The organism is Streptosporangium amethystogenes, assembly GCF_000721075.1.
In the GTDB taxonomy this organism is placed as follows: Bacteria; Actinomycetota; Actinomycetes; order Streptosporangiales; family Streptosporangiaceae; genus Streptosporangium; species Streptosporangium amethystogenes.
In genome coordinates this window covers 113,271-163,890 of sequence record NZ_JOEQ01000014.1, presented here as the reverse complement: position 1 = coordinate 163,890, position 50,620 = coordinate 113,271, and the positions used below count along the sequence as shown (strand labels likewise).

Sequence of the window (50,620 nt, the reverse complement as noted above, 5' to 3'; positions counted from 1 at the left end):
CGCGAGCTCGTCGCGGTGGGCGTACATCAGCTCACGGAAGCGGAACAGCACCCCCGCCCGCCGGGTCAGCGAGGTGTCCCGCCAGGCGGGCCAGGCCGCAACAGCGGCGGCCACGGCCGCGTCGACCTCGGCGGTTGAGGCCAGGTGGACCTGTCCCGCCACCTCTCCCGCCGCCGGGTTGAAGATCTCGCCGAGTCGCGCCGAAGGCGTGCTCCCGGCGTCACGGGGGGAGTCCTCGGTGGGGACTCCGTTGATCCAATGAGGGATGTTCTTCATTTCTTGCTCCTTTTGCGCCTGCGGCGCGACGGCGAGGATCGGCATCCGCGGTTCGGGGCCCGATCTCATGACCTACGCATGGGAGCCGAGGGCCAGTTTCACCACGTCGGCGACGGCTCCGTCCGAGCAGGCCCCGACCACGACATCGGCCACCGCACGGACCTGCGGGTGGCCGTCGCCGACCGCGGCCCCGAGTCCGGCCGTCATGATCATGTCGATGTCGTTGGGGTTGTCGCCGACGGCCGCGATCTGCTCCAGCGGTACGCCCCTGGAGGCGGCCAGCTCGCGGAGCGCGGTGCCCTTGGTCGCGCCCTCGGCCAGCACCTCCAGATAGGTCGCCTCAGATCGAACCGTGATGGTTCCTGGAATATCCAGTTCGGGAAGCCGATCGCCGATCAGCATGCATTTGGTGATCTCGCCGGGGGGCAGTGCCGACCAGTCGCCCGGATCGTGCAGGATGATTCCGTCGCGCCGGGCGTAATCCCGCAGTTCGGGCACGTCGTGGACGGCCAGTGCCTCGCCGCCGGAGAACGCCACCGGGTAGACGCCCCGCGGGAGTTCTTCGAACAGGTCGAGCAGCGCCTTCCACGCGTTCACCGGCAGGTGGCGGGAGCGCAGCACGGCTCCGGTGCCGAGATCCACGGTACGGGCGCCGTTGTAGAGGATCGCCGCCCCGGTGAGGCCCAGCTCCTCGTAGTAGCGGAGGGCTGACAGCTCCATCCGCCCGGTCGCGATGACCACCTCTCCGCCTGAGGCCATGAAGCGGCGGAGCGCGTCCCGGCTGGAGGGCACCATGGCCAGGTCGCGACCGACGAGCGTTCCGTCCAGGTCGGTGACGATCCAGCGGATCACGAGGCGGTCCTCGCTGTGGAGACCTCGGCCATCACGGAGCCGGCGAGGTCGAATCCGCCGACGCAGGCGAGATAGCCGCCGGGGGTGAAGATGCTGCCGGACAGCGGGATGTAGATGCCCCCGGCCTGCTTCACCAGGAGCGAGCCGGCCGTCACGTCCCAGGCGTTGACGTACGTGCCGTAGGCGACGTCGGACCACCCGGCGGCGACGTGCGCCAGCTTCAGCGCCGCGCTCCCCGGGCGGCGCGTGGTGGCGAAGGAGTTGACCATCCGGGCGAAGCGATGCAGCGCCACCTCTCCCTCCGCGGCCAGGTCGCGCGGGGAGGGGTAGCTCGACAGCAGCACCGCCTCCCGGTCCGTGCGCGCGCCGGTGCTGCGGATCGGCGCGCCGTTGTAGAAGGCCCCGCCGAGTGAGGCGGTGAACTCGTCGTCGCGGACGGGGTCGTAGATGACGCCCGCCACCACCTCGCCGTCGACGACCGCTCCGATGGAGGTGCAGAAGAACGGCAGGCCGGCGGCGAAGTTCGCGGTGCCGTCGATGGGGTCGACGTACCAGCTGATGTCGCCTTCACCTCGGGCGCCGTCCTCCTCTCCCACCACGACGCTGCCCGGGCACAGCCGGTCCAGGACCTCGCGGATACGCTCCTCGGCCGCCTTGTCGTGCTCGGTCACCGGGTCGTGGAAGTCGCGCTTGGTCTTCACCTCGGGCCGGGAACGGAAGGCCTCCCTGAGCCGGTCGCCGACCGCTCTGGCCGCCTCGACCGCGATGGCGGTCAAATCACGCGAGGTGTTCAGGTCCATGTCTCCTCCAGGAGGCTCAGCAGGCCGCGCGGGTCCTCGACTGTCGCCTGAGGGCGCTCCCGCACTTTGTAGGGGATCTTCTCGGTGCTCCCGGAGACCATCAGGATGGTGGCCCCCACCCGAGCACGGGCTCCGCAGACCACGTCGCGGTCGTAGTTGTCGCCGACGTACCAGGTCTCCGCGGGCTCGACGCCCAGGGCCCGGCAGGCGATCCAGATCATCTCCGGATTGGGTTTGCGGATGCCGACCTCGTCGCTGTAGACCTGCACGGCCACCTGGCGGTCGAGGCCGTTGAGGGCCATGTAGTCGCGGTGGACGGCCCCGCACAGGGCGTTGCTGACGACCGCGGGCGTGACGCCGTGCGTCCAGCAGGCGGCCAGCAGCTCCTGTAGGGCGGGCCGGGTCTTGCGGTCGCTGCGCAGCTCACCCATCCGCCTGCAGAGCGGGGTCGCCTCGGCGATCACCAGTGAGCGGGCCTGCTCCGGCCAGTCGCCCGCGACGTAGTCGGCCCAGAACCCGCGGTGCGTCATCTCCGCCGGGGCGAACTGACGGGAGGTGGAGTCCTTCCAGTACTTGTCGGCGCGCGCGCCCGCCAGGATGTCGTTCTCCACATCGTCGAGGCCGAGGCCGTGGAAGCCGGCCCTGGTGAGGAGCTCGTGCACCTCCGTGGCGAGTTCGGCCGCCCACGACGGACGCCGGGCGGTCTCCACGATCACCCCGCCGAAGTCCAGCAGCAACGCCTTGGGCCGGATCACGCGCCGACCCCCGTCCTGTCCCAGGCGGGGATGCGCATGCCGTCCGCGCCGAACAGGTGCACCTGGTCGGTCCAGCAGGTCAGCACCTCGCCGGCGGCGGCCTCGACCGGCGTATAGGAGAGCGCGTACAGCTCGGTGTCCAGGACGCGCAGCCGTACGGTCCAGGAGGAGCCCGCCGGCAGCACGGCCTCGACGGTGGCCTCCTCGGACCAGACGGAATGGGGTGGCGAACCGAGGCGCAGTGCCTCGGGGCGGATACCGACGGCGGCGGGGGCGATGTCCTGCCCGGCGCGGGACTCGACGAAGCGCATCAGCGAGCCGGCCAGACCGGTGGGAGTGGAGCCGATCTCGACGATCGCCATCGGCGGGCTGCCGACGAACTCGGCGACGAACCGGTTGGCGGGCCTGGCGTACATCTCCATCGGGGGGGCCAGCTGCTGTAGCTCGCCCTCGTTCATGACCGCGACGTCGGTGGCCATGGTGAGTGCCTCCAGCTGGTCGTGGGTGACGAAGACGATCGTCGCCTTGGACTCCTCGTGGATGCGTTTGAGCTCGGCGCGCATCTCCAACCGGAGCCGGGCGTCGAGGTTGGACAGTGGCTCGTCGAGCAGCAGCACCGTGGGGTTGATCGCCAGCATCCTGGCCAGCGCGACACGCTGCTGCTGACCACCGGACAGCTGGGAGGGGTAGCGGTCCATGGCGGCGTCGACGTGGACCATCTGCAGTGCCAACTCCGCCTTGGCCCGCCGCTCGGGAGCGGGCACCTTGCGCATCCGCAGGCCGAACTCGACGTTCTCGCGTACCGACAGGTGAGGCCAGAGGGCGTAGTTCTGGAAGACCAGCCCCATGCCGCGCTTCTCCGGCGGGACGTAGAGTCCCTGCTCGACGGAGTCGAGGACCCTGTCGCCGACGGCGATGGTGCCGCCGGTTGGCTGCTCAAGCCCGGCGATCATCCGCAGCGTGGTCGTCTTGCCGCAGCCGGAGGGGCCCAGCAGGCACATGAACGCGCCGTCGGGGACGGTCAGGTCGAGGTTCTTCACAGCGTAGTCGCCACCGCCGTAGCTCTTGGCGATTCCGCTCAGGGTGATGTTCGGCATCTATCCTCCTAGGCCGGACGCCAGGCTGCTCTTGGTCAGACGCTGGGTCAGGTAGGTCATGGTGAAGGAGACCAAGGCGATCATGAGGACGACCGCGTTGGCGAGCTGGGTGTATCCGTAGTCCACCAGGCCGATCGACAGGGTGGTGAGGAGCTGTGTCCCGGTGGTGGTCAGCATGATGACGATGCTGAGCTCCTTGAGCCCGGAGATGAACGGCAACACGATTCCGGTGACGAGGGCGCCCTTCTGGATCGGGAAGATGATCCGCCGCATCCGCTGCCACCAGGAGGCGCCGGCGATCTGCGCGGCCTCCTCCGGTTCGCGGCCGAGTTGCATCATCGCCGCGATGCCCGAGCGCGAGCTGTACGGCAGGTGCGTTACGGCCATCACCAGGATCAGCAGGAACGTCGTCCCGTACAGCGCGGGGATCGGTCCCCTGGCGACGGCGAACAGCGACAGCGAGGCGGCCGCGAACGCGATGCCGGGGATGAGGTAGGGCAGGAAGGAGACCTGGCGGAGGAACGCGGCGACGCGCGGCGCCGTTCCGCGCACCACGACGTACCCGACCAGCAGGCCGGCGACCGCGCAGATCAGCGAGGCCAGGCCGACGATGCGCAGCGAGTTCCAGGCGGCCTCCCACAGTTCGGAACCGCGGAAGACGCCGTGCGGGAAGCCGACCGCTCCGGGCAGCTTTTCGGCGAACCAGTAGTCGAGGGTGAAGGTCGACAGGTCCAGGGGCGTGCGGGTGACCGTGGAGACCAGAAGCGTCAGGACCGGGACGAGGACGCTCACCACGAAGACCACCACGCCGAGCGCGAAGGCGGGCCAGCGCCAGCGGCGCAGATCGCCCAGCCGGTCCATCGCCCCCTTGCCGCCCACGGTGACGAACCGGCGGTGCTCGCGCATCATCCGGGTGTCGACGAGGACGATCAGTACTCCGATGATCACGATCACGGTGGCGAGTACGGAGGCCACGCCGGTGCTGCGGTCGCGGATCGACTGGAAGAGCCCGGTGGACAGCACCCGGTAGTCGGCCGGCAGACCGAGCACGTAGGGCGTGCCGAACGTGCCGAGCACCCGGCCGACCACCAGCAGCACGGCCGAGGACAGCGCCGGGAGCATCAGCGGCACCACGATCCGCCGGATGACGGTCCGCTGCGGGGCACCGAGGATCCGTGCGGAGTCCTCCAGCTGCGCGTCGATGCGGCGCAGCGCGTTCCCGACCAGGAGCAGCACGAACGGGTAGTAGTGCAGCCCCAGGGTGATGATGATCGGTACCGCGCCGTAGGCGAGCCAGTCGGGTGTCCGGATGCCCTGGGCCTGCAGGAAACCGACCTGCCCGGCGGCGCGCTCGTTCTTGAACAGCGACAGCCAGGCCAGGGAGAAGGTCCACGACGGCAGCATGTAGGGGACCACCAGGGCACCGGCGAGCCACTTGCGCCCGGGCACGTTGGTCCTGGTCACCAGCCAGGCCATGCCGCCCCCGAGGAACAGCGCGAACAGGGTGGTGCCTACCGCGATCACCAGCGTGTTGAGCAGCGGCTCCCAGAACAGCAGGCCGCTGATCTGGGAGCGGAACACCCGCCACAGGTAGTAGCCGGTCCATTCGCCGGGCTGTTGCCCGGCGTGCACGTCGTCGCCGTACTGCAGGCGGAAGGCGTCCGACAGCACCGCGATCAGCGGTGCCACGACGAGGTAGGCGAGCAGGATGACGAGGATCAGCCCGAGCGCGGCGGTCGGATCGTGACGCAGCACGCGGAGCCGGTACACCAGCCTGCGCCGCCTCGGGGGAGGTGGCGGCGTCTCCGCCTTGGTGAGAAGAGCCATGGGTACTTCCTTCAGGGGGTTCACAGGACCGGCGCGGTGCGTGGTCCGTCAGCTTCCTCAGTGGCTTCGCTTGAGCATCGCGTCGGCGAGCGTGTCGGCGGCCTCGCCGAGCCGCCGGCCCACGGCGTCCAGGCGCGACAGTAACTCGCGTTCACGCAGGGTGTTCATCTCCAGCGGCCCGGTGAACAGCTCGGTGAGCCGGGTCTGGTAGAGCTGGCGGACCCGGCTGCAGGCCTTGCGCGTGGCCAGCACGGCCACGGTGACCGAGCCGGGATCGTCGATCATCTTCAGGACGGCGTTCTCCAGCTCATCGAGGCCGTCGCTCACCATCTGCAGCGGCTCGACGGCGAAGCTGAGATCCTCCGGCCCGAAAAGGTCGGTCTCGCGCACGTAGTCGCGCAGGTGGTCCAGCACGTCGTCGATCGATCGGGAGAGCCGGAACAGGTCCTCCCGGTCGATGGGGGTCGCCAGCACCCGCCGCAGAACGCGTACCAGCTCGGCCCGCGCCTCGTCGCCCTCATGTTCCACCTCGGTCATCCGGGTGCGGGCGGCCGATCGCCCGATCGTGCCGGAGGCGGTCGAGCGGGCCAGTACGGCTCCGGCGCGGGCGACGGCGACCTGTTTGCGGACCAGCTCGACGACCCGCCGTCCGGATCGGCCGCGAAGGTCGTCCCAGGCCCGCGCGAACCGCCGGGCGCGACCGCCTGCGCCGCTCACAGCAGCCTCATCGCGAGCCCGGCCAAGCCGCCCAGGGCCATTGACGACGGCAGCGTGACCAGCCATGCCGTACCCATGTTCACGACGCTCTGCCATCGCACCCTCCTGGCTCCTTCGCTTGCCGCCACGCCGACGACTCCGGCTGTGATGGACTGGGTCATGCTCACCGGGCTTCCCAGGGCCGAACTGCCGAGGACGGCGCCGGTGGCCGCCGTCTCGGCCGAGACGATGTGCAGCGGCCGGGTGATGACCAGGCCGCGGCCCAGTCGCTCTCCCACGCGGGTGAGACTGGTCAGGGATCCGGCGATGAACAGCGCCACGAGGACGGCCATCCACACCGGCGGGACCTCGATGGGTCCGACCCCGCCCAGTCCGTCGCGGCCCACGTTCAACGCGACGCTGACCACCGCGATCATCTTCTGGCCGTCGTTCACCGCGTACGCCACGCACTGGGCCGTGTAGGCCAGCAGATGGGCGGAGAGCACGAGCCGGGGCATCCGGTGGTAGGACGGCACCCGGCGCGACAGGGTTCCCAGCAGGTAGCCCAGGACCAGGCCGACCAGGGGGGCGCCCGCCCCGACGGCCAGGACGGTGCCCAGGCTCCGCCACGACACCGGCAGTCCCGCGCCGAGCCCCGCGCCGCTGATGCCGCCGATAACCGCGAGCGTCAGGCTGGTCGGCAGCCCTCTGCCGGTCAGCACCGCGACCACGATCACCGCGGTCACCACCCCGGCCAGGAACGCCGTCGCTCCGCCGCTCGTGCCGAGCCCCGCCAGCCTCTCGGTGAAGGTCCGCGCGACCGACACCCCCAGCACGTACGGCCCGGCGAAGAGCGCCACCATGAGAAGCGCGGCGATCGCCCATCCCGGCGAGCGGGGGAATCTGAGCCCCAGCCCGAGCAGGGTGGCTCCGTCATTGGCCCCGCTGACCAGCACGAAGAGGATCGCCATCGCGGCGAACGCGGGCGTCCAGCCCATCACAGGTAGGGCCGCTGATCGCGTTTGGCCTCGTCGTAGTGTTCCCGTGCGGCCCGGGTCTGGGCCAGTTCCGACACCTCGGCGATCGGGACGTCCCACCAGGCCTGGGCGCCGGGTCCGCCGCCGGGGACGGTCTCGACGTAGACGACCGTGGTGCGCTCGGACGCCACCGCCTTGGCCAGCGCGGCGCGCAGTGCCTCCGGATCGCCGGCGCGCAGCACGTCGGCGCCGAGGCTGGCCGCGTTGGCCGCCAGGTCCACGGGAAGCCGCTCGCCGTCCAGCTCTCCTTCCGAGCCGCGCATCCGGTAGGCGGTGCCGAGCCGCAGGGCCCCCACCGACTCGCTGAGGTCGCCGATCGAGGCGAAGCCGTGGTTGTTCACCAGGACGATCACGAGCTTGACGCCCTCCTGCACGGCGGTGGCGATCTCCTGGGCCATCATCAGATAGGAGCCGTCGCCGACCAGCACGAACACCTCGCGCTCCGGGTCCGCGAGCTTCACCCCGAGCCCTCCGGCGATCTCGTAACCCATGCAGGAGTAGCCGTACTCCACGTGGTAGCCCTTGGGGTCCCGGGCCCGCCACAGCCGGTGCAGGTCACCCGGCATGGACCCGGCCGCGTTGACGACCACGCCGTCCTCGGCGATCTCGTTGAGGATGCCGAGCACGACCGGCTGGGTCAGCTCCGTCCCGGCGTAGCTCTGGCTGATCTCGGCCTGCCAGCCGGCGGCCAGGGCGGCCGCCTGACGGGTCCACTCGGGGTCGGCCCGCCAGTCCGTCTGGTCGAGGGCGCGCAGCGCCTCGCGGGCGTCGGCGACGAGCATCGCACCGGAGTTCTTGGCCGCGTCGAAGGCGGTGACGTTGACGTTGAGGAACCGGGCCTGGCCGAAGAGGGTCCGGGAGGCGGTGGTGAAGTCGTTGTAGCGGGTCCCGATGCCGATGACCAGGTCCGCCTCCCTGGCCAGGGTGTTGGCGGCGGCGGTGCCGGTGTGGCCGATCGCGCCGACCGCGCACGGGTGGTCGTACGGCAGCGAGCCCTTGCCCGCCTGGGTCTCGGCCACCGGCACGCCGTGGTTCTCCGCGAAGCGGAGCAGTTCGGCGCAGGCCCGGCTGTAGGCGACCCCGCCTCCGGCGACGATCAGCGGCCTGCGCGAGCCGCGGATGAGCTCGAGCGCCCTGGCCAGCGCGGCGGGCTCGGGCACCGGCCGGGCCACGTGCCACACTCGCCGGGAGAACAGCTCCTCGGGCCAGTCGTAGGCCTCGGCCTGCACGTCCTGGGGGAGCGCCAGGGTGACCGCGCCGGTCTCGGCCGGGTCGGTCAACACCCGCATCGCGGCCAGCAGGGCGGACGGCAACTGCTCGGGCCGGTTGATCCGGTCGAAGAAGCGGCTGACCGGGCGCAGCGCGTCGTTGACCGTCACGTCGTAGGAGCGGGGGTCCTCCAGTTCCTGCAGTACCGGGCCGGCGACCCGGGTGGCGAAGACGTCGCCGGGCAGCAGCAGCACCGGGAGCCGGTTGATGGTGGCCAGCGCCGCGCCGGTGACCAGGTTGGTGGCGCCGGGGCCGATGGAGGTGGTGCAGGCGAAGGTGGAGAGCCGGTCGCGTGTGCGGGCGTAGCCGACGGCGGTGTGCACCATGGCCTGCTCGTTGCGGGCCAGGTAGTACGGCAGCGCGTCGCCGGTGCCCGCGCCCTGCTCGGCCAGGGCCTGGCCGACGCCCGCCACGTTGCCGTGGCCGAAGATGCCGAAGACGCCCGCGATCAGCCGCTGCTCGACGCCGTCGCGCTCCGCCCACTGGTTCGCCAGGAACCGCACCAGCGCCTGAGCCACCGTGAGCCTCATGAGGTACCTCCAGGGAATTCGCGCCCGGCGTCCGCGACGCGACGCGAGACACGGGGGTCGACCGGCTGATCCGCCCAGGAAGAGCGGATCCACGCGTGCCGGGGGTCGTCACAGAAGGCCATGGACCGCTGCTCGGCGGGTCCGGCCAGCACGTTCAGGTAGTACAGGTCGTAGCCGGGGGCGGCCATCGAGGGGCCGTGGTAGCCGTGCGGGACGAGTACCACGTCTCCGCCGCTCACCTCGGCCAGGGTGTCGTGCGTGCCGTACACCCGCTGGTAGCCGGGGCCGCCCTCGAAGTAGTAGATCTCCTCCAGTACGGCCTCGTGCTCGGAGGCCGTGTCGTGCTTGTGCGGCGGGTAGGACGACCAGTTCCCACCGGGGGTGAGCACCTCGACCGCGACGAGCTTGTCGCAGTCGAAGGCGTCCGGCGCGCAGAAGTTGTTGACCTGGCGGCTGGCCTGCCCGGCGCCGCGCACCTCCACCGGAACCTGCTCCGCCGGGCCGTACCGGACCGGGAAGTGCCGGGTCGCCCGAGCCGAGGGAAGCGCGATGCGACCGTGGCCGGTGATCACCGCGGACGTGTCGATCGGCAGGTAGGCGAAGTCGGTCACCGCGTCGAAGACCGACGTACGCCCGGACAGCGACAGTTGCCGGCCGTCCGCGGTGACCTCGCACGAACCCGACAGCGGCAGGACCAGCATCTCCTCCCGGCCGGTGGAGAAGTGCACCGGGTGGTCCGGCAGATCGATCACCCGCAGGCCGGCGTAGGTCCAGCCCGCCGACTCGGGGGTGATCTCCACTGCCCACGGGGGCGAGGCGGCGGTGCCGTGGGGGATGTGTGTCACGACGACTCCAGCAGGCTCGCCGCGGTGTCCACGGCCGCCGCGACGTCGTCACCCGGCGGGTAGAGCAGCGCCCGGCCGACGACCAGGCCACGTACGCCGGGCAGCCGCAGTGCCTTGCTCCAGGAGCCGAAGACATGGTCGGGCGCCTTGTCGGGGTCACCTCCGAGCAGCAGCGTCGGCAGCGTCGTGGCCTCCATGACCCGATCCATCCCCTCGACCACCGGGATCTTCAGCCAGGTACGGGCGGAGGTCGCGCCGAGCCCCTGGCCGACGTTGATGGCGTGGATCATCGCCTCCGGCGACAGATCGTGCCTCACCACGCCGTTGACCCGCCTGGACCAGAACGGCTCGATCATCGCCATCAGCCCGTGACTGGCCAGCCGGGTGACGGCGTGCCCGCAACTCGCCAGCGTGGCGGCGGTCGAGGCGTCCTCCAGTGCGATCCTGCACAGCATCTTGCCGCCGTCGAAACCCATCGCCGCGATCGACTCGGCGTCGTAGGCGGTGAAGCGGTCGTCGAACTCGAACACCGATCCCTGCACGCCGCCGCGGTTCATCGAACCGATCACGATCTTGTCGTCGAGCGCGCCGAGCAGCAGCAGGTCCTCGACGATGTCGGGCGTGGCCAGCAGCCCGTCCACACCGGGCCTGGCCAGAGCGGTCATGAGCCGATCCAGCAGACCGGCACGGCTCTCCATCGCCATCGGCTCACTGCCGACACCGAGCGAGCCCCGCGCCGGGTGGTCGGCCGCGATGATCAGCAGCTGGTCACGACCGGTCGGCAACGACCTGCGCCTGCGCTTGGCGGCGGCCTCGGTCACCCGCTCCGGATGCCAGGCTCGGTCGTCGAGCAACCGCCGGTAGTCCTCTTCACGCATGCGCGGCGTCCCCTTTCGGAAATCCGTATGACAGGACGTTCTCGACCTCGTCCACGCTGGGCATGGCGGGAGCACAGGCCAGTCGGCCGGCCACGATCGCCCCGGCCACGTTGGCGAACCTCAGTATCCGCTCCAGCGGCCAGCCCTCCAGCAGGCCGTGGCAGAGCGCCCCGCCGAAGGCGTCGCCCGCACCAAGCCCGTTGACGACCTCGACCTTCACCGGCGGCACCTCCACCGTCTCGGTGGCGGTCATGCCGAGCACCCCGCCCGGGCCCTGCTTGACGATCGCCAGCTCGACCCCGGCCTCCAGTAGCGCCCGGCCCGCCTCGTGGGGCTTGCGGGTGCCGGTGGCCACCTCGGCCTCCTCCAGGTTGCCGACCGCGACGGTGACCTGTTCGAGCGCCGCGCGTACCTGGTGACGGGCCTCGCGTTCGTCCGGCCAGAACATCGGCCGGTAGTCCAGGTCCAGCACCGTGTTCGGCACCCGCCCTCGGGCCCGCCAGGCGGCCAGGTGCGCGCTGCGCGACGGTTCCGCCGACAGCCCGGTCACGGTCGTCCAGAACACCCCCGCGGACGCGATCGCCGCGAGATCCAGCTCTTCGGGGAGGATCTCCAGGTCGGGAGCCTTGGGATAGCGGTAGAAGTAGAGCGGGAAGTCGTCCGGGGGCAGGATCTCGCAGAACGTCACCGGTGTGGGCAGACCGGGCACCTCGGTCACGTGGTGGTCGTCGACGCCGTAGGCGCGCAGCGCGTCGTGGACGAACAGGCCGAACGGGTCGGCCCCGGTCCTGGTGATCACCGCGCTGGAGCGACCCAGCCGGGCGGCGGCCACGGCCACGTTGGTCGGGCTGCCGCCCAGGTATTTGCCGAAGGTCTCCACCTCCCGCAGCGACACCCCGACCTGGAGCGGGTAGATGTCCACTCCGACCCGGCCCATCGTCAGCACCTCGGCGGGCACGCTCACCTGAGGCCTCCGAGATAGGCCAGGCTGGTGCGGACATCCTCCATCGGGTTCGCGTCCTCGGAGTCGAGGACGACGTCCTGCTCCAGCACGTACCAACCGGGATAGCCGGCCGCGGTCAGGCCGGTGACGATGCCCGCCACATCGACGTCGCCCTGGCCGAGCGGGCGGTAGATCCCCGCCCGCACGGCCTGGGTGTAGGTGAGAGCGCCCGTCCGGACCCGCTCGGCGAGGGCTGCCTCGACGTCCTTGAGGTGGACGTGGGCGATCCGCTCGGAAGCCCTGCGGACGATGTCCAGCGGGTCGGTGCCGCCGATGAGCAGGTGACCGGTGTCCAGGCAGAGTGCGACGCCGCAGCCGTCGAGGATCCGGTCCACCTCCTCGCTGGTCTCGATCATGGTTCCGACGTGCGGATGCAGGGTGACCGGGCGAGCCGTCTCATGACGGATCCGCTCCAGATTGGTCAGGAGCGTGCGCCAGCCCTCCGCGTCCAGTGCGGGGCGCGTGTCGTAGCCGTCCACGCCGGTGGCGGCGGCCAGAACGGCTACCGCCTCGTCCTCGAAGGGGGCCAGCGTGGCCCGCAGGCCCGGCAGCGGGTCGTGGGCGGGGTCGTGCAGGACCACGGGGACGAAGCCGCCCACGGCGCGCAGGTTGTAGCGGTCAAGGAGACGGGCGCGGTGGCCGGGATCGGCGGGCAGAAAGCCGTCGGGGCCCAGTTCGGTGGCCGTCAGGTTCATCTCGGCCATCTCGGTCAGCACCCGCTCGGCGGGCAGCTGGTACCCCCAGCCGGGTACCTCGCAGACCCCCCAGGAGATCGGTGCGGCGGCGATCCTCACTTCGTCACCTCCAGGAGGCGGATCGGCCGTCCCTCGCGGAGCGACAGATCGGCCGCCTCGGCGAGGTAGAGCGCGGACAGGGCGTCTTGGACCGTGCAAGGGCTCTCGCGCTCACCTCGCGCCATCGCCAGGAACGCGTGCATCTCCGCGATGTACGCGGCGTCGAACCTGGCCTGGAAGTCCGGCCACGGGTCTCCGCCCGGGTCGAAGCCCTCGGTCGAGCGCAGCGGGGTCCGGGCACCGAGTCCCGCCGCCCAGGTGGCACGGGTTCCGGCCAGTTCCATCCGCACGTCGTATCCGGCGCCGTTGTAGCGGGAGCCCTGCAGTGTGACCAGCGTGCCGTCGTCCATGGTCATCAGAGCGGCGCTGTTGTCGACGTCTCCGGCCTCGGTGAAGAAGGCCTCGCCCCGGTTGGAGCCGGTCGCGTAGACGGTGTCCACCTCACGGCCGGTGACCCAGCGCAGGATGTCGAAGTCGTGGATGTGGCAGTCGCGGAAGATGCCACCGGACAGCGCGACGTACTCGGCGGCCGGGGGCTTCGGATCGGCGGTCAACAGGTGGACCCGGTGCAGTTCGCCAAGCTCACCATCGCGCAGCGCCTCGCGTGCGGCGATGTAACCGGCGTCGAAGCGCCGCTGAAAGCCGATGTGCACCGCGATGCCGCTACGCTTGACCGCTTCGGCGACCCGCCGGGTCTCCGCCACGGTCGGGGCCGCGGGTTTCTCGCAGAACGCCGGCACTCCCAGGTCGGATGCCCGCAGCAGTGCCTCCGCATGGGTGGAGGTCGGGGTCGCGATCACCACCGCGTCCGCGTCGAAGGGATCTCCGACCCGGGCCTTGAGCCGTCCCGCCACCTCCTCGGCTCTGGTGTCATCCACGTCGGAGACGACGAGGTCGTCGACGAGAGTCGAGAGGGTGGCGGCATGGAACATGCCTATCCGGCCCAGGCCTAGCAAACCCACACGCATGGCGGCTCCTTGTGACAGGGGCCTCCAGTTCTAGATGAACGACAGGTAAACCGTCAATAGTTTGTCCTGACATTCTGACTAGCTATCATCATCACTATGATGGAGCCGGAAGGGATGACGTGCTCAGCGCTCCACGAGGGTGACCTCAAGGGAGTAGTGGGAGGCGCGGTAGACGTGTGAGCCGTGCTCCACGGCCCTGCCCTGGTCGTCGTAGGTCGTGCGGACCATGGTGAGCAGCGGGCAGGCGCGACGCTCGTTCAGCAGCCGCGCCTCGACCGGGGTGGCGGCACGAGCGCTGATCCGCTGGTTCGCGACCCGCATCCGGACGCCGGCCGAGCGCAGCAGCTCGTAGAGTCCGCGGGCCTCGAGTATCTCGGCCGACAGAGGCGTCAATCCCAGTGGCAGCCAGTTGTGCAGTAGTGCGAGCGGCTCTCCCAGTGCGTATCTGAGCCGCTCCACCTGGAGCACCGCGGTGCCCGGCGCGACCCCGAGGGCGTTGGCGACGCTCTCCTCGGCGGCGACCGTGTCGATGGACAGCACCTTGGTCATCGGCTTCTGCCCTGCCCTGCGCAGGTCGTCGTAGAGACTGGTGAGCTCGACCGCCCGCTTGACCTGGCCGTGTACGACCTGGGTGCCGACGCCGCGTTTGCGGACCAATAGCCCCTTGTCGACGAGGTACTGGATGGCCTGGCGGATGGTCGGGCGTGAAAGCCCCAGCTGGTCGGCGAGCTGAATCTCATTGTCGAGCCGGGAACCCGGGAGCAGCTCGCCCGTCTGGATCGCCTCCGCGATCCGCTCGGCTACCTGGAAGTAGAGGGGAACCGGGCTCGACCGGTCGAGGTCGATGTCCAATCTCGTCGCAGTCACGGTCAGATGGTATCTGACGTCAGAATGTCCTGACCAATGGCCGAATCGGGCCGCCTCGCCGGACCGTCCATCCGGTAACGAGAGTGTGTCGGATGCCCCGTTAAAGTAAGAATGTCTTGACAAGCTATTCACGTGATGTTCATTGTTGAGCCCATTGCGGCGCCGAGTCGGGGTGCTTGGCGGCGCCTACGACCCCGATGGGCAAAAGGAGTGACGCTACCGTGAGGCGTACCAAAAAGATCATCCCTATCGCGCTGCTGGCGCTTGCCGCCGCAGCCTGCGCGCCTTCCACGGCCACCGGCGCCCCTTCGCCGGCGACGAGTGCCCAGCAGCCGCTGCCCGGCCCCTCGCTCGATGCGAACTTCGACCTGGACGCGCTGGTCGCCGCCGCCAAGAAGGAAGGCAGCGTGCTGGTCTACGACTCCAGCGGCGATATCGAAGAGGTGGCCAAGGCGTTCACCGCGAAGTACGGCATCAAGATGGAAGGGGTGAAGTCGGATACCCCGCAGACCGCCGAGAAGATGATCAGGGAGCACGCCGCCGACAACATCACGATCGACGCGGCGATGTACGAGGACGGCGGCGTGCTGGTGGGCCAGCTGATCCCGCAGGGTGTGGCGCAGACATGGGTGCCCGGCGACCTCACGGACCAGATCCCGGCCGAGAACCAGAACCCGCTGCTCGCGCTGTCGAAGGCCACGGTCTTCGCCTACAACACCAAGCTGTCGCCGGAAGGGTGCCCGGTGAAGAACGTGTGGGACCTGACCGAGCCGGAGTGGGCCGGCAAGCTGGTGATGCAGGACCCGCTGGGCAAGCCGACCGTGCTGTCGTTCTTCACCCAGATGGACGCGCACGGCAACCAGGCGCTGGAGCAGGCCTACCAGACCAAGTACGGCAAGGCCCTGGAGACCAAGGAGAAGAGCGCCGCCTATGAGTGGATCAAGCGGATGGCGGGCAACAAGCCGGTGCTGACCGGCTCCGACGAGGACATCTCCGGGGCGGTGGGCGCGCCGAGCGCCACCGACAAGAAGATCGGCTTCATGTCGATCTCGAAGTTCCGTAACAACGAGGACAAGGGATACACCCAGGCGACGTGCGAGGGGATGGCGCCGTTCGTCGGCTTCAGCTACCCCAAGTACGTCGCGGTCGCCGCCAAGAGCAAGCACCCCAACGCGGCCAAGCTGTACGTCCACTTCATCATGACCGAGGAGGGCGTCAAGCACGAGATCGGCGAGGGCGGCATCTCCGGCAACAGCACGGTCAAGCCCCCGGTCACCCCACCCGGGCTGGCCGACTGGAAGGGACAGCTCTTCCACACCGACCCCAAGGGACTCCTCGGAGACCTGCAGGGCCGTCAGACCGTGTCCGACTTCTGGCGGGTCAACCACGGCTGACCCGGTGAGTTTGAGATCCGGTGCCGCGTTCGTCGGAAGACAGGTGGACGAACCGGCGGTGCCGGCGGTGCGGGCATCGGGGGAGCAGGTGACGGTCGCCCGATGCCCGTGGCCCGGCCCGATGTCGGGCCGGGCCACGGCGATACGGATGGCGTGATCGATGTCGGCATGACCGGTGAGGATGCCCCGGTCGGGAAGTGCTGAACCGATCTGATGTTCCCATGGCTTTTCTAACGGCTGCCTGTCGGCCGTTCGGCCCGGTCAAGACCTTGCGGCGGACGATCTTTTTCCCGGACCCGCCGCCGGACGGCGTGGACGTGCGCGCCGGGACCGGGGCCGTACGGGTCGGCGTGAATCAGGCAGAGGGCGCGGCCGACTGGTGATCACCGCCACGCGGGAGTCCGCGCCGGTTGACCCTCCCGCTGATTCCCGGTGTTCGTCCGTGCGGATCGGTGAGCCGCCGCGTTGCCGCGGCGGCGTTCCTGTTTCCTCGGTGCGTGCCCGGCACGAACACCGGGACCCGTCGCTTCGCGGCGGGCGTTTGTCGTCTCCCCGCGACTCTGGGCGCCCTTGGCCGCGAGCGTGGCCAGATCACGAGCGGCGTTCGGATCCCGATCCAGGATCAGGCCGTACTCGGTGCGCCCATACGCGCGTCCGGACAGGGGCGGCTCGCCTGTCACCGTGCCGCGACCCGGACACGTCTCACCGCTGGGATAGCAGCGGCCGGTCTTGTCGGTGAGCAGGCGTCGTACCTTGCTTGGCTCTGCGTGGGCCACCGCCCGGGCGCCGGTTGGCCGGTATCCCCGGCACGTTGAGGTTCTCGACCACGACCCTGCCACGGGTGGCCACCAGGCGGGTGGTGAGCCGGCACAGCCCGTCACACCGCTGGGATAGAACCCTCACTGCCTTCCCATGAAGCGCAGGCCTGTTCCGGCATGCAGGTGAAGCCCCGATGCCGAGTCCAGCAGCCATCCACGCCAAACGCTCGGCTGGGAAATCCCAGCCGAGCGTCTGATCAAACTACTCGCGGCTTGATCGACCGGTCATACGCTGCCGACCGGCTCTCGAATCCGCCGAGGGCTTTCCTCGCTACTCAGTCGCGCGGGTCCCAGCCGTCGGTGTCCACGTCCAGGTCGAGTCCGTCGGCGATGTCACTCCACTCGGCGAACTTGAAGTTCGTGTTCTCACGATCGGGCGTGGTCGGCGTGTTGGCGCCGTCGTGCGAGATGAACATGCCCTCCTCGAAGTCGCCCAGCGGGACGTTCAGCACGGTCGAGCCGTCGCTGTGCTCGACGCCGTCGATGCCGTTGTGCGATCCGATCCCGAACTGCCCCAGGTAGGCGTTGGAGCCTTCCCTGCGGTAGACGGCGAAGGTGTTGTCGCCCTGGCTGGAGGCCAGCAGGTAACCCTTGCCGTCCTCTCGGTAGTAGATCGTGAGACCTTCGGCGTCCGCGGTCAGACGCTGACCGCCGTAGCCCGGGTCCGCACCGGAGGTGCACTCGTCCGTCACCGGGTCGTAGGTGGCGGGCACGCCGTACTCGCGGACCTTGTCCACCAGCACGGGGGTTCCGGTGAGGTCCGCGCGCATCCGCCAGATGCCGACGTCCTCCTGGGCCGCGTAGAGGACGTCCCTCTCCTGGTCCACGACCATGCCCTCGACCTGCGGCTCCCGGCCCGGCTCGTCACAGGGCGTCCAGCTCTGGCCGTTCGGCAGGGTGAACGACGGGGGCAGGTTCAGGGTGTTGACGAGCTGGTAACCGACCGTGCCGTTCGGCTTGGGAAGAAGCTTGACCAGGCCGATCGAGGTCCGGTGACGGCGGCTGACCAGCGCGTAGGTGCCGGTGGAGTCCTTCCAGGTGGTCAGGCCGTACGCGGTCTCGGCGTCGTTGACCTGCTGCTGGGTGGTGTTGAACACGAACGGCGCGGCCGGGTCGGTCACGTCGGTGAGCTGGCCGTTCGCGATCGCGTAGATCCGCAGCTGGTCCCGGCCACGGTCGGAGACGACCGCGAGGTCCCGGCCGCCGAAACCGTAGGTGACGTCGACGTTGTTGAACCGTCCGGCTTCGTCGTCAGGTCCCGGGGCCGCGGGTGCGGCGAGGTGCTGAATCTGCTGCCCGTCGAGGTTGTAGACGAAGAGCCCACCCTCCTTGGCTGTGCCGATCACCACGCTCTTGCTGGACTTGGACGGGTGGACCCAGATCGCCGGGTCGTCGCCGTTGGAGTTGCCGCCGGCTTCGTCGTCGTACAGGGCGGGGGTCTCTACCTTGGGTTCCACCACCGAAACACTATGACTGGTTGCGGGGAGCGACGCTCCGCCTACCAGTGAGAACGTCAGGGCTGCCAGGAAAAGCCTGGACAGAGGACGCATTGCGCCTCCTCGTTTGGGGGATGAGGTTCAACAAGAACGTAACGACGAATTCACCATAAATCAATAGGACGTACGTATGTCATGACATAGATCCTGTAAGGGGTGCTCGCGCTGTCATATATCCGGTTTGAGGGGGGACGAAAACACCCGCTCGTCGTCCGGACGGCTGGCTTCGTGCCCGACGGGTGGGTTGAGGCGGAGCTCGCCGTGGTCGCACCGGTCGAGCTACTCGGCGACATGGCGGCACACGCTGACGGGCGGGATCCACCGGCCTCCGGGGTTCTCGCGTGCCCCAAGTGTCGGTGGACGGCTCTAACCTTCTGCCATGAACAGCGATTTCGACTTCCTGCACGGCAGCTGGGACATCGACAACCGTAGGCTCGTCACCCCCCTGAGCGGGAGGGATGAGTGGGAGGAGTTCCCCAGCGTCGCCGTCTGCCGCGGTTTCTTTGACGGCGCGGGCGTCTTCGACGAGATCACCTTCCCCACGAAGGGCTTCAAGGGGGTGTCGATACGGACCTTTGACGTCGAACGCGAACTGTGGGCGATCTACTGGATCAACAGTGAGACCGGAATCCTCCACAACCCCGTCTTCGGCACGTTCACCGACGGGAAGGGGGTGTTCCACGGCGATGAGACCCACGAGGGCACGCCCATCCGGATGCGGTACACATGGTCGGAGATCACACCGACATCGGCCCTGTGGGAGCAGGCGTTCTCCGCCGACGGGGAGAAGACCTGGGAGACCAACTGGACGATGAGGCACACCCGCCGCGCGTGACGCGGTACCGCTCCCCGCGCCCCGGCCGGGATGGGAATCCGTGAATCGGCTCGGGCACGGGGCAGGGTGGGTGGAGGACGATATCGGTGGCCCTCCACCCTCGGCCCTGGGAGCGGGGACCGCCGTCCGGCGTTCGGGGGACGGAGCCGGACAGCCACGACCCTATGCTTCCGCCGACCCGATGTATGCGTAGAAATACATCCCTACCGCAGGCAGACTCGTCACCCTCGGGGTCGGTCATGACAGTCCGGCATCCTTCGCCCTGCGAATCTCGGGGCGCCCAGAGCGGCCCGGTCCCGCCGCCACGAGCCTGCGCCACTCCTCCGAAGGCGCACCCGGGGGAGCGGAGGAGTCACGGGCACCCCCTATGCCCACTCGGCCAGGATTCCGGCCTCCTTCTCCGGATCGATGCCGTGCCCGCGGAACGCGCGCTGCCCCGGCGGGACGTCACGCAGCCACGCCCAGGTGTCGCGGACGGTCTCGGCGACCGGGCGGCAGGTCAGCCCGGCCGCGATGGCCTTCGCCGACGAGGGCAGCCAGACACCGGCGAACTCGGGACCGCCGGGAGCCCAGACCGGGAACTCGGTCCACGGTGACACCTTCCGATCGAGCAGGAAGCTGTCGTCGACCCAGACGAACTCGGCGTCCGAGCCGGTCGCCGCGCGGCACTCGGCCAGCCAGCCGCCGTAGGTGATGTTGCCACGCACCCCGCTGGTGAGGAAACGGTCGGCCGTCCCGGCCTCGGCATGGGTGAGGACGAACGAGGCGATGTCGCGGGCGTCGATGAGTTGCATCGCCCGGTCCGGGTCACCCGGGGCCAGTACCCGCCCGCCCCGGGAGATCCGGTCCAGCCACCAGGGCAGACGGCCCACGTTCTCGTACGGACCCAGGATGAGACCCGGCTGGATGATCAGTACGTTGCCGTCGAAGCCCTCCTCCACCGCCCGCTCGCAGCCCGCCTTGAGCATGCCGTAGTGACCGTCCTCGGGACCCGCGTCCGACGCGCACTCGAAGAGCGGTGAGCTCTCGTCGCACTCCCGCTCGGGGAAGTCGGAGAGAGCCGAGATACTGGAGATGTACGCGTAGGTGCCCGCCCGCCCGGCGAGCCTCCGCACCGACTCGCCGACGACCCTCGGGACCTGCCCGTGGACATCGATGACGGCGTCCCACTCCCGGCCCGCCACCAGGCGATCCAGGTCTTCCGGCACCTCACGGTCGCCCCTGACCGCTTCCACGCCCAGCAGGTCGACCCCGTTGCGCCCCCGGTTGAACGTCGTGACCTCGTGCCCGCGCCGCAGCGCCTCCTGGGTGATCGCCCGGCCGAGGAAGACCGAACCACCCATGATCAAAACTCTCATAGCGCCTCATTCTGGGCGCCCGGTGGATACGGGGCCACAGGCTTTCACCCGTAGCGCAAGCCATCCGCTCACAGCGGACGGCTCGCGATCGGAGGATGCTCCAGCAGGTGCACCCGGGCGGTACCGATGTCGAAGTACATGCCGACCAGCTCCAGGTGTCCGGCGCGGAACAGCTGGTCCACCTGCGGGTAGGTCCGGAGGTTCTCCAGTTGCTGGATCACGTTGACCCGGCAGAGGCGGTCCAGCGGGCCCTCATCGTCACCGGCGCTCTCGCCCGCGATGAACCGTGCCAGGGTGTGGTTGCCGTGGCGCAGCCAGCGGCCCAGCGCCGGCAGACCCGCCGCCTTCTCACCCCCGCTGAGCAGGGCGGTCATCGCCCCGCACCCCGAGTGCCCGCAGACCGTGATGGTGCGGACGTTGAGCGCGTCCGTCGCGTACTCGATCGTCGCGGCCACCGAGTCGTCCGCCGGCACGGAACCCCGCCGGGGCACCAGGTTGCCGAGGTTGCGGAGGGTGAACAGGTCTCCCGGGCCGCTGGCGGTGATCAGGTTCGGCACGATGCGGGAGTCCGCGCAGGTGATGAAGAGATGCGAGGGCTCCTGCCCGCGGGCCATGCCGTGCAGGAGGGGGCGGACCAGCGGTGCCGTGCGCCGGTGGAACTCCCGCGCCCCGGCCAGCAGATCGGGCACGGCGGGACTGCCGCCGCGGGGCGCGTGCCGGGTGGCGACCAGCGGATGGCGGGTCGAGCGCCGTCCGCTCCGCCGGTGGGACCAGGGCAGCCACCACCGGTCAGGTGCCGGGGGCGGGGTCTTGGCGGGGAACACCCGGGCGCCGCTGGCCGCCATGGCGTACCACTCGTCGTGGATCTCGTCGATGTCCACGCTCCCGCCGCCGCGCTCGTGCTCGTGCCGCCAGTTGTGGATGGCCTCAAAGGCCGCGTTGTCCATGAAGTCGATGTTCAGGTCGAGGTCGACCGAGGCACCCGCCGGGATGGCCCGCAGCTCCGAGGTGAGCGTGGGCACCCCCAGGAAGGTCAGTGAGCCGCCGATCACCACGTGCCAGCGGCCGTCCGGCTCGGCGACGGCCCGCACGGTCACCCGGGTGAGGCGGCGCAGCGCGAACAGCGCGGCGAGGCCGAGGCCGACCAGCACTCCCTCGGCGAGGCCGAGCAGCACCACCCCGGCCATCGTGACGACGTACACCGGCACCTCGCTGTGGCCGCGCAGGTTACGCAGATGCCCCATGTTGACCATCTGCACGCCGATGAAGACCAGCAGCGCGGCGAGCGCCTCCATCGGGATCAGGGCGATCATCCACCCCAGGCCGACCGCGAACAGCAGGATCCACACGCCGTGCAGGATCGTGGACCAGCGGCTGCGCGCCCCCGCCCTGACGTTGGTGGTGCTGCGGACGATGACCCCGGCCACGGGCAGGCCGCCCAGCGCGCCGGTCACCATGTTGGCCACGCCCTGGCCGATGAGCTCCCTGTCGAGGTCGGAACGCCTGCCCTCGTGCAGCTTGTCGACGGCCACCGAGCAGAGCAGCGACTCCACCCCGGCCAGCAGCGCCACGATCAGCACCGCGGCGATGATCCCGTGCCAGTCACCCGTGGGCCAGAGCGGGGCGGCCCAGGAGTCCAGGCTGGCGGACAGGTCGATCCGGGTGACCTCCCAGCCGAGCGCCCAGGCGGTCACCGAGGCGGCGAGCAGGGCCGCCAGTGGCGCGGGGAAAACCCGCACCCTGGCCGGCAGGCGGGTCCAGGCGACCAGGACCGTGATGGTCAGCAGGCCGACGAAGACCGCGTGCGTGTGGTTGTGAATGATCTGCTGGGGCAGCTCGACGAGGTTCTCGATCGCGGAGCGCTGCGGGCTCCCGCCGAGCACCACGTGCAGCTGGGCGAGGGCGATCACCACGCCCACCCCGGCGAGCATGCCGTGCACCACGGCGGGCGAGACAGCCAGCGCCGAGCGGGCGACCCGGCAGACGCCCAGCAGCAGCTGCAGGACGCCCGCGAGTAAGGTGATCATGCAGGTGGCCCGCCAGCCGTATCGCACCACCAGGTCGGCGACCACCAGGGACAGTCCCGCGGCGGGTCCGCTCACCTGGACGACCGAGCCGCCCAGCAGACCCGCCACCACACCGCCCACCACGCCGGCGATGAGTCCTGCCGCCAGTGGTGCTCCCGAGGCGACCGCGATGCCCAGTGAGAGGGGCAGGGCCACCAGGAAGACCACCAGGGACGCGGGTAGGTCGTACCGCAGCACGGAGGCGATGCGACCCACCGTAAACAAACCGTCGCTCTTCGTGTCCGTCTCCATGTGCAGACCCTACGGGGCCGTGCGGCATCAGCCGGGCGTTTACCGTGGGCTTTTACGGAGGGCGGGGAGAATCAGCGGTAATAGTCGGGGTAGTCGGGCTCCTGGGTCCCCCGGTGGTTGCCCCGGCCTCGTCCCTCGGCGGGAGTGGTCGCGGTCTCGGGGGCGGTGCCGTAGAGCTCGCCGTAGCTCGGCCAGCTCGCGCCGTCACTCCCGTTGGGAGTTCCGGGCTCCGGCCATGCGACCGGGCTGGCCGGGGTCGCGGGCTGGGGCTCGTAACCGTACCCGCCGGTCGCCCCACCCCGCGGGGCGGCCGGGCGGTCCTGGGTGGGAGGGAAGGCCCGGGAGGGGCCGGTCGAGGCGGAGACCGCCGGGCTCGGACCGGTGATCGCGTCGTCGTCGATGGTGGCCCAGCCCGAGCTGACCTCGTACGAGCCCGCGGGCGGAGCGCCGTAGACCGGCGTCTGGTACGAGGAGTAGGACGGGGCCGGGTCATCGAGGATGTCGGCGGTGTTCGCCGCAGGCCAGCCACCCGACGTCGGGCTCGTGGCCTGTGCCCACGGGTTGTCCGCCGGGTTGCCCTTGGGTGGCTGCGCCGGGTTGTTCTTGGGCGGCTGCGCCGGGTTGTTCTTGGGTGGCTGCGCCGGGGTGCGGTAGGAAGCCGCGAGCGGGTCGGGCGCTGGCGTGGCGGGGAAGCCGCCGCTGGTCGTGGGACCCATGGGGGGCATCGGGGCGGGCGGTCCGCCGTTGCCCGGACGGGCACCGGAGGAGCCGGTGCCGCTGGGCCGGGAGCTCGCGCCGCGGCGAGGGTACGAGCCACCGAGCGGGTCGTTCAGCGGGTCGGGCCGGGAGGGGGCGCCATTGCCCTGGACGGGCTGGGGCGACGGCTGCGAGGGGGTCCGGTTCCCGCCGCGGCGGGAACTCGCCCGCGAGGGACGGGCGTCGCCGAAGGCGCCTGGAGTGGGTGCCGCGAACGTCACGGTCCGCTGCTCGGCGAGTGACGCCGCGGTGGGAGCGGGGTTCGGCTGGACCGGGGCGATGAAATCGTCGAGGCCGGAGGGCAGCGAGGCGGAGGCGACGGCCGGCTCGGGTGCCGACCTGGCCGGTCGGGGAGCGGGGGGTTGCGGGGCGCCGTGGGACGGCTGGGGCCTGGTCGGAAGCGGTGCCTGCGCTGTCGTCGCGTTGGCGTCGATCTGCTGGTTCTCCATGTCGACGGGACGACTCGCGCCCATCTGAGCTGCCAAGGGCCCTCCGAAACCGCCCTCGTCAGCCTGGAGCCGTGTCCAGTAGTCGTCGTCGTAGTCGTCCATCTGACCGAACTCGTTCAGTCCACGCTTGCCCCGGGAGCTCGGCGGCCGCGGCTGGCGTGGCGGCTTCGGCTCGTCGAACGGTGTCAGGTCGGGGGTGAAGTGGTTCATCTTTGGTTCTCTGGTGGCGAAGTCGTCGCTGGACATGCTCGGAGTCAGCGCCTCCTTCTCCGCCATCTCCCGCAGACGTTCCGCGGGGAGTGCGCTCTCCCTGCGGTTCATCGACCGCATTCCCAGTGCCACGACGACGAGCACGAGGAGCACGACGGCGACCAGGCTTACTACGACCGCGATCATTGCACCACCCTCAAGGCCATGGCCTTACAGCGGCGCCGGTGAGGTCGCGCGGCCATCGACGCGACCTTCCCCCATGCATCACCTGCGCTTGGACATTGGATCTGATTGTGTCGGACCACTATGAGCGTTGTCACACCCTAAGTGAAGAATTGGTAACCATTACTACCTCCGGTGTTTGGCCAGTCACTCGATGTGCGCCGCGGTGAGCCGTCCCCAGGCGATCGTCTTGTCCGCGATGCTCCTCAAGGTCTGGTCAAGGGAGGCTCCCTTGCGAAGATCGACCTTGCCGTCGAGCGCGTAGACAGTGAAACGATAGTTCTCCTGGACGCCGCACGGGGGGCTATAGCCCACCTTGCCGTTCGTCGTGCTTCCCTCCACGGCTCCCACCGGGGCGCCACCCTCAGGCAGTTCGTTGGTGCGGGGGTCGATGTCGAAGACGACCCAGTGCACCTCGCCGCCTGTCTGGGAGTTGCTGTCCGCCACGATCGCGACGGACTTCGTGCCCTCGGGCACGCGAGACCAGCGCAACGGGGGGTTACCGGCCGAACCCTTGCATGAATAGTCGGACGGCAGGGGGCCGCCGTCTCTGACCCGAGGGCTGGAGACGCTGATCGGCTCCAGCTGGGATCTCTCCGTCGAGGCCATGCCGCTAGCCATCCCACAACCCGAGGACACGACGACGAGCGCCGCGGCGATCACCGTTCCCGAGATCAGCCGCGGGCGGCGCGTAGACATGTTTGGCTGCCCCATGCCCGATGATGCTACGCGGGTCTGGAAGATGCGCAGACCGGATCGCGAGGTTCCGCTGGGGGGAAAAGGCCGAAAAACGGGCAAAACCGAGGGACGGAAGGGGCGGGAGTTAACATCAAACTGGTTTCGCCGTCCCCGGCCGTCGCGCGCTGGTCATGCCTCGTCGTCTCCGGCGGCCGTGACTCCTGGAACATCTGCGACGGCTGGAGCGCCTGTGGCGGCCGTGCCCCCGAGACGCCCCTCCAATGGGCCGCCCTGCCCCTGCCGGATCCAGTCGGACCGGTTTCCTGGGCCCGGTGGAAACCTCGTGCAGCGGCCTGCCTGGAGCCTCACGGGGAGAGCCGCCCCGGAGTGCGCCCAACGCGGTGAGGCATCGCCCGGCCGCGCTGGGCGGAGAGGACCCGGGGAGTGCTCAGGAGGCACTTCAGGGGCAGGGCGCCTAGACGCGGCTGCGGAACGCGCGGATCGCCAAAGGGGCGAAGACCACGGCGAAACCGGCGGCCCAGAGCAGGGAGAAGAGAGCGGCTCTGGTGACGTCGCCACCGATGAGCAGGCCGCGGATGGCGTCCGCCAGGTGCGTGACGGGGTTGAGGTCGGACCAGGTCTTCAGCCAGGACGGGAAGGTGGCGGAGGGCACCAGGGCACTGCTGGTGAAGGTCAGCGGCATCATCGTGGAGAAGGCGATCATCTGCACCTTCTCGGGACTGGAGGCCTTCAAACCGATCAGCACCGACATCCAGGACATGGCCAGGGCGACCACGACCAGCAGTGCCAGGGCGCCCAGCAGTCCGAAGAAACTGGTGGTGACCCGGAAGCCCAGCACCACGCCGAAGCCGATCAGCAGGGCGAAGGCCCACACCTGCTTGGCGGTGTCGGCGATGATGCGCCCGGACAGGGGCGCGGTGCGGGCGATGGGCAGGCTCCGCAGCCGGTCGAAGACACCCTTGGTGATGTCGGTGTTGAGGCCGATGGCGGTGGAGAGCGTGTAGAACAGGGCGTTCTGTACAAGCAGGCCGGGCAGGGCGAACTGCAGGTAGTCGCCGGTGGATCCGGAGATGGCGCCGCCGAAGACGTAGGTGAACAGCAGCAGGAACATGATGGGCTGGATGCTCAGATCCAGCAGTTCCCACGGGTTGTGCTTGATCTGAACCAGGCTGCGCCAGGCCAGCGTCATGGTCTGCTGCAGGGTGGCCAGGGGGGTGACGCGCTTGGCGGCCATCTGCGGGATGGTCGTCGTCAGCGTGGTCATGCGAAAGCCTCTTCCTTGTCGGGAGTCTCCTCGTCCTCGGGCAGGTGGCCGGTGATGGCCAGGAACACCTCGTCCAGGCTGGACTTGCGCAGCGCCAGCTCCGAGGCGATGACACCCTGCTCGTCCAGACGGCGCACGATCGCGGGGACGGTGGCGGGGTCGTGGACGGAGGCGGTGGCCCTGCCCCCGCTGAGGTCGGGAATCTCGCCCAGCACGTCGGCCAGCACCTTGCCGACCAGATCGAGGTGCTCGGCCTGCGAGGGGCGCACCTCCAGGACCTGGGCGCCGGTGGTCGCCTTGAGCTGGTCGGAGGTGCCGAAGGCGATGACCCTGCCGTGGTCGAAGACGACGATGTCGTCGGCGAGCTGGTCCGCCTCCTCCAGGTACTGGGTGGTGAGCAGCACGGTGACACCGTCGGCCATCAGGCCGCGCACCACGCTCCACAGGTCTGTGCGGCTGCGCGGGTCGAGCCCGGTGGTGGGTTCGTCGAGGAAGAGCACCTGAGGGCGGCCGACCAGGCTGGCGGCCAGGTCCAGGCGGCGGCGCATGCCGCCGGAGTAGGTCTTCGCGGCCCGCCCGCCGGCGTCGGACAGGTCGAAGCGCTCCAGCAGCTCGCCCGCGCGCGCCCGGGAATCGGCGCGTGTCATGCCCAGCAGGCGGCCGATCATCACCAGGTTCTCCACGCCGGTGAGCATCTCGTCGACGGCGGCGTACTGGCCGGTCAGACCGATCAGTGAACGCACCTGGTGGGCCTGGCTCGTCACGTCGTAGCCGCCGACGAGGGCGGTGCCGGCGTCGGGGCGGAGCAACGTCGCCAGGATGCGCACCGCGGTGGTCTTGCCCGCCCCGTTGGGGCCCAGCACACCGAGCAGCCTTCCCTGGGGAACGAGGAGATCCACCCCGTCCAGTGCCCGGGTCTCCCCGTAGCGTTTCACCAGACCCTCGGCCTGGATCGCATAGGTCATCGGTCGTACCTTTCCGTGGTCTTCGGCTCTCCAGCATGTACCGCGCCACCGACATTTTTCGATCCGCGGCCCGGCCGGAGGGGAGCGGGCGCTGCCGGATCGCGGAAGGGGAGCCGCCTCGTCGGAGCACCTGCCCGCGGACCTGCCGCGATGACCCGCCGGGCTCCGGCGGAACTTTTTGCGTCACACCGCCGGAGCGCCCCGTGGGACGTGACCGTTTAGGCTGACAGCGTGAGTGACCGAGCCGATGAGCACAGCCCCGCCTCAGAGGAGGCCACGGCGGCCGGCCGGCCGGGTGAACGCCGCAGGGGCACCCCCGGGCGTGCCCGAGTCTCCCTGCGCGCCCCCGCCAACCCGATCTCGCGCAAGGCGGTCACGTTGTGGCTGATGGAAGGGATCCTCTGGTCCCTTCTCCTGGTGGGCGGCTCTTTCCTGCTGGCGAGGTGGATCGACGAGGGCCGCTGGTCGTGGTTGCCCGGATGGGCGCTGGACAACATCTGGTGGCTGCCCTGGCTGATGGTGCTGCTACTGGTGCCCGGCACGCTCATCGAGCCGTTCTGGCGGTACGCCGTGCACAGATGGGAGCTCAGCGAGGACGTTGTCTACGCCCGTTCCGGGTGGCTCAGCAGGGAATGGGTGTTCGTGCCGGTCAGCAGGATCCAGACCGTCGACAAGGCGCAGGGCTGGTTCGAGCGCATGCTGGGCCTGGCGACCGTCGAGATCCGCACCGCCTCCCACGCGGGCTCGTCCACGATCAAGGGCCTTGACTACGAGGTCGCCGCCGAACTGGCCGAGGGGCTCGCCCGCCGCGCGGAGGAGCTCAGGGACGACGCGACGTGACCGGATCCCCCAGCGACCGTTCACCGGCGGAGCCGCCGGAGGGCACCGAATCCTCGCTGCCCGGTTCCGGGGCCGTCCCGAATCCTGGTCCCGGCCCTGCCCGTTCGGTCGACGGGGCGGGGGAGGGCGCCGAATCCGCGGTGTTCGGTTCCGGGTCTCCCGGGTCCGTCCCGCATCCTGATCCCGCTCGCCCGGCCGACCGGACGGGGCCGTCGCTGCGGCTCAGCCCGAAGGTGTTGCTGACCGATCCGATCCGGATGCTGCCCTCGCTCTTCCTGCCGCTGGCCGGTGTCCTGTTCCTCGGCGGGTTCTCTCCGGGATCGTTCGTGTGGGCGGCGCTGGGCGTCGTCGGCTCCGTCGCGTTCTCGGCCGTGCGCTGGGCCACCTTCACCTACCAGGTCGCCGGTGATCGGCTGGAACTCACCCGGTCGCTGATCAGCAGGTCGGTGCGGACGATCCCGCTGGAGCGGATCCGCGGCGTCGACGTCAGTGCCCCGCCGCTGCACCGCCTGCTCGGCATCGCCGTCCTGCGGATCGACACCGGCGCCGGCGGCGACGACAAACAGGAGGGCGAGCTCGACGGGGTCACCGTGGAGGAGGGGGAGCGGCTCAAGGCGGTGTTGCTCTGGCACGCACGCGCCCGCACGGCGAGACGCGCCCAGGCGCGCGAGACGGCCCCGGCGTCCGGCTCGGGTGACTTCACGGCCGCGAACGTGGCGGAGCCGGCGACCCCCGCCGTCGTCCGTCACGAGGTGGGTGACGCGACCCCCCAGCGGGTGTTCTTCGTGCTGCCGCGGAAGTGGCTCGTCTACGGCCCGCTCTCCGGTTCCTACCTGCTGACCCCGTTCGCGCTGGTCGCCGGTGCCGTGGGCCTGGCGTTCCAGTGGGGCAGCGAGTTCAAGATCGACAGGCGGGTCGTGATGGGGGCGGGGGAGTGGCTCTGGGAGCATCCGCCCCTGCTCGCCGCGGCCCTGGTGCTGCTGCTCCTGGCCATGCCGGTGGTCGGTGTGGTCATGTACGCGGTGTTCAACTGGGACTTCACACTCCGCGCCGCCGAGGGATACCTGATCGCCGGGCGCGGCCTGATCACGCGCAGGAGCGTGTCCCTGGAGCGGCGCAGGGTGCGAGGGTTCGAGTTCGTGGAAGGGCCGGCCGAGCGCTGGGCGGGGTTCGGCCGCGCGTGGGCGATCGTGACCGGTCTCGGCGACTCGGAGACCCGGGGCCAGTTGCTTCCCGTCGCCCCGAGGGAGACCGTGCTCGACGTGCTGGGTGAGGCGATCGGCCCGATCACCACCGGGCTGCGGTCCCACCCGCCGGCGGCGCGCAGGCGCCGGCTGTTTCGGGCGATCTTCCCCTGGCTGGTCCCCGCCGCCTGTGCGACGGCCGCGGCCCTGCTCTGGTCCGGGCTCTGGTGGGCGCTCGCGGTGCCCGCCCTGATCCTCGCGCTACTGGGCATCCCGCTCGGCCTGGACCGCTACCGGTCCCTCGGCCACACCTACGACGGGAGCCGCCTGTCGGTCCGCTCGGGGTCGCTACGCCGCTCTCAGGCGGTGGTGGAGAAGCGGGCGGTCGTCGGCTGGACCCTGAGCCAGACCTGGTTCCAACGCCGCGCCGGTCTGCTGACCGTGACCGCGGGCGTGGGCGCGGGCAGCGGTGGCTATGCCGCCCTCGACATCGGTGAGGCCGAGGGGCCGGCCTTCGCCGCCGAGGTCACCCCGACCTGGCTGGCCCCGTTCCTCGTCTCCGAGGATCTGGGCCGCGGAAACCCGCTTCCCGCAGAGTCCTCGCTCCTCGGATCGGCGACACCCGGCGAACCGCCCACGCCAGACAGATCGTCCTCGTCTGGGGAGCGGGGGAACGGCTGACATACGGCGAGGCGGGGGGCCGGTGTTCCGGTCACCCCCGCCTGACGCGATGCGATCAGTCCTGGCGGCGGGCGCCGAACATGATCTCGTCCCAGGTGGGCACGGACGCCCGCCGCCCCCGGGACTTCTTGGCAGGTCGCGCCGGAGCCGGTGCCGGCTTCGGCGGCTCCGCGGGCTTCTCCGCCGCGGGCTTGTCGACCTTGGTCTCCTGCATGGCCCCCGTGTCCCCCTGTGTCTCTTGCCTGCCCGGCTCGGCCTTGGCCCGCTCGTCCACGCTGACGCGCGCCGCCGGTACAGCTATCGAACCCTCCTGGGCCGGTTCGGTCTCCGGTACGGGGGTCTCCTTCGCCACGATGGCGGTCTCCGCTTTCGCGGAGACCGGCTGCCTCGCCGCCTTCTCGTCCGCCGTGGACCGCTGATCGGTGGGCTCGGGCGGGACGGCGACAGGCTCCGGCGGGGTCGCGGCTGTGGGCGAGAGGGGGGCTGAGATCTCGGCGACCTGGGGAGCCTCCGCGATCTCCGGAACCTCGGCGACCTGGGGAGCCTTCGCGGCCTCCGCGACCACGGGCTCGGCCGTGGCCTCAGGTACGGCGACCGTCGCCTCGGGGGGAGCGGCCGGCGCGTGCGCCGGAATCTGCTCGGGCAGGTCGGGGCCGGCGACCGATCCCGGCGCCGGGGCGGGCACCGGCTCCGGAGCGCCGATCGAGAACGGCTCGACCGGAGCCGGCGCGGCCGCCGTCACGGGGGGCTGGGCGGCGGCGACGGGCTGTGGCGCGGCGGGTGCCGCGGGCTCCGGCTCCGGGGCGGTCGGCGGCTCGTACGCGGCGGGTTCCTGCGTGGCGGGTTCGTACGCCGCCGGTGAGACCGGCTCGTGCGCGATGACCGGCTCCGGCAGCACCGGCTCCGGCGGCCTGACCCGCGCGGCGGGATCGGAGCCCTCGGCCGCGGGAACGGCGGGCTCCGACGTTCGGTCGGACTGGTATCCGGCCGGGTCGGGAGCGCGCAGCGGCGGCACGGACACCCTCGGGGCCTCGTATCCGGCGGGAAGCGGAGGCATGGGCGGCTGCTGGTAGGCGGCCGGAGGTTCGGTCTGGGCGTAGGCGGGCCGGGACTGTGCCACGGACTCGTGCCGCAGGACCGAAGGGAAGGCGACCGGCTGCTGGTTCGGCGGCTCGGGGGCCAGTGGCGGCACCGGAGCGAGCTTGGCCACCCGCGGCACGAACGGCGTGACCGTGGTGTCCTCGACCGGCTTGACGTCCTCTCCGCTGGACAGACGCAGGGCCTCGTCGTCGTGGGGCGTGATGTGGCGCCGACGCGGGTCGAAGAGCCACTCGGCGTTGCGCGTGTGACCGTTCCACACGAACCCGAGCTTGATGCGCCACATGTTGTCGTCCCGCTTGGCGGAGTCCCACTCGATCTCGTCGGCGGGGACGCCGCGGCGGGTCAGCCGCTCGGCGACCAGGTCGCCGAGAGTGGGACCAGGAGCGGAGTCGCCGGGCAGGCGTACGGCGCAGCGCTGCGCCTGCTGTGCCATGTACTCACGTTCCTGGAGCACGGGGCCCTCGAACCACCGCACGCGCTCGACCGGGATGCCCGCCGTATTGGCGATCTCCTCCGCGGTCTCGCCGGCACGGATCCGAGCCTGGATCTCCTTGGGGCGCAACGGACTCTCCACTTCGATCTCGTACTGGCCGAGACGGGAGAAGTTGCCGCGGACGGCAGCACGGAGCCGGTCGTCGACGGGCAGCGTGAACCGGGTACCCCGGCCGGCTGTCGCCAGCACGAGATAGGTCCCGTCCTCACTCACCGCGACGAGTCGGAGCTCCTGCATGCGAGTCCCTTCGTCGTCGTGCTCAATCTTCCCCCGGACCCTTGAGTCTCTCGCGTGTGCCGGTTGCCTGCCAGCACCGTACCCGGCATGTCCGAACATCGCCTTCCTGGATGGGGCTCGCAGCGATGTGACGCCGGTCACATTTGCTCCATTCATCTAATTACAGGGCACCGGTCTGGAGCAGCAACTTCGGGGTCCTCAAGGAATTCTCATGGATAACCCCGTGAACCGCTGCGGACTTCCGCCAAGAATCGGGAGATGGCGGTGAGGCCGGTCCGCCGGTCCGGGGAGGGTATGTCGCGATTGCGGCGTTGTGCGGGGGCCGGTCGTCGCGGTCCGTGACGACGGATCGCGGCGGCGGCTGGCATGGACGGCGGGAGAAGGTCATCTCCAGCGGACTCCCTCGGGGTCGAGCGGCGCGGGCGTCTGCGAATCTGCCCGTCGCACGTGCCGGGGGAACGACGGGACACGCGGACGCGTCACTCTTCGAGCGAGCCTTTGCGTCACCCTTTACCGAAAGCTTGTGAGAAGCGGCCGAATCGGGGGAACGAGACCGCCTCGGCGGCCCCTCAGCCCAGGACGGTGTCGAGATACTCGTTGGCGAACGCGCGTCCGGGGTCGAGGGCGTCCCGTACCATCAGGAAGTCGGTGAACCGGGGATAGACCCTCGTCAGGTAGGCCGCGTCGCGGGTGTGCAGCTTGCCCCAGTGCGGACGGCCGCCGAGCCTCGTCATGATCTCCTCAACGCCCTCGAAGTAGGCGGGGTTCGGGGTCGGCCGGTAGACGTGGCAGGCGATGTAGGCCGAGTCCCTGCCGTAGGCGGTGGACAACCAGGCGTCGGAGGCGGGGGTGACCCGCACCTCAATCGGGAAGCTGATCTTCCAGTCCCTGACCTCCAGCAGGTCGCGGACCTCGCGAAGGGCCTGGCCGAGGTGCTCGCGCGCGATGGCGTACTCCATCTCCAGGAAGCGTACCTGGCGCACGCTCGTGAAGATCCGATGCGAGACGTCGGTGTGGGTCGAGGCCGACAGTGTCGCGGCCGAGAGCGCGTTGAGCCGGGGGATGGCGCCCGGGTAGCGGCCACCGATGCCGCACACCGCGCCGAACAGGGTGTTCTCCATGAAGTGGTTGTCGAGCCAGTACCTCAGCGCGCCCGGCGGCCGGGCCGGGCCGGGGCTGCGGTTGTTGCGCTTGGTCAGGCAGGTGTCCGTGTGCGGCATCCAGAAGAAGTCGAGGTGCTCGTTGCCGGTGACGAGGGAGTCGAGGGAGTCCAGGATCGAGGACAGCGCCATCGGCTCCCGGACGCTGCGCAGCAGGAAGGAGGGCTCCACGCGGAAGGTCACCGCGGTCACCACGCCGAGTGCGCCCAGGCCCACCCTGGCCGCGTCGAACAGGTCCTGCTCGGCCACCCCGCGGATCTTCCCCTCGCCGTCGCCGCGGACTGTGACGATCTCGCCGTCGGCGAGCACCATCTCCAGTGCCAGCACCTGGTCGGCCAGTCCGCCGAGGTCCCGGCCGGTGCCGTGGGTGCCGGTCTGGATGGCCCCGGCCAGGGTCTGAGCGTCGATGTCGCCCATGTTGGCCAGAGCCAGCCCCCTTTGGTGCAGCTCCCGGTTGAGCGCGCCGATGGTCGTCCCCGCCTCGGCCGTCACCCAGCCGTCTCCCACCTCGCGGATCCCGGTCAGCGCGTCCGGCCGCAGCAGGATGCCGTCGGTCAGGGCGACCGAGGTGAACGAGTGCCCGCTGCCGGTCATCCGCACCCGGCGTCCCGAGGCGACGGCGTCGCGCACCGCCCGTGAGACCTCCTCGGCGCCGGACGGTGTACGGACCTCCATGGGGGTGGCGGATTGGTTCCCCGCCCAGTTGCGGAAGGTCTCGCCCATGTTCACTCCTGCCCTGCGGGCGTCACCCGGCCCTGTCGTGGGCGTCGACGCCCCCGGGACGCGGGTTACCGCCGGTTCGTCACTCGCTCCGCCAGCGAATATGAACAATACTCATGATTGCTGCCGGGCGACAGGGGTTCGCAGCCAGGCGGAGCCGCCGACGCCGATCGCCGCGGCCAGCAGGGCGCAGGTGAAGGAGAATCCGTAGGCGTTGGAAGCGCCGAACGCGTCGGTGAGCCTGCCACCCGCCCACGCGCCGATCGCCACGCCGAACCCGACCGAGGTCGAGATCCAGGCCATGCCCTCGGTGAGCAGGTGGATGGGGACCAACTGCTCGGTCAGGCTGTAGCCGGTGATGACGGTCGGGGAGATGGCCAGCCCGGCCAGGAAGAGCGCGCCCGCCATGATCCTGACGTCGCCGATGAGCATGATCGGGGTCAGGCCCACGGCGAACACCGCCAGCGAGCCGGTGAACCTGCCGCGCAGCGAGACGGTCCACTGCCGCGCGCCGTACCAGAGCCCGGAGACCAGGCTCCCGCCGGCGAACGAGGCGAGCAGCAGGCCGGCGGCGGGTTTGGCGCCCTGTTCCTCGGCGAACGCCACCGTGACCAGGTCGACCGAGCCGAACACCGCCCCCATCGCCAGGAAGACGCATGACATCAGGGCGACACCGGGGATGGTGATCGGCGTGCCCGAGCGCTTTTTCCTGGGGCGGATGGGTGGCTCCGTGCCACGCTGCAGCCCGAAGGCGATGGTGCCTATGGTCGTGCAGGTCAGAGCCACGATCAGGCCCGCGTACGGGTTGATCATGGTGGCCAGGGCGGTGACCAGTGCCGGGCCCGCGACGAAGATGACCTCGTCCGCGACCGACTCGAAGGAGAACGCCGTGTGCAGCCTCGCCGTCCCGCCCAGCAGGTGCGACCAGCGGGCGCGCACGAGCGAGCCGAGCGAGAGCGCGGTCGCGCCGACCGCGACACCGGTGGCGAAGAGCGTCCACCGGGGGGCGCCGAACTTGGCGCAGAGCATCATGCCGGTCAGCGTGGCGCCGTGCGCCAGGGTGAGCGGGATGACTATCCTGGCCTGGCCGAACCTGTCCACCAGGCGCCCGGACAGGGGAGCCGCGACGGCCAGGGAGACGCTGACGGTGGCCGCGACCGCTCCCGCCGTCGCGTAGGAGTCGGTGAGCGCCTTGACGAGCAGCACGATGCCGATGCCGAGCATCGACATGGGCATCCGCCCGAAGAATCCCGCGATGACGAAGCCCTTGACGCCGGGTGTGCTGAAGAGCCCCCGGTACGGCCCGACCACTGGCACTCCTTGACGCTCTATGCGGGTGGAACATGCCGACGATTCCGCACGGAGTCATTTCTCGGCAAGTGATTTTCCAGGCAACGGCTCCCGCCGGGGGCCGTTGAGGCTAACGTGAGCGCAGTGTCACGTCTTCCCGGGTTGAGGGCATTCGTCCCAGTGATGGTTGCTCTGGCCGTACTTGTCGCTCTCGGTGGTGTCGCGCTCGCAGTGATCACGGGCGGCCGTCCCGCGGCCCCGGACGGGAACACCGGCACGGAGCCCCGCGTCCGGGACCTGGCGGCGATCGCGCCGGTGGTCGGCCGGCCGGCGACCCCGCCGGCCACGGCGGACTCGGAGAACCCGGAGAACGCGAACCCGGAGAGCCCGGATCCGGCGGGCCCGGGTGACCCCGCGGGCGAGGAGACCACTCCGAAGACCCCGGTCGCGCAGCCGTCCGCGGTCCCCGGCCCCCAAGGGGCGGACAGCCCGGGGCTCACCCCCACCCCGCCCCGGCTACTGGTCATATCCCCGTCGACGCTGACCGAGCAGAGCAAGGAGGACATCTCCCGGCTCAAGTACGTCCAGAAGATCGACTCTTTCGACGGCGGGGCGGTCAAGGTGTCCGGGGTCGGACTCAACCTCCTCGCGGTCGATCCCGCCCGTTTCCGGGCGTGGGTCCCCAGGGCCGTCGCCGACCAGCAGGAGGTGTGGAGCGCCCTGGCCAGGGGCGAGTTCGTCGCGGACAGCTCGGCGGCGCGCCGCCTGGGCCTGGTCCTCGGTGCGGAGTACCAGGTGGACGGGGGGCCCCGGCTACGGGCCGCGGCCTCGGCCACCCTGGGCCTGCCGGGCGTGGACGGCATCGTGGGGGAGGAGACCGGCCGCAGGCTGGGCCTGCCGCCGGGGGTGGCGCTGCTCGTGCACGGGCCCGAGAAGGCCACCGCCGTGCTCAAGGCCCGGGTGGGCAGGCTGCTCGGCTCAGGCTCCCAGGTGGTCGCCGTCGGTGGATCCGGCACGGACAAGGCCGACACGGACAAGGCCGACACGGACAAGGCGGCCACGGCGAAGACCGGTACCGGCAGGACCGCGAAGGCGGCCCGGGTGACGGTCGGCAGACCAGGCAGCTACCTGGAGCTCTATCGCGCCTCGGCCGAGGTCTGCCCGGGGCTCTCCTGGACGGTGCTGGCCGCGATCGGCCAGGTGGAGAGCTCCCACGGGCGCAACAACGGCCCCTCCTCCGCAGGCGCGCAGGGACCGATGCAGTTCATGCCCGCCACCTGGAAGACCTATGGCGTGGACGGCGACGGCGACGGCGTCGCCGACATCTGGAGCCCCTACGACGCGGTCCCGTCGGCGGCCAACTACCTGTGCGCCAACGGAGCGGCTCAGGGCGGCAGGAAACTGGAGAAGGCCATCTGGTTCTACAACCATTCCTGGTCGTACGTTTCCAAAGTGCTGGCCATCTCCCGCGGCTATGCCGCCACCTACCCCTGAGGCGCCGATGCCCTACCCGCGGCGGCGCGGCGGCGCCGGGCAGCAGGTGGCCGAGCACGCGACGGGCTCGGGTTCGGCGAGCAGTTCCGAGACCATCGAGACGAACCGGGGGTGGGTGCCGGCCGTGGCCGCCCTGACCAGCGGCAGGCCGATCTTCCTCGCCGTCTCCGCGGCCTCCACGTCGAGGTCGTAGACGACCTCCATGTGGTCGGAGACGAAACCGATCGGCACCAGCACCACCGCCGGGGCGTCGACCTCCAGCAGATGGTCGCAGACGTCGGGCTCCAGCCACGGAATGTGGGGGGCGCCGCTCCGGCTCTGCCAGACCAGATCCCACGCCCTGTCGCCGCCCAGCTCCGCGGCGACCAGCGTGGCCGCGCGGCGCAGCTGGGCCTCGTACGCCCCGCCGTTCTCGCCGGCCGTCTCGGCCATCGAGATCGGAATGCTGTGCGCCGTGAAGACCAGCCGGGCGGAGTCGCCGAGCCCGTCGGGCAGCCGGTCCAGCGCCTCGCGGGTGTGGTCGGCCATCGCCGCGACGAAGCCCGGGTGGTCGAAGTAGTGCCGGAGCTTGACCACCTCGGGGGCACCTTCGACCGCGGCCCTGGCCAGCGCGATGTCGTCGATGTACTGCCGGCAGCTCGAGTACGAGCTGTAGGCCGAGGTGACGAAGGCCGCCGCCCTGCGCACGCCGTCACCCGCCATCTCGCGGAGCGTGTCCTCCAGATAGGGGTGCCAGTTGCGGTTGCCCCAGTAGATTGGAAGATCGATGGTCGGTGCCACGGCCGCGATCAGGTCGCGGCACTGCTGGTTGATCGGGCTGACCCCGCCGAAGCGCTGGTAGTGCGCCTCGACCTCCAGCAGTCGCTCGCGCGGGATCCCACGGCCCCGTACCACGTTCTCCAGGAACGGCATCACGTCGTCAGGCTTCTCGGGACCCCCGAACGAGACGACGAGCAGTGCGTCGTAATTCCCCATGGCCTTCATCAAACCGCATGCCGGGGCGTTCTCTCGCATGGTCACCATGAGTAGTTCGTCATCAACAACATTTGTGGATGCGTGTTTGGGGGCATGTCCGAAGACGGCAGCCGGGGTAGGTTCGAAACTGTGACCCCATTTAACGACATCCGCGATTATGTCGGCGTGCCGCGGGTGGCATCCTTGCGGCTATCCCCCGATGGAACGCGCCTGGTCAGCGTGGTGCAGGCGCTCAACCCCGATGGCAGATCCTACGGAACCTCCCTTTGGGAGATCCCACTCGACGGCCGAAGGCCGCACCGGCTGACCAGATCGGTCAGGGGCGAGGCGGGGGCCGAGTTCACCCAGCGTGGTGATCTGCTCTTCGGCTCGCGCCGGCCCGACCCGACGGTCAAGGACGCCGACGAGGAGGTTCCGGCGCTCTGGCTGCTGCCCGCGGCGGGAGGAGAGGCCCGGCAGATCGCATCCAGACCGGGGGGTGTCGCCGGGTTCGCGACCGGCGGGCAGACCGTGGTCTTCTGCTCCGACGTGCTCCCGGGCGACGAGGCGGGGGAGGCCGAGCGGCGCAAGACGCGCAAGGAGGCGGGGATCAGTGCGATCCTGCACGAGAGCTACCCGGTGCGTTACTGGGATCACGATCTCGGTCCCGGCGAGCCCCGGCTGTTCGCGGGCACGCTGGGCGAGGAGGAACGGCTGACCGAGGTCAGGGACCTCACCCCCCAACCCGGCAAGGCATTGGCGAGCCACAGCGCCTACGACGTGACGCCGGACGGTTCCACGGTCGTGGCCACCTGGGGTGTCTCACTGCCGTACGGCGAGCTCCGTTTCGAACTGGTCGCCATCGAGGCGGCCAACGGCGGTGCCCGACGGGTCCTCGCCGCCGAGAACGGCCACGACTTCGGCGGGCCTATCAAGATCTCTCCGGACGGACGCCTGGTCGCGTGCGTCCGGGGAAACCACGCCGACATCGACCACATCCCCGAGAGCACCCTGTGGATCGTCGATCTGGCCACCGGTGAGGGCCATCCCGCGGGTGGGGCGCTCTGGCCGTCCGACATCGTCTGGGCGCCCGACTCCCGCTCGCTGTTCGTGGCCGCCGACCATCACGGCCGCCGCCCGATCTTCCGGGTCCCGGCCGACGGTTCCGCGCCGGAGCGGCTCACCGGTGACGACGCCGCGTACGCCTCGCTCAACGTCGCGCCCGACGGCACCGTCTACGCACTGCGCGGTGCGGTGGACGCGCCCGCGGCCCCGGTCAGGGTGGCCGCGGACGGCACCGTCGAGAAACTGCCCTCCCCCGCCCCGGAGCTGACGCTGCCCGGCAGGCTCACCGAGGTGACCACGACCGCCGACGACGGCATGGAGATCAGGGCCTGGCTGGCGCTGCCCGAGGGAGCCTCGGCGAAGAACCCCGCGCCGATCCTGCTGTGGATCCACGGTGGCCCGCTGGGCAGCTGGAACGACTGGTCCTGGCGCTGGAACCCGTGGATCATGGCCCAGAACGGTTACGCCGTGCTGCTTCCCGACCCGTGCATGTCCACGGGGTACGGGCCGGAGATGATCCGGCGTGGCTGGGCCAACTGGGGTCCGCGCACCCACGCCGACCTGATGGCGATCACCGACGCCGCGTTGGAGCTGCCCGAGGTCGACGCCACCAGGACCGCCGCCATGGGCGGCTCGTTCGGCGGCTACATGGCCAACTGGGTCGCCGGGCACACCGACAGGTTCAGTGCGATCGTCAGCCATGCCTCGCTCTGGAACCTCGACCAGTTCGCCGGTACCACCGACGGATCCATGTACTGGCAGCGCGAGTTCGGAGCCCCGGGCACCGGGCTGTACGCGAAGCTCTCCCCGCACCGGTCGCTGGGGAACATCTCCACCCCGATGCTGGTCATCCACGGTGACAAGGACTACCGGGTCCCCATCGGCGAGGCGCTGCGCCTCTGGTGGGACCTGCAGCGTTCCGACGTGGAGTCGAAGTTCCTGTACTTTCCCGACGAGAACCACTGGGTGCTCAAGCCGGGCAACGCGGTTGTCTGGTACGAGACCGTGCTGGCCTTCCTGGACCAGCATGTCCTCGGCCGCGAGTGGAAACGTCCTGAGTCGCTGTCGTGAACCCGGTGGAGGGATCATGGACGGTGCCGTGACCTTCGGCCGGCCGGCGGAGGAGTGGAGGAGAGGGCCGGTTCCTGAGCCCGGTGAGCGAGTGAGGAGTGGTGAGGGGATCGTGGACAGTAGTGTGACCTTCGGCAGGCTGGCGGAGGAGATAGCCAGGGAGGCCGGTGAGATGCTCCTGGCCAAGCGTCCATCCCGCCCTGAGGTGCTGGTCACCAAATCCAGCCCCACCGACGTGGTGACAGCCCTCGACCGGGCCTCGGAGGAGCTGATCCGCGACAGGATCCGGGCGGTCAGGCCCGGTGACGCGATCCTCGGCGAGGAGGGAGGCGCGACCGGCGACGGCAGGGTCCGCTGGATCGTCGACCCGATCGACGGGACCGTCAACTTCCTGTACGGGCTGCCCGAGTGGGCGGTCAGCATCGCGGTCGAGGTGGACGGTGAGGTGATCGCGGGGGTGGTCAACGTCGTGCCCCGCGGAGAGGTGTTCACCGCCGTCAGGGGCGGGGGCGCGTGGCTGGCGGGGGAGCGGCTGCGCTGCAACACCGGTGTGCCGCTGGACCGGGCACTGATCGCCACCGGATTCGGCTACGAGAGCGGGCGGCGCGAGGTGCAGGCGGAGGTGCTCCGGCACGTGGTGCCGCGGGTACGTGACATCCGCCGGGGCGGATCGGCGGCCTCGGATCTCTGCTCGGTGGCGGCGGGACGGGTGGACGGCTACTACGAGCGCGGCCCGAACGCCTGGGACTACGGGGCCGGTGGCCTCATCGCCCAGGAGGCGGGGGCCAGGCTCGGCGGGTTGGCCGGCAAGCCGGCCAACCCCGGCCTTGTCCTGTGCGCGGCGCCCGGCCTGTTCGAGGAACTGCACGACCTGTTGCTCCCGCTGGATCCGGAGCGCGACGCCTGAGGCGTCGCGCTCCGGACCCTCGCGGTACGGGCACGAGGGAGCCCCCCGGCCAAGATCGCCGGGGGGCTCCCTCCCATCAGCGCTGAATGGGGACGCCGTTGTCTGTGGCTAGACGCTGGAGATCCTCGATCTCGGCGGTGAAGGTGTCGGCGAGGTAGTCATCGCCGGAGGACCTGGCTTCCTGCAGATTCCGGTATGCCTGGTCGAGGCGGTGTTCGATTGTGGTGGTGAACTCGCCCATCTCACCTTCTTTCTCACGGGCGCATGGGGGCGGAAGGTACCGCGATAGAGACTGGAACCGGCTGTACCCATAGCAGCCAGGTGGCTAAACCTATGTGTTTCCGACATCACACGGAGTGTCTACCCCTGAGAGGGCCTTACCGTGTGCTTACAGGGGATGGGGCGAGAATGAGGGGCCGTTCCAGCGGCTGCTCATGGAATGTGACGGGAGGTGCCATAAGCCGTGCGAGTGCTTGTGGTCGAGGACGAGCGGGTGCTCGCCGACGCGATCGCGACCGGGCTCCGGCGCGAGGCGATGGCCGTGGACGTGGCCTACGACGGCGCCGGCGCGCTGGAGCGGACGGGCTACATCGACTACGACGTCATCGTCCTGGACCGGGACCTGCCCAAGGTGCACGGTGACGAGGTCTGCCGCCGGCTGGTGGCCTCCCGTATCGCGTCGCGGATTCTCATGCTGACCGCGTCGGGCGACGTCGACGACAAGGTGGAGGGGCTGGGGCTGGGCGCCGACGACTACCTGGCCAAGCCCTTCGTGTTCGTCGAGCTCGTCGCGCGGGTGCGGGCGCTCGGCCGCCGCTCCGCCCCGGCGCTGCCGCCGGTGCTGGAGCGGGCGGGGGTCCGCCTGGATCCGGGCAAGCGGCTGGTGACCAGGGACGGCACGGAGGTCGCGCTCACCAAGAAGGAGTTCGCGGTCCTGGAGGAACTGATGCGCGCCGAGGGCGCGGTCGTCAGCCAGGAGGATCTGCTGGACAAGGCGTGGGACGAGAACATCGACCCGTTCACCAACGTGGTGCGCGTCACCATGATGACGCTGAGAAAGAAACTGGGCGAGCCTCAGGTGATCGAGACGGTACCAGGGGTCGGGTACCGGCTGTGAGCGTTCCGGCAGGCGGGGGAGAGGAGCGTCCGACGTTCGTCCCGGCGGACAAGGACCGGGGGACCGTGCCGACCCACCCGATGATCAGCCCGCACTCCGAGCGGGGGGCCTGGAAGAGCGAGCAGCTCGGGTCCGGCCCCCCGGACGAAGGTGCTCAGCCCCCGCCGCCGACCGGCCCGCCCGCGTGGGACGGTCCGCCCCCGGTGGGCGCCGCTCCGGTCCCGCGGACTTTGCTGGATCGGCTGCGGGTGATCGTGGATCGGGTCAGCATCCGGTGGCGGCTGACCATCACCTACGCGACGCTGTTCTTCGCCGCGGGTGCCCTGCTCATGGTCGTGATCTACCTGATGGTGGGCTGGGCGCTCAACGACGCGTGGCCGCAGTTCCCGCTCGACCTGGACGGGGTGATGCCTCCCGACCAGGCGCGCCGGTACGAACAGCAGTGGTACTGGTACCAGCACGCCGCGATCGCCGGAGCGCAGAAGGAACTGCTGGCCCGCTCGCTGCTGGCCCTGCTGGGGGTCGGCATCCTGGCGGTCATCATCGGCTACATCGTCGCCGACCGGGCGCTCAAACCGATCCAGCAGATGACCGCCACGGCCCGCAAGCTGTCGGGCTCCACGCTCGCCCACGAGCGGATCGACCTCAAGGGTCCCGACGACGAGCTGAAGGAACTGGCCGACACCTTCGACGAGATGCTCACCAGGCTCAATGTGGCCTTCGACACACAGCGAAGATTCGTGGCCAACGCCTCGCACGAGCTGCGCACCCCGCTGACGATCAACCGGACGGTCCTGGAGATCGCGCTGGGCGACCCGGAGGCCTCGGGTGATCTCAAGGCGCTGGGCCGCACCCTTCTGGAGGTCAACGCCAGAAACGAACGACTGATCGAGGGCCTGCTGCTGCTGGCGCGCAGCGAGCGCGAGCTGAGCGTGCGCAAGCCGGTGGACATGAAGGACGTGGCCGAGACGGCCGTCGACCAGCTCGCCACGCGGGCCGCGGAGGCCGGGGTCGCCGTGATCACCGAGCTCCGCGATGCCGGGACCGTCGGTGATCCGGTGCTCCTGGAGCGCTGTGTGGCCAACCTGGTGGAGAACGCGATCAAGCACAACCTCCCCGAGTCCGGACGCCTGTGGGTCAGGACGGGAATGGTGGAGGGTGCGTTGATTGTTCAGGTGGCCAACACGGGGCCACATGTCCCCGCGTACGAGGTGAACAGTCTTTTCGAGCCGTTCCGACGGCTCAACGCCGACCGGGTCGACTCCGACAAGGGCGCGGGGCTCGGGCTTTCCATCGTCCGCGCGGTGGTGCGGGCTCACGGGGGCAACGTGACCGCCATCCCCAGGGACGGAGGAGGTCTGGTGGTCACCGTGCGACTTCAGGCGCGTTGATCCGGCGGGGGGCGTCTCGTTCACGCCGTACATGTGGTTGGATGTGCCGTCGAACACGGTGGTGCATGCCGCCGATGCTGTGGTTTACGCCATATTTGGCTAACCGTGGCCATTGGCAGTACGTCCCTCACGTGTAGGGAGGTTCAGTGACCATTCCGGCAGGGTACCGAAGCAGGAATCTCGTCGGCAGATCGGGCACAAGTCGTGCCTCTCGAACGTTACACACGCGCGAGTGAGCGCACACAAATAGATGAGGGGGATGGAGCAGACCGATGGCTACCGATTACGACAGCCCACGCAAGACCGACGACGACCTCAGTGAGGACAGTCTTCAGGAACTGCAGGCCCGCCGTACCGACAAGTCCTCGGGCAGCATCGACATCGACGAGACGGATCTCGCCGAGTCGCTCGAACTGCCGGGCGCGGACCTGTCAAACGAGGAGCTCTCGCTCCGGGTGATTCCTCGTCAGGCCGACGAGTTCACCTGCGCGCGCTGCTTCTTGGTGCACCACCGCAGTCAGCTCGCCGTTGAGAAGAACGGCCAGCAGATATGCCGGGAGTGCGCGGCTTGACGATAATTCCGATGGCCTGTTCGGGGTGTGCTCTTCCAGCCATGGGATAGGGGCCCAGGACAGCCTTGAGGAGGTTCCGAGACATGACGTCAGAGAACAGGCAGACCGATGCGGCGCCGGCCGACTCCACTGCCGGGGAGTCGGCCGACGCGCCTGATCGGGAAGTGGCTGAGATCGTCGGCCGGCTCGCGGAGCCGGGTGACATGGATGGGGCCGAGCGGCGAAAGCTGCTCGGCCGTCTCACGAAAGCACTGACCCGGGGAGCGAAGAAGGCCAAGGAGTCGGGGGCGGGCCGAGGTCGCTGGCTGACCGACGTGTTCATGGCCGTGGCACCCCGCATTCCCATCCGGGACCTGCGCACCCTCTCCGAGCACCACCACGGCCTCACCGCAGAGGCGCTGGCAGACGACCTGGTGCGCACCGCGGCCAAGGCCACCATGACGGTCGGAGCCATCGGCGGGGCCGTCGCCGCGGCCGAGTTCGTCACTCCTCCCCTGTTGCTCTCCGCGCCCGCCCAGCTCGTGGCCGAGACCCTCGTCGTCGCCGCGATCGAGGTCAAGCTCATCGCGGAGCTCCACGAGGTGTACGGGATGCAGGTGCCCGGCAACGGTTCCCAGCGGGCCATGGCCTTCGCGGCGGCCTGGTCCAGACAGCGCGGTGTCGATCCCATGTCCCCGGGAACGATGACCGTCGCGCTCGGCACCGCCACCAAGACCGCCCTGCGCAACAGGCTGATGCGCACTCTCGGACGCCACCTCACCACCTTGGGCCCCTTCCTCACCGGCGCCGTGGCGGGAGGGGTCCTCAACCGCGCCGCCACGAAGAAGCTCGGCGAGATGGTACGGAGTGATCTGAGGGTTCATCATGCCCTTCCGCCTGGAAAGCCATAGAAACTCCTCAAACGGGTAGTTAATTCAGTAAGCCCCCGACTACCTGGAGGAACCTGTGCCGGGCCGCAGTACTTTTGTGATCGTCGCCAATCGTCTCCCCGTCGACCGGGTGGGGGAGGACATGTGGCGGCGCAGCCCCGGCGGCCTCGTCACCGCGATCGCCCCGGTCCTGCAGCGCAGGGAAGGGGCCTGGATCGGCTGGCACGGGGCCCCCGGCGAACAGCTCGAACCCTTCGAGCACGACGGGATGCAGCTCGTCCCCGTCCCGCTGTCCGAGCACGAGGTCGAGCTCTACTACGAGGGTTTCTCCAACGCCACACTCTGGCCCCTCTACCACGACGTGGTCGCCACCCCCGTCTACTCGCGTGTCACCTGGGACGCCTACCGTGCGGTCAACGAGCGCTTCGCCCAGGCCGCCGCCGAGGAGGCCGCGGAGAACGCGGTCGTGTGGGTCCAGGACTACCAGCTCCAGCTGGTCCCGGCCATGCTGCGCAAGCTCCGCCCCGACCTGCGCATTGGTTTCTTCCTGCACATCCCCTTCCCGCCGATAGAGCTGTTCGTCCAGCTCCCATGGCGGCGCGAGATCCTGGAGGGACTGCTCGGCGCGGACATGGTCGGCTTCCAGCGTCCCGGCGGCGCGTCCAACTTCATCCGGCTCTGCCGTCACCTGCTCGGCCTCCAGCACCACAAGCACGAGATCTACGTGGACGGCCGGGTGGTGCGCGCCGGGGCGTTCCCCATCTCCGTCGACTTCGGCGAGCTCGACTCGCTGGTCCGCGAGCCGCACATCATCTCCAGGGCCAGGGAGATCCGCAGGGAGCTGGGCGACCCCGAGTGCATACTGCTCGGCGTCGACAGGCTCGACTACACCAAGGGCATCGGCCAGCGCCTGAAGGCGTTCGGGGAACTGCTCGCGGAGAAGACGATCAAACCGGGTGAGGCGGCGTTCGTGCAGATCGCCACGCCGAGCCGGGAGCGGGTCGAGGAGTACATGCGGCTGCGCGACTCGATCGAGCTCCAGGTCGGCCGGATCAACGGCGAGCAGGGAGAGCTCGGGCAGCAGCCCGTGCAGTACATGCACCAGTCGTACGGCCGTGACGAGCTCGCCGCGCTCTATCTCGCGGCGGACGTGATGATGGTCACACCGTTGCGTGACGGGATGAACCTGGTCGCCAAGGAGTACGTCGCCTGCCGCAACGACCTGCGCGGCGCGCTGGTGCTCAGCGAGTTCGCCGGGGCGGCCGACGAGCTGCGTCAGGCGTTCATGGTCAATCCCTATGACGTCGACGGCCTCAAGCGGATCATGCTGACCGCGATGCGGGCGACCCCGCACGACCTGTCGCGCCGGATGCGCTCGCTGCGCCGGAGGGTGTCCACCTATGACGTGGACCGCTGGGCGAGGGAGTTTCTCACCTCGCTTGAGTCGTCCTGACCTGTGTCCCCCCGGCCCCGGCGGGGCCGGGGGGTTCGCCGGCCGTCAGCTGGTGGCGTCCTTGGCCGCCCCCTTCAGGGACTTCCACGCGTCGTAGCGCCTCCTGGCGCTGCGGGCGACCACGATCTGCGCCACCTGCATGCCGACCCCCATCACCACGGCGTAGCCGATCGCCTCGCCGAGGCTGATGTCCGGCGACTCACTGTCGGCGGGCGGCTTCTTGCCGGTGCTCTTCTCCCAGGCGAACCCGATGACCTTCTTGGCGCTCCAGGCGGTGATGAGGCCGAGCAGGCCACCGATGGCTCGCCACGCCATGTCCTGCTTCTCGCTCTTGTCGGCCATGTGGTCCTCCCGTTTTCTGTCCGCATCAAGAACACTAGTCTCCCCGAGCGCCATATCGCGTGAAGCCATGGCGAGGCATGACAGAACGGTGACCGTGCCCATGCCGGGGCGGCCTGCCGTACGCTCCGGCCGCCGGGAGAGCGAGGAGACGGCGCGCACGCGAATCTGTCCTTTCCGTCGGGGGATCCTGCCGTACGGTCGAGGCAGGACAGGTGAGGGGAGGACAGGCATGCCGCCAGGATGTGGCAACTGCAGCTGCTACCTCGAGGACAGGGTGATCTCCCGCCCGCCGGGTGAGCGCTGAGTCCACCCGGGTGAGCGCCGGCCCCTGACCGGGCGGGCGCCGATCCCCGACAGCACATCGGATGGCCCGGCCGGGTGGCCGGGCCACTCCTCCCCGTGTCAGGGTGACAACTCTCGCGCGTTTTCCTTTCCGGCATGACAGTCTGGAACGTGTGATATCAGATCGGGAGCGCCTGACGAACCTGGTACCTCGCACGGTGCTGCGCCTCGCGATGTGGAGCCTCTGCCTGATCATCATCGGCTGGGCCGTCTTCTACTTCGCCCAGTTCATTGCGATGTTGCACATCGTGATACTGCCGGTGGCCATCGCGCTCCTGCTGACCGCGTTGCTGTTCCCGGTGACCAGGCGGCTTCGCGCGATGGGCATGCGGCCCATCTACGCCACCTGGGTCACCATGATCGTCGCGCTCGCCGTGCTCGGCGGCACCGGCTGGATCATCGGGGCGCGTGCCAACGAGGAGTTCCCCGGCCTCGTCGACCAGGTGCGCCGGACGGCCAAGGATGTCGAGAACTGGCTCTACACCGGGCCCCTGCATCTGCAGCCGACCCAGATCAGCAGCTGGGTCGACGAGATCGGCAAGCAGATGACCAACCAGCGCAACGAGATCACCCAGACGGTCCTCACCGGCGCCACGGTGGCGCTGGAGGTGCTGGCCTCCATCGTGCTGCTGCTGTTCGTGACCTTCTTCATGCTCAAGGACGGCGACCGGATCTGGTCGTGGTTCCTGAAGGGGTTCGGCGGGGTCGCGCCGCGCGTCGACAGGGCCGGGCGGACCGCCTGGGTGACGCTCTCGCACTATGTGCAGGGCACGGTCGCGGTGGCCGCCGTGCACGGCGTGGTCATGGGCATCGTGCTCGCCGGGATGGGGGTGCCGCTCTGGGCGGCGCTCGCGGTGCTGATCTTCCTGGCCAGCTTCATCCCCATCGTCGGCATCTTCTTCGCCGGTGCCGTGGCCACCCTGGTCACCCTCGGCGCCAAGGGGCCGATCTACGCTCTGATCTTCATCGGCATTCTGATCGTGGAGCAGCAACTGGAGAACCACGTGCTCCAGCCGCTGATCGTCGGCAGGGTGCTGCACTTCCATCCGCTGGCGATCATCCTGGCGCTGGCCGTGGGCGGCATCCTGGCGGGTATCGCCGGGGCCGCGGTGGCGGTGCCGGTGGCCGCCGTGATCTACCGGGCGCTGCCCGAGCTCAGCAGTGACGAACCGCTCGCCCTGCCACCGGCCTCGCCGCATCCCGACCCGGGCGAGGCAGGGCCGAAAGAGAGGCAGAAGGAGGGTGGGGCGGAACCGGCGGCGGAAGCGGGAAAGCCGGTGGATGAGGAATCACCGCAGCCCAGGGAGTAACGTTCTGCTCCGTGACTCGTTCCACCTTGACCACCCCTCCGCCAGATGCCGTCCTGCCACGGCCACTCCCCGGCGGGCCCGCCCCCGGCACCGCCCTCGGTTCCCACTACAGCGGCTGTTTCGGCTGCGGTGAGGACCACCCGACGGGCCTGCGGCTGACCGCCGTCACCCCCGACGGGGTCACGGTGATCGCCACATTCACCGTGGGAACGGCACACCAGGGTGCGCCGGGCCTGGCGCACGGCGGCGTGCTCGCCACGGCGATGGACGAGGTCATCGGCATGCTGGTCTGGCTCTTCCAGCGCCCTTACGTCACCGCGAGGCTGGAGACCGACTATCTCGCCCCGGTTCCGGTCGGTACCGTCCTGCATATGCGCGCCTGGTGCAACGGCATGTCGGGCAGGAAGGCGTACCTTGAGGCTGAGGGCCGGATCGGTTCCCCGGACGGCCCGGTCGCCGTGCGGGCCGCAGCGCTCTTCATCGAGGTGGGCATGGAGCACTTCGCCGAGCACGGCGACGCCCAGACGATCATCGACGAGCACCACAAGTACGAGGTGAACCCGTGACCCACACCGTCGAGGTGCTGATCCACCGGCTCGACGCCGACCTGCCGTCGCCGTCGTACGCCCACCCGGGTGACGCGGGCGCCGACCTGCACGCCGCCGAGGACGTCGAACTCCTCCCCGGAGAGCGGGCCGCGGTCGGCACCGGGCTGGCGATCGCCCTGCCTGATGGGTATGCCGCGTTCGTCCACCCACGCTCGGGTCTGGCCGCCAAGTACGGCGTGACACTCGTCAACGCGCCCGGCACCGTGGACGCGGGATATCGGGGCGAGATCAGAGTGACGCTGCTCAACACCGACACCAAGGACACCGTGCGGTTGCGCAGGGGGGACCGGATCGCGCAGCTGGTGATCCAGAAGGTGGAGAGGGCGGCGTTCTACGAGGCGGACCGGTTGCCCGGATCGGCGCGAGGCGCGGATGGGTTCGGGTCCACAGGTCGTTGACAGGGAGTGACTCCGACGAGGTGAAGGAGGTGACGGATGATGATCCGGAACCTGGGCGCACCTTCGGCCCCGGAGGCCACCCACCGCCGTATCCGGCGGGGGATGAGTTACCAGCGAAACTTCAAGGAGCGTGAGGAAAATGTTCCGACGTCGCCGTCGTGAGGAGTCCCCGGCCGCCAAGGCCGCGGTGGACGAGACCCCGCAGGTCCCGGCGCGGGAGTCGGGCCCGTGGGATGCCGACGAGCCCTACCCCGAGCGTGAGCGGGTCGACCTCGGAGGCATGCGCCTGCCGGTCGGCCCCGGTTTCGAGGTCCAGCTCAACCTGGCCGGTGACCAGATCGTCGGTGCGGTGGTCCTGTTCAACGAGAGCGCTCTGCAGGTGCACGCCTTCGCGGCGCCCAAGCGGAGCGGTATCTGGGACGAGGTCAGGGCCGAGCTGGTCGAAGGGGTGAAGAGCGCCGGAGGTACCGCGCAGGAGCAGGAGGGGGCGTTCGGCGTCGAGCTGGCCGCCAGGATCCCCGCCGAGGGCGTCGAGCAGCCGGTCCGCTACATCGGGGTGGACGGGCCGCGCTGGTTCCTGCGCGCGGTGATCAGCGGGCGTGCCGCACAGGACGCCGAGGTCGCCGCGACGCTGGAGGATGTCGTCCGGGACATAGTCGTGGTACGCGGTGACGAGCCGATGGCCCCCAAGGAGGCGATCGAGCTCCGGCTGCCCCCCGAGGCCAGGCAGGCCGTGGAGGAGCAGGCCGACGAGGGCAAGGGGCCCGACCTCGCCCCGTTCGACCGGGGGCCGGAGATCGCGGAGATCCGCTGAGAGGCCGAATCGCGTACGCTGATTCGACTCGTACGTGAAGGAGAGGTCCGTGGGTTCTCAGGAGCCGCATAAACAGAGCGGTCTGCGGGGCTTCTTTCGCCGCCTGACCGCCGGCCAGGCCGAGTTGGAGGCCGACGAGCTTCAGCAGGACCTCGACCGCCAAGGCGCCACGCCCATCGTCTCGTGTGGCGGACGTCGACGCTTCTGCGTGAGCGGTACTCTGCGGACGGTGACGCTGCGCCCTCGCGGGGGCGCTCCCGCGCTGGAGGCGGAGCTCTACGACGGTTCCGATGTGATCGATCTGATCTGGCTGGGCCGCAGGAAGATCGCCGGCATCGAGCCTGGCCGCCTGGTGCTGGCCGAGGGGCTGGTCAGCATCCAGGATGGGCGCAAAGTCATGTTCAACCCCAGATACGAGCTGCGCCCGGCAGGCGGTGCGTGAGCGATCGATGACCACGGAACGGTGAGCGAGAAGATGACCTCCACCGGCGAGACCGCCGCGCACGACACGGTCGAGGCCGCGATCCGCAGTCAGCTTGCCAAGGCGTTCGGCGGGGTGCGGGGCGTCATCGAGGCCGCCGTGCCCACCATCGCCTTCACCGGCATGTGGATCGCCACCTCCGATCTGAAGCGCTCCTTGATCGTCAGTATCTCGGCCGCGGTGCTGCTGCTCGCCGTGCGGCTGGTGCAGCGCTCGACGCCGCAGTTCGTGATCAACAGCCTGATCGGCATCGGCATCGGCGCGTTCTTCGCCTCCCGCACCGGCCAGGCGGAGGACGTCTTCCTGCCCGGCATCCTCTACAACGCCGGCTACTCCGTGGTGATGCTGCTGTCCATCGTCACCCGATGGCCGGTGGTGGGGTTCCTCATCGGGTCCGTCACCGGTGACCCGACCGCGTGGCGCGCGGATTCGGCCGTGGTGCGGCTGT

At 69.9% G+C, this 50,620-nt stretch carries 46 protein-coding genes (1 of these 46 running past the window's edge); 18 read left to right on the top strand and 28 right to left on the bottom strand.

Annotated features, from left to right (window positions below; genetic code table 11):
- From IG98_RS0121705 to IG98_RS0121635, 15 genes are all read right to left on the bottom strand, one after another.
- Window positions 1-276 (bottom strand): aldehyde dehydrogenase family protein (locus IG98_RS0121705; protein ID WP_030914939.1); only part of this gene is annotated, 276 nt, incomplete at its 3' end.
- Between the two features lie 72 nt (window positions 277-348).
- Complete coding sequence (locus IG98_RS0121700; protein WP_030914936.1) at window positions 349-1,128, bottom strand: HAD-IIB family hydrolase; 780 nt, start codon at window positions 1,126-1,128, stop codon at window positions 349-351.
- Entirely contained in the window at window positions 1,125-1,928 is an 804-nt protein-coding gene (locus IG98_RS0121695; protein WP_037970935.1) for an inositol monophosphatase family protein, read from the bottom strand. Before IG98_RS0121695 ends, IG98_RS0121700 begins: the two co-directional genes overlap by 4 nt.
- Entirely contained in the window at window positions 1,919-2,683 is a 765-nt protein-coding gene (locus tag IG98_RS0121690; RefSeq protein ID WP_030914931.1) for an HAD family hydrolase, read from the bottom strand. The genes IG98_RS0121695 and IG98_RS0121690 overlap by 10 nt, the downstream gene beginning before the upstream one ends.
- Window positions 2,680-3,780 carry an ABC transporter ATP-binding protein gene (locus IG98_RS0121685; protein ID WP_030914928.1) on the bottom strand — a complete coding sequence of 367 codons (1,101 nt, stop codon included), beginning with the start codon at window positions 3,778-3,780 and terminating at the stop codon, window positions 2,680-2,682. Before IG98_RS0121685 ends, IG98_RS0121690 begins: the two co-directional genes overlap by 4 nt.
- Complete coding sequence (locus IG98_RS0121680; RefSeq protein ID WP_030914925.1) at window positions 3,781-5,607, bottom strand: ABC transporter permease; 1,827 nt, start codon at window positions 5,605-5,607, stop codon at window positions 3,781-3,783.
- Between the two features lie 57 nt (window positions 5,608-5,664).
- Window positions 5,665-6,324 carry a DUF47 domain-containing protein gene (locus tag IG98_RS0121675; RefSeq protein WP_030914922.1) on the bottom strand — a complete coding sequence of 220 codons (660 nt, stop codon included), beginning with the start codon at window positions 6,322-6,324 and terminating at the stop codon, window positions 5,665-5,667.
- The gene (locus IG98_RS0121670; protein WP_030914920.1) at window positions 6,321-7,301 is read right to left on the bottom strand and encodes an inorganic phosphate transporter; all 981 of its coding nucleotides are present in this window, start codon (window positions 7,299-7,301) and stop codon (window positions 6,321-6,323) included. The genes IG98_RS0121675 and IG98_RS0121670 overlap by 4 nt, the downstream gene beginning before the upstream one ends.
- The gene (gene iolD, locus IG98_RS0121665) at window positions 7,301-9,139 is read right to left on the bottom strand and encodes a 3D-(3,5/4)-trihydroxycyclohexane-1,2-dione acylhydrolase (decyclizing) (RefSeq protein WP_030914917.1); all 1,839 of its coding nucleotides are present in this window, start codon (window positions 9,137-9,139) and stop codon (window positions 7,301-7,303) included. Before iolD ends, IG98_RS0121670 begins: the two co-directional genes overlap by 1 nt.
- A complete protein-coding gene (gene iolB, locus IG98_RS0121660; RefSeq protein ID WP_030914914.1) occupies window positions 9,136-9,984 on the bottom strand; it encodes a 5-deoxy-glucuronate isomerase in 849 nt (282 codons plus the stop codon). Before iolB ends, iolD begins: the two co-directional genes overlap by 4 nt.
- Window positions 9,981-10,862: a Cgl0159 family (beta/alpha)8-fold protein gene (locus IG98_RS0121655; RefSeq protein ID WP_030914911.1), complete on the bottom strand. Its 882-nt coding sequence runs from the start codon at window positions 10,860-10,862 to the stop codon at window positions 9,981-9,983. Before IG98_RS0121655 ends, iolB begins: the two co-directional genes overlap by 4 nt.
- Complete coding sequence (iolC, locus tag IG98_RS0121650; protein WP_051752587.1) at window positions 10,855-11,826, bottom strand: 5-dehydro-2-deoxygluconokinase; 972 nt, start codon at window positions 11,824-11,826, stop codon at window positions 10,855-10,857. The genes IG98_RS0121655 and iolC overlap by 8 nt, the downstream gene beginning before the upstream one ends.
- Window positions 11,823-12,659: a TIM barrel protein gene (locus IG98_RS0121645; RefSeq protein ID WP_030914903.1), complete on the bottom strand. Its 837-nt coding sequence runs from the start codon at window positions 12,657-12,659 to the stop codon at window positions 11,823-11,825. Before IG98_RS0121645 ends, iolC begins: the two co-directional genes overlap by 4 nt.
- On the bottom strand, window positions 12,656-13,627 hold the full coding sequence (locus IG98_RS0121640) for a Gfo/Idh/MocA family protein (protein WP_030914898.1): 972 nt from the start codon (window positions 13,625-13,627) through the stop codon (window positions 12,656-12,658). The genes IG98_RS0121645 and IG98_RS0121640 overlap by 4 nt, the downstream gene beginning before the upstream one ends.
- 123 nt (window positions 13,628-13,750) lie before the next feature.
- Window positions 13,751-14,494, bottom strand: coding sequence for a GntR family transcriptional regulator (locus IG98_RS0121635; protein ID WP_030914895.1), 744 nt, complete (start codon window positions 14,492-14,494; stop codon window positions 13,751-13,753).
- 221 nt (window positions 14,495-14,715) lie between these two features.
- Here IG98_RS0121635 and IG98_RS0121630 point away from each other — a divergent pair, with 221 nt between their 5' ends.
- Entirely contained in the window at window positions 14,716-15,888 is a 1,173-nt protein-coding gene (locus IG98_RS0121630; RefSeq protein WP_084195542.1) for an ABC transporter substrate-binding protein, read from the top strand.
- Between the two features lie 1,093 nt (window positions 15,889-16,981).
- On the opposite strand, the gene IG98_RS0121620 is transcribed toward IG98_RS0121630, so the two are convergent.
- Window positions 16,982-18,256, bottom strand: coding sequence for a phytase (locus IG98_RS0121620; RefSeq protein ID WP_030914889.1), 1,275 nt, complete (start codon window positions 18,254-18,256; stop codon window positions 16,982-16,984).
- Between the two features lie 325 nt (window positions 18,257-18,581).
- Between IG98_RS0121620 and IG98_RS0121615 the strand changes: the two genes are divergently transcribed.
- Entirely contained in the window at window positions 18,582-19,037 is a 456-nt protein-coding gene (locus tag IG98_RS0121615; protein WP_030914886.1) for a hypothetical protein, read from the top strand.
- Window positions 19,038-19,402: 365 nt separating this feature from the next.
- Here IG98_RS0121615 and IG98_RS0121610 read toward each other — a convergent pair whose 3' ends face one another.
- The 6 genes from IG98_RS0121610 to IG98_RS0121585 form a co-directional block, all read right to left on the bottom strand.
- Window positions 19,403-20,395 (bottom strand): NAD-dependent epimerase/dehydratase family protein, encoded by a 993-nt coding sequence (locus tag IG98_RS0121610; protein ID WP_030914883.1) that lies wholly within the window; start codon window positions 20,393-20,395, stop codon window positions 19,403-19,405.
- Window positions 20,396-20,463: 68 nt separating this feature from the next.
- Window positions 20,464-22,713 carry a SulP family inorganic anion transporter gene (locus IG98_RS0121605; RefSeq protein WP_030914881.1) on the bottom strand — a complete coding sequence of 750 codons (2,250 nt, stop codon included), beginning with the start codon at window positions 22,711-22,713 and terminating at the stop codon, window positions 20,464-20,466.
- A 71-nt stretch (window positions 22,714-22,784) separates the two neighbouring features.
- Entirely contained in the window at window positions 22,785-24,314 is a 1,530-nt protein-coding gene (locus IG98_RS0121600; protein WP_030914878.1) for a hypothetical protein, read from the bottom strand.
- Window positions 24,315-24,497: 183 nt separating this feature from the next.
- On the bottom strand, window positions 24,498-25,064 hold the full coding sequence (locus IG98_RS0121595; protein ID WP_030914875.1) for a YbhB/YbcL family Raf kinase inhibitor-like protein: 567 nt from the start codon (window positions 25,062-25,064) through the stop codon (window positions 24,498-24,500).
- Between the two features lie 439 nt (window positions 25,065-25,503).
- Window positions 25,504-26,313 carry an ABC transporter permease gene (locus IG98_RS0121590; RefSeq protein WP_030914873.1) on the bottom strand — a complete coding sequence of 270 codons (810 nt, stop codon included), beginning with the start codon at window positions 26,311-26,313 and terminating at the stop codon, window positions 25,504-25,506.
- Window positions 26,310-27,278, bottom strand: a complete 969-nt coding sequence (locus IG98_RS0121585) for a daunorubicin resistance protein DrrA family ABC transporter ATP-binding protein (RefSeq protein WP_030914869.1) — start codon at window positions 27,276-27,278, stop codon at window positions 26,310-26,312. The genes IG98_RS0121590 and IG98_RS0121585 overlap by 4 nt, the downstream gene beginning before the upstream one ends.
- A gap of 231 nt (window positions 27,279-27,509) precedes the next feature.
- Here IG98_RS0121585 and IG98_RS0121580 point away from each other — a divergent pair, with 231 nt between their 5' ends.
- Both IG98_RS0121580 and IG98_RS0121575 read left to right on the top strand, forming a co-directional pair.
- Window positions 27,510-28,118, top strand: coding sequence for a PH domain-containing protein (locus IG98_RS0121580; protein ID WP_245651654.1), 609 nt, complete (start codon window positions 27,510-27,512; stop codon window positions 28,116-28,118).
- Window positions 28,115-29,983 carry a PH domain-containing protein gene (locus IG98_RS0121575; protein WP_245651653.1) on the top strand — a complete coding sequence of 623 codons (1,869 nt, stop codon included), beginning with the start codon at window positions 28,115-28,117 and terminating at the stop codon, window positions 29,981-29,983. Before IG98_RS0121580 ends, IG98_RS0121575 begins: the two co-directional genes overlap by 4 nt.
- A 55-nt stretch (window positions 29,984-30,038) precedes the next feature.
- Here the strand turns inward: IG98_RS0121575 and sepH are convergent, their stop codons facing one another.
- The 3 genes from sepH to IG98_RS0121560 all read right to left on the bottom strand — a co-directional run bounded on the left by sepH (window position 30,039) and on the right by IG98_RS0121560 (window position 35,005).
- A complete protein-coding gene (gene sepH / locus IG98_RS0121570; RefSeq protein WP_030914863.1) occupies window positions 30,039-31,814 on the bottom strand; it encodes a septation protein SepH in 1,776 nt (591 codons plus the stop codon).
- A gap of 569 nt (window positions 31,815-32,383) precedes the next feature.
- Window positions 32,384-33,697 (bottom strand): D-arabinono-1,4-lactone oxidase, encoded by a 1,314-nt coding sequence (locus tag IG98_RS0121565; protein WP_030914861.1) that lies wholly within the window; start codon window positions 33,695-33,697, stop codon window positions 32,384-32,386.
- A gap of 111 nt (window positions 33,698-33,808) precedes the next feature.
- Entirely contained in the window at window positions 33,809-35,005 is a 1,197-nt protein-coding gene (locus tag IG98_RS0121560; RefSeq protein WP_030914859.1) for an MFS transporter, read from the bottom strand.
- A 162-nt stretch (window positions 35,006-35,167) separates the two neighbouring features.
- On the opposite strand from IG98_RS0121560, the gene IG98_RS0121555 reads away from it, so the two are divergent.
- Window positions 35,168-36,478, top strand: a complete 1,311-nt coding sequence (locus tag IG98_RS0121555) for a lytic transglycosylase domain-containing protein (RefSeq protein WP_169750160.1) — start codon at window positions 35,168-35,170, stop codon at window positions 36,476-36,478.
- Window positions 36,479-36,490: 12 nt separating this feature from the next.
- On the opposite strand, the gene IG98_RS0121550 is transcribed toward IG98_RS0121555, so the two are convergent.
- The gene (locus tag IG98_RS0121550) at window positions 36,491-37,453 is read right to left on the bottom strand and encodes a ferrochelatase (RefSeq protein ID WP_037970962.1); all 963 of its coding nucleotides are present in this window, start codon (window positions 37,451-37,453) and stop codon (window positions 36,491-36,493) included.
- Window positions 37,454-37,546: 93 nt separating this feature from the next.
- Between IG98_RS0121550 and IG98_RS0121545 the strand changes: the two genes are divergently transcribed.
- Together IG98_RS0121545 and IG98_RS0121540 are read left to right on the top strand one after the other, a co-directional pair.
- A complete protein-coding gene (locus IG98_RS0121545; protein WP_051752585.1) occupies window positions 37,547-39,568 on the top strand; it encodes a S9 family peptidase in 2,022 nt (673 codons plus the stop codon).
- A gap of 112 nt (window positions 39,569-39,680) precedes the next feature.
- On the top strand, window positions 39,681-40,475 hold the full coding sequence (locus IG98_RS0121540) for an inositol monophosphatase family protein (protein ID WP_030914846.1): 795 nt from the start codon (window positions 39,681-39,683) through the stop codon (window positions 40,473-40,475).
- A gap of 76 nt (window positions 40,476-40,551) precedes the next feature.
- On the opposite strand, the gene IG98_RS51980 is transcribed toward IG98_RS0121540, so the two are convergent.
- Entirely contained in the window at window positions 40,552-40,716 is a 165-nt protein-coding gene (locus tag IG98_RS51980) for a hypothetical protein (protein ID WP_169750159.1), read from the bottom strand.
- A 222-nt stretch (window positions 40,717-40,938) separates the two neighbouring features.
- Between IG98_RS51980 and IG98_RS0121530 the strand changes: the two genes are divergently transcribed.
- The 5 genes from IG98_RS0121530 (at window position 40,939) to IG98_RS0121510 (ending at window position 45,877) form a co-directional block, all read left to right on the top strand.
- On the top strand, window positions 40,939-41,592 hold the full coding sequence (locus IG98_RS0121530; RefSeq protein WP_030914842.1) for a response regulator transcription factor: 654 nt from the start codon (window positions 40,939-40,941) through the stop codon (window positions 41,590-41,592).
- Window positions 41,593-41,672: 80 nt separating this feature from the next.
- The gene (locus IG98_RS0121525; protein ID WP_037970960.1) at window positions 41,673-42,983 is read left to right on the top strand and encodes a sensor histidine kinase; all 1,311 of its coding nucleotides are present in this window, start codon (window positions 41,673-41,675) and stop codon (window positions 42,981-42,983) included.
- 272 nt (window positions 42,984-43,255) lie between these two features.
- On the top strand, window positions 43,256-43,555 hold the full coding sequence (locus IG98_RS0121520; RefSeq protein ID WP_030914836.1) for a DUF4193 domain-containing protein: 300 nt from the start codon (window positions 43,256-43,258) through the stop codon (window positions 43,553-43,555).
- Window positions 43,556-43,638: 83 nt separating this feature from the next.
- A complete protein-coding gene (locus IG98_RS0121515; protein WP_030914833.1) occupies window positions 43,639-44,445 on the top strand; it encodes a hypothetical protein in 807 nt (268 codons plus the stop codon).
- A 55-nt stretch (window positions 44,446-44,500) separates the two neighbouring features.
- Complete coding sequence (locus IG98_RS0121510; RefSeq protein ID WP_030914830.1) at window positions 44,501-45,877, top strand: alpha,alpha-trehalose-phosphate synthase (UDP-forming); 1,377 nt, start codon at window positions 44,501-44,503, stop codon at window positions 45,875-45,877.
- Window positions 45,878-45,922: 45 nt separating this feature from the next.
- On the opposite strand, the gene IG98_RS0121505 is transcribed toward IG98_RS0121510, so the two are convergent.
- Window positions 45,923-46,219 carry a DUF4235 domain-containing protein gene (locus tag IG98_RS0121505; protein ID WP_030914828.1) on the bottom strand — a complete coding sequence of 99 codons (297 nt, stop codon included), beginning with the start codon at window positions 46,217-46,219 and terminating at the stop codon, window positions 45,923-45,925.
- Window positions 46,220-46,674: 455 nt separating this feature from the next.
- Here IG98_RS0121505 and IG98_RS0121500 point away from each other — a divergent pair, with 455 nt between their 5' ends.
- The 6 genes from IG98_RS0121500 to IG98_RS0121475 form a co-directional block, all read left to right on the top strand.
- Window positions 46,675-47,871 carry an AI-2E family transporter gene (locus IG98_RS0121500; protein ID WP_051752583.1) on the top strand — a complete coding sequence of 399 codons (1,197 nt, stop codon included), beginning with the start codon at window positions 46,675-46,677 and terminating at the stop codon, window positions 47,869-47,871.
- Window positions 47,872-47,882: 11 nt separating this feature from the next.
- The gene (locus IG98_RS0121495; protein WP_030914822.1) at window positions 47,883-48,437 is read left to right on the top strand and encodes a PaaI family thioesterase; all 555 of its coding nucleotides are present in this window, start codon (window positions 47,883-47,885) and stop codon (window positions 48,435-48,437) included.
- On the top strand, window positions 48,434-48,877 hold the full coding sequence (gene dut, locus IG98_RS0121490) for a dUTP diphosphatase (protein ID WP_030914818.1): 444 nt from the start codon (window positions 48,434-48,436) through the stop codon (window positions 48,875-48,877). Before IG98_RS0121495 ends, dut begins: the two co-directional genes overlap by 4 nt.
- A gap of 139 nt (window positions 48,878-49,016) precedes the next feature.
- A complete protein-coding gene (locus IG98_RS0121485; RefSeq protein ID WP_030914814.1) occupies window positions 49,017-49,691 on the top strand; it encodes a DUF3710 domain-containing protein in 675 nt (224 codons plus the stop codon).
- A 49-nt stretch (window positions 49,692-49,740) separates the two neighbouring features.
- A complete protein-coding gene (locus IG98_RS0121480; RefSeq protein WP_030914810.1) occupies window positions 49,741-50,133 on the top strand; it encodes an OB-fold nucleic acid binding domain-containing protein in 393 nt (130 codons plus the stop codon).
- A gap of 33 nt (window positions 50,134-50,166) precedes the next feature.
- Window positions 50,167-50,620: the 5' portion of a DUF3159 domain-containing protein gene (locus tag IG98_RS0121475; protein WP_030914807.1), read on the top strand. 209 nt of this gene lie beyond the right edge of the window; the window shows 454 of its 663 coding nt (coding positions 1-454); it begins with the start codon at window positions 50,167-50,169; its stop codon lies beyond the right edge, outside the window.

What these genes read in the sequence shown, in the direction of transcription:
- IG98_RS0121555 (WP_169750160.1), top strand. Translation starts at nt 35,168, where the DNA reads ATGGTTGCTCTGGCCGTACTTGTCGCTCTCGGTGGTGTCGCGCTCGCA.
- IG98_RS0121680 (WP_030914925.1), bottom strand. Translation starts at nt 5,607, where the DNA reads ATGGCTCTTCTCACCAAGGCGGAGACGCCGCCACCTCCCCCGAGGCGG.
- IG98_RS0121685 (WP_030914928.1), bottom strand. Translation starts at nt 3,780, where the DNA reads ATGCCGAACATCACCCTGAGCGGAATCGCCAAGAGCTACGGCGGTGGC.
- IG98_RS0121610 (WP_030914883.1), bottom strand. Translation starts at nt 20,395, where the DNA reads ATGAGAGTTTTGATCATGGGTGGTTCGGTCTTCCTCGGCCGGGCGATC.
- IG98_RS0121655 (WP_030914911.1), bottom strand. Translation starts at nt 10,862, where the DNA reads ATGCGTGAAGAGGACTACCGGCGGTTGCTCGACGACCGAGCCTGGCAT.
- IG98_RS0121565 (WP_030914861.1), bottom strand. Translation starts at nt 33,697, where the DNA reads ATGGGCGAGACCTTCCGCAACTGGGCGGGGAACCAATCCGCCACCCCC.
- IG98_RS51980 (WP_169750159.1), bottom strand. Translation starts at nt 40,716, where the DNA reads ATGGGCGAGTTCACCACCACAATCGAACACCGCCTCGACCAGGCATAC.
- IG98_RS0121620 (WP_030914889.1), bottom strand. Translation starts at nt 18,256, where the DNA reads ATGCGTCCTCTGTCCAGGCTTTTCCTGGCAGCCCTGACGTTCTCACTG.
- IG98_RS0121585 (WP_030914869.1), bottom strand. Translation starts at nt 27,278, where the DNA reads ATGACCTATGCGATCCAGGCCGAGGGTCTGGTGAAACGCTACGGGGAG.
- IG98_RS0121590 (WP_030914873.1), bottom strand. Translation starts at nt 26,313, where the DNA reads ATGACCACGCTGACGACGACCATCCCGCAGATGGCCGCCAAGCGCGTC.
- IG98_RS0121600 (WP_030914878.1), bottom strand. Translation starts at nt 24,314, where the DNA reads ATGATCGCGGTCGTAGTAAGCCTGGTCGCCGTCGTGCTCCTCGTGCTC.
- IG98_RS0121525 (WP_037970960.1), top strand. Translation starts at nt 41,673, where the DNA reads ATGATCAGCCCGCACTCCGAGCGGGGGGCCTGGAAGAGCGAGCAGCTC.
- IG98_RS0121695 (WP_037970935.1), bottom strand. Translation starts at nt 1,928, where the DNA reads ATGGACCTGAACACCTCGCGTGATTTGACCGCCATCGCGGTCGAGGCG.
- IG98_RS0121505 (WP_030914828.1), bottom strand. Translation starts at nt 46,219, where the DNA reads ATGGCCGACAAGAGCGAGAAGCAGGACATGGCGTGGCGAGCCATCGGT.
- IG98_RS0121615 (WP_030914886.1), top strand. Translation starts at nt 18,582, where the DNA reads ATGAACAGCGATTTCGACTTCCTGCACGGCAGCTGGGACATCGACAAC.
- IG98_RS0121640 (WP_030914898.1), bottom strand. Translation starts at nt 13,627, where the DNA reads ATGCGTGTGGGTTTGCTAGGCCTGGGCCGGATAGGCATGTTCCATGCC.
- IG98_RS0121520 (WP_030914836.1), top strand. Translation starts at nt 43,256, where the DNA reads ATGGCTACCGATTACGACAGCCCACGCAAGACCGACGACGACCTCAGT.
- IG98_RS0121485 (WP_030914814.1), top strand. Translation starts at nt 49,017, where the DNA reads ATGTTCCGACGTCGCCGTCGTGAGGAGTCCCCGGCCGCCAAGGCCGCG.
- IG98_RS0121515 (WP_030914833.1), top strand. Translation starts at nt 43,639, where the DNA reads ATGACGTCAGAGAACAGGCAGACCGATGCGGCGCCGGCCGACTCCACT.
- IG98_RS0121595 (WP_030914875.1), bottom strand. Translation starts at nt 25,064, where the DNA reads ATGGGGCAGCCAAACATGTCTACGCGCCGCCCGCGGCTGATCTCGGGA.
- sepH (WP_030914863.1), bottom strand. Translation starts at nt 31,814, where the DNA reads ATGCAGGAGCTCCGACTCGTCGCGGTGAGTGAGGACGGGACCTATCTC.
- IG98_RS0121545 (WP_051752585.1), top strand. Translation starts at nt 37,547, where the DNA reads ATGTCCGAAGACGGCAGCCGGGGTAGGTTCGAAACTGTGACCCCATTT.
- iolD (WP_030914917.1), bottom strand. Translation starts at nt 9,139, where the DNA reads ATGAGGCTCACGGTGGCTCAGGCGCTGGTGCGGTTCCTGGCGAACCAG.
- IG98_RS0121550 (WP_037970962.1), bottom strand. Translation starts at nt 37,453, where the DNA reads ATGGGGAATTACGACGCACTGCTCGTCGTCTCGTTCGGGGGTCCCGAG.
- IG98_RS0121670 (WP_030914920.1), bottom strand. Translation starts at nt 7,301, where the DNA reads ATGGGCTGGACGCCCGCGTTCGCCGCGATGGCGATCCTCTTCGTGCTG.
- IG98_RS0121605 (WP_030914881.1), bottom strand. Translation starts at nt 22,713, where the DNA reads ATGGAGACGGACACGAAGAGCGACGGTTTGTTTACGGTGGGTCGCATC.